The 46594-nt window shown below is 59.2% G+C and carries 42 protein-coding genes and 1 rRNA gene (1 of these 43 only partly in view); 20 read left to right on the top strand and 23 right to left on the bottom strand.

What is annotated here, in order from left to right:
- Both CKW20_RS25905 and algB read right to left on the bottom strand, forming a co-directional pair.
- Positions 1 to 1493, bottom strand: partial view of an ATP-binding protein gene (locus tag CKW20_RS25905; RefSeq protein WP_095055422.1) — the 5' portion only. It extends 298 nt beyond the left edge of the window; only the first 1493 of its 1791 coding nucleotides appear in the window; the start codon lies at positions 1491 to 1493; its stop codon lies beyond the left edge, outside the window.
- A gap of 10 nt (positions 1494 to 1503) precedes the next feature.
- The gene (gene algB / locus CKW20_RS25910) at positions 1504 to 2850 is read right to left on the bottom strand and encodes a sigma-54-dependent response regulator transcription factor AlgB (RefSeq protein ID WP_095055423.1); all 1347 of its coding nucleotides are present in this window, start codon (positions 2848 to 2850) and stop codon (positions 1504 to 1506) included.
- Positions 2851 to 3291: 441 nt separating this feature from the next.
- Here algB and CKW20_RS25915 point away from each other — a divergent pair, with 441 nt between their 5' ends.
- The 4 genes from CKW20_RS25915 (at position 3292) to CKW20_RS25935 (ending at position 7324) form a co-directional block, all read left to right on the top strand.
- Positions 3292 to 3573 (top strand): hypothetical protein, encoded by a 282-nt coding sequence (locus CKW20_RS25915; RefSeq protein ID WP_095055424.1) that lies wholly within the window; start codon positions 3292 to 3294, stop codon positions 3571 to 3573.
- An 80-nt stretch (positions 3574 to 3653) separates the two neighbouring features.
- Complete coding sequence (locus tag CKW20_RS25920; protein ID WP_003177151.1) at positions 3654 to 3818, top strand: DUF1328 domain-containing protein; 165 nt, start codon at positions 3654 to 3656, stop codon at positions 3816 to 3818.
- A 702-nt stretch (positions 3819 to 4520) separates the two neighbouring features.
- Positions 4521 to 5852: a glutamate/aspartate:proton symporter GltP gene (gene gltP / locus CKW20_RS25930; protein WP_030127871.1), complete on the top strand. Its 1332-nt coding sequence runs from the start codon at positions 4521 to 4523 to the stop codon at positions 5850 to 5852.
- Positions 5853 to 6094: 242 nt separating this feature from the next.
- Entirely contained in the window at positions 6095 to 7324 is a 1230-nt protein-coding gene (locus CKW20_RS25935) for a nucleoside recognition domain-containing protein (protein WP_095055425.1), read from the top strand.
- 134 nt (positions 7325 to 7458) lie between these two features.
- Here CKW20_RS25935 and CKW20_RS25940 read toward each other — a convergent pair whose 3' ends face one another.
- The 9 genes from CKW20_RS25940 to CKW20_RS25980 form a co-directional block, all read right to left on the bottom strand.
- Positions 7459 to 8085, bottom strand: a complete 627-nt coding sequence (locus CKW20_RS25940; RefSeq protein ID WP_095055426.1) for an ABC-type transport auxiliary lipoprotein family protein — start codon at positions 8083 to 8085, stop codon at positions 7459 to 7461.
- Positions 8082 to 9020 (bottom strand): MlaD family protein, encoded by a 939-nt coding sequence (locus CKW20_RS25945; RefSeq protein WP_095055427.1) that lies wholly within the window; start codon positions 9018 to 9020, stop codon positions 8082 to 8084. The genes CKW20_RS25940 and CKW20_RS25945 overlap by 4 nt, the downstream gene beginning before the upstream one ends.
- A gap of 1 nt (position 9021) precedes the next feature.
- Positions 9022 to 9825 carry an ABC transporter ATP-binding protein gene (locus tag CKW20_RS25950; RefSeq protein WP_095055428.1) on the bottom strand — a complete coding sequence of 268 codons (804 nt, stop codon included), beginning with the start codon at positions 9823 to 9825 and terminating at the stop codon, positions 9022 to 9024.
- Positions 9822 to 10970 carry an ABC transporter permease gene (locus CKW20_RS25955; RefSeq protein WP_095055429.1) on the bottom strand — a complete coding sequence of 383 codons (1149 nt, stop codon included), beginning with the start codon at positions 10968 to 10970 and terminating at the stop codon, positions 9822 to 9824. Before CKW20_RS25955 ends, CKW20_RS25950 begins: the two co-directional genes overlap by 4 nt.
- 54 nt (positions 10971 to 11024) lie before the next feature.
- Positions 11025 to 12053 (bottom strand): DUF5924 family protein, encoded by a 1029-nt coding sequence (locus CKW20_RS25960; protein WP_095055430.1) that lies wholly within the window; start codon positions 12051 to 12053, stop codon positions 11025 to 11027.
- A gap of 255 nt (positions 12054 to 12308) precedes the next feature.
- A complete protein-coding gene (locus CKW20_RS25965) occupies positions 12309 to 13688 on the bottom strand; it encodes a pitrilysin family protein (protein ID WP_095055431.1) in 1380 nt (459 codons plus the stop codon).
- A 56-nt stretch (positions 13689 to 13744) separates the two neighbouring features.
- The gene (locus tag CKW20_RS25970; RefSeq protein WP_095055432.1) at positions 13745 to 15403 is read right to left on the bottom strand and encodes a Na/Pi cotransporter family protein; all 1659 of its coding nucleotides are present in this window, start codon (positions 15401 to 15403) and stop codon (positions 13745 to 13747) included.
- A gap of 213 nt (positions 15404 to 15616) precedes the next feature.
- Positions 15617 to 16384 carry a TerC family protein gene (locus CKW20_RS25975; RefSeq protein WP_095055433.1) on the bottom strand — a complete coding sequence of 256 codons (768 nt, stop codon included), beginning with the start codon at positions 16382 to 16384 and terminating at the stop codon, positions 15617 to 15619.
- An 85-nt stretch (positions 16385 to 16469) separates the two neighbouring features.
- On the bottom strand, positions 16470 to 17777 hold the full coding sequence (locus tag CKW20_RS25980; protein WP_095055434.1) for a CitMHS family transporter: 1308 nt from the start codon (positions 17775 to 17777) through the stop codon (positions 16470 to 16472).
- Positions 17778 to 18097: 320 nt separating this feature from the next.
- Here CKW20_RS25980 and CKW20_RS25985 point away from each other — a divergent pair, with 320 nt between their 5' ends.
- Positions 18098 to 18499: a GFA family protein gene (locus CKW20_RS25985; protein WP_095055435.1), complete on the top strand. Its 402-nt coding sequence runs from the start codon at positions 18098 to 18100 to the stop codon at positions 18497 to 18499.
- Here CKW20_RS25985 and CKW20_RS25990 read toward each other — a convergent pair whose 3' ends face one another.
- Positions 18500 to 18826 (bottom strand): DOPA 4,5-dioxygenase family protein, encoded by a 327-nt coding sequence (locus CKW20_RS25990; RefSeq protein WP_095055436.1) that lies wholly within the window; start codon positions 18824 to 18826, stop codon positions 18500 to 18502. It lies immediately after the preceding gene.
- Positions 18827 to 18910: 84 nt separating this feature from the next.
- On the opposite strand from CKW20_RS25990, the gene CKW20_RS25995 reads away from it, so the two are divergent.
- Entirely contained in the window at positions 18911 to 19576 is a 666-nt protein-coding gene (locus tag CKW20_RS25995; protein ID WP_095055437.1) for an NAD(P)-dependent oxidoreductase, read from the top strand.
- Between the two features lie 6 nt (positions 19577 to 19582).
- Here CKW20_RS25995 and CKW20_RS26000 read toward each other — a convergent pair whose 3' ends face one another.
- Entirely contained in the window at positions 19583 to 20533 is a 951-nt protein-coding gene (locus CKW20_RS26000) for a LysR family transcriptional regulator (protein WP_095055438.1), read from the bottom strand.
- 114 nt (positions 20534 to 20647) lie between these two features.
- Here CKW20_RS26000 and betC point away from each other — a divergent pair, with 114 nt between their 5' ends.
- From betC to CKW20_RS26015, 3 genes are all read left to right on the top strand, one after another.
- On the top strand, positions 20648 to 22162 hold the full coding sequence (betC, locus tag CKW20_RS26005; protein WP_095055439.1) for a choline-sulfatase: 1515 nt from the start codon (positions 20648 to 20650) through the stop codon (positions 22160 to 22162).
- A gap of 16 nt (positions 22163 to 22178) precedes the next feature.
- Positions 22179 to 23099 carry a choline ABC transporter substrate-binding protein gene (choX, locus tag CKW20_RS26010; RefSeq protein ID WP_095055440.1) on the top strand — a complete coding sequence of 307 codons (921 nt, stop codon included), beginning with the start codon at positions 22179 to 22181 and terminating at the stop codon, positions 23097 to 23099.
- Positions 23100 to 23289: 190 nt separating this feature from the next.
- Positions 23290 to 24858: a SulP family inorganic anion transporter gene (locus tag CKW20_RS26015; protein ID WP_095055441.1), complete on the top strand. Its 1569-nt coding sequence runs from the start codon at positions 23290 to 23292 to the stop codon at positions 24856 to 24858.
- A 31-nt stretch (positions 24859 to 24889) separates the two neighbouring features.
- Here the strand turns inward: CKW20_RS26015 and aroE are convergent, their stop codons facing one another.
- Positions 24890 to 25711, bottom strand: a complete 822-nt coding sequence (gene aroE / locus CKW20_RS26020) for a shikimate dehydrogenase (protein WP_095055442.1) — start codon at positions 25709 to 25711, stop codon at positions 24890 to 24892.
- Positions 25711 to 26634 carry an oxygen-dependent coproporphyrinogen oxidase gene (gene hemF, locus CKW20_RS26025; RefSeq protein WP_095055443.1) on the bottom strand — a complete coding sequence of 308 codons (924 nt, stop codon included), beginning with the start codon at positions 26632 to 26634 and terminating at the stop codon, positions 25711 to 25713. The genes aroE and hemF overlap by 1 nt, the downstream gene beginning before the upstream one ends.
- A 159-nt stretch (positions 26635 to 26793) precedes the next feature.
- Between hemF and CKW20_RS26030 the strand changes: the two genes are divergently transcribed.
- A complete protein-coding gene (locus tag CKW20_RS26030) occupies positions 26794 to 27771 on the top strand; it encodes an NADPH:quinone reductase (RefSeq protein ID WP_095055444.1) in 978 nt (325 codons plus the stop codon).
- Between the two features lie 51 nt (positions 27772 to 27822).
- On the opposite strand, the gene CKW20_RS26035 is transcribed toward CKW20_RS26030, so the two are convergent.
- The 3 genes from CKW20_RS26035 to CKW20_RS26045 all read right to left on the bottom strand — a co-directional run bounded on the left by CKW20_RS26035 (position 27823) and on the right by CKW20_RS26045 (position 30648).
- Positions 27823 to 28380: an L-threonylcarbamoyladenylate synthase gene (locus tag CKW20_RS26035; RefSeq protein WP_052963530.1), complete on the bottom strand. Its 558-nt coding sequence runs from the start codon at positions 28378 to 28380 to the stop codon at positions 27823 to 27825.
- Positions 28381 to 28434: 54 nt separating this feature from the next.
- The gene (gene dprA / locus CKW20_RS26040) at positions 28435 to 29541 is read right to left on the bottom strand and encodes a DNA-processing protein DprA (RefSeq protein ID WP_095055445.1); all 1107 of its coding nucleotides are present in this window, start codon (positions 29539 to 29541) and stop codon (positions 28435 to 28437) included.
- Positions 29542 to 29622: 81 nt separating this feature from the next.
- Positions 29623 to 30648: a LysM peptidoglycan-binding domain-containing protein gene (locus CKW20_RS26045; RefSeq protein ID WP_095055446.1), complete on the bottom strand. Its 1026-nt coding sequence runs from the start codon at positions 30646 to 30648 to the stop codon at positions 29623 to 29625.
- 169 nt (positions 30649 to 30817) lie between these two features.
- Between CKW20_RS26045 and def the strand changes: the two genes are divergently transcribed.
- From def to CKW20_RS26070, 5 genes are all read left to right on the top strand, one after another.
- Positions 30818 to 31324, top strand: a complete 507-nt coding sequence (gene def, locus CKW20_RS26050; RefSeq protein ID WP_095055447.1) for a peptide deformylase — start codon at positions 30818 to 30820, stop codon at positions 31322 to 31324.
- 70 nt (positions 31325 to 31394) lie between these two features.
- Positions 31395 to 32354, top strand: coding sequence for a methionyl-tRNA formyltransferase (fmt, locus tag CKW20_RS26055; RefSeq protein ID WP_095055448.1), 960 nt, complete (start codon positions 31395 to 31397; stop codon positions 32352 to 32354).
- Positions 32351 to 33661 (top strand): 16S rRNA (cytosine(967)-C(5))-methyltransferase RsmB, encoded by a 1311-nt coding sequence (gene rsmB / locus CKW20_RS26060; protein ID WP_095055449.1) that lies wholly within the window; start codon positions 32351 to 32353, stop codon positions 33659 to 33661. Before fmt ends, rsmB begins: the two co-directional genes overlap by 4 nt.
- 22 nt (positions 33662 to 33683) lie before the next feature.
- Positions 33684 to 35057, top strand: coding sequence for a Trk system potassium transporter TrkA (gene trkA, locus CKW20_RS26065; protein ID WP_095055450.1), 1374 nt, complete (start codon positions 33684 to 33686; stop codon positions 35055 to 35057).
- Between the two features lie 133 nt (positions 35058 to 35190).
- Positions 35191 to 35502 carry a tetratricopeptide repeat protein gene (locus CKW20_RS26070; protein WP_030129933.1) on the top strand — a complete coding sequence of 104 codons (312 nt, stop codon included), beginning with the start codon at positions 35191 to 35193 and terminating at the stop codon, positions 35500 to 35502.
- Positions 35503 to 35628: 126 nt separating this feature from the next.
- Here CKW20_RS26070 and CKW20_RS26075 read toward each other — a convergent pair whose 3' ends face one another.
- Both CKW20_RS26075 and tag read right to left on the bottom strand, forming a co-directional pair.
- Positions 35629 to 36516, bottom strand: coding sequence for a lysophospholipid acyltransferase (locus CKW20_RS26075; RefSeq protein ID WP_095055451.1), 888 nt, complete (start codon positions 36514 to 36516; stop codon positions 35629 to 35631).
- A 40-nt stretch (positions 36517 to 36556) separates the two neighbouring features.
- Positions 36557 to 37114, bottom strand: coding sequence for a DNA-3-methyladenine glycosylase I (gene tag / locus CKW20_RS26080; protein WP_095055452.1), 558 nt, complete (start codon positions 37112 to 37114; stop codon positions 36557 to 36559).
- A gap of 81 nt (positions 37115 to 37195) precedes the next feature.
- Between tag and glyQ the strand changes: the two genes are divergently transcribed.
- From glyQ to CKW20_RS26100, 4 genes are all read left to right on the top strand, one after another.
- Complete coding sequence (gene glyQ / locus CKW20_RS26085; RefSeq protein WP_003213601.1) at positions 37196 to 38149, top strand: glycine--tRNA ligase subunit alpha; 954 nt, start codon at positions 37196 to 37198, stop codon at positions 38147 to 38149.
- The gene (gene glyS, locus CKW20_RS26090; RefSeq protein ID WP_095055453.1) at positions 38146 to 40200 is read left to right on the top strand and encodes a glycine--tRNA ligase subunit beta; all 2055 of its coding nucleotides are present in this window, start codon (positions 38146 to 38148) and stop codon (positions 40198 to 40200) included. Before glyQ ends, glyS begins: the two co-directional genes overlap by 4 nt.
- 4 nt (positions 40201 to 40204) lie before the next feature.
- Positions 40205 to 40744: a D-glycero-beta-D-manno-heptose 1,7-bisphosphate 7-phosphatase gene (gmhB, locus tag CKW20_RS26095; protein ID WP_176466962.1), complete on the top strand. Its 540-nt coding sequence runs from the start codon at positions 40205 to 40207 to the stop codon at positions 40742 to 40744.
- Positions 40745 to 40826: 82 nt separating this feature from the next.
- Positions 40827 to 41606, top strand: a complete 780-nt coding sequence (locus CKW20_RS26100) for a 1-acyl-sn-glycerol-3-phosphate acyltransferase (RefSeq protein ID WP_095055455.1) — start codon at positions 40827 to 40829, stop codon at positions 41604 to 41606.
- Positions 41607 to 41787: 181 nt separating this feature from the next.
- On the opposite strand, the gene CKW20_RS26105 is transcribed toward CKW20_RS26100, so the two are convergent.
- Together CKW20_RS26105 and CKW20_RS26110 are read right to left on the bottom strand one after the other, a co-directional pair.
- On the bottom strand, positions 41788 to 44100 hold the full coding sequence (locus CKW20_RS26105) for a CHASE2 domain-containing protein (protein WP_095055456.1): 2313 nt from the start codon (positions 44098 to 44100) through the stop codon (positions 41788 to 41790).
- A gap of 18 nt (positions 44101 to 44118) precedes the next feature.
- On the bottom strand, positions 44119 to 45048 hold the full coding sequence (locus CKW20_RS26110; RefSeq protein WP_371857454.1) for a FecR domain-containing protein: 930 nt from the start codon (positions 45046 to 45048) through the stop codon (positions 44119 to 44121).
- 505 nt (positions 45049 to 45553) lie between these two features.
- Here CKW20_RS26110 and CKW20_RS26120 point away from each other — a divergent pair.
- Positions 45554 to 46273: a response regulator transcription factor gene (locus CKW20_RS26120; protein ID WP_095055459.1), complete on the top strand. Its 720-nt coding sequence runs from the start codon at positions 45554 to 45556 to the stop codon at positions 46271 to 46273.
- A 221-nt stretch (positions 46274 to 46494) separates the two neighbouring features.
- On the opposite strand, the gene rrf is transcribed toward CKW20_RS26120, so the two are convergent.
- Positions 46495 to 46594, bottom strand: a 5S ribosomal RNA gene (gene rrf / locus CKW20_RS26125); the annotation flags it as partial.

Genomic DNA, 46594 nt, shown 5'->3' on the forward strand with positions numbered 1-46594 from the left:
ACCCGCTCCAGTTGCACCTGATCGGCTTGCAGTCGCGGCAACGGTCCCTGCACTTCCACCAGCAACTCAATGCCCTTCTCCTGCGCCGAGCTGGCAAAACGCACCTGGGCCTGCTCCAGCAAATCCTCAATGGAACACGGTGCCAGCGTGAGTTTTTGCAGGCCATTCTGATACCGGGAGAAATTCAGCAGATCATTGATCAACTGCATCAGGCGCTGCATTTCTTCGTTGACGGTGTCCAGCAAGTCAGCCTCACGGGAGTCTTTGGCAAAATGCACCCGCTCGCGGAACAGACCGAATGCCATGTGCATCCCGGTGACCGGTGTGCGCAACTCATGGGAAGCACGCAAGACGAACTCGCTGCGCGCCCGTTCGAATGTGCGCTGCTCGGTGACGTCATGCAGCACCATTACGGCGCCGAGAATATGCCCTTGGGTATGGCTGACCGGCGTCAGGCTATACGTCAACAATCGAGACTCACCATCGACCTCGATGCTCAGGTCGTCCGGCGCTCGCTCCAGAGCGCCGCCGCGCAGCACCAGTTGCAGCTGTTCATCCAGTTCGGGACGCTCAAGCGCCGTGCCCAGCCCTTGACCGAAACGATCGCTGTCCCAGCCTAACTGGCGCTGAGCCACGGGGTTAAGGTGCTCGAGATGACCTTGACGATCAATGATCAGCAAACCGTCGTCGATGCTGTCGAGCACCGCTTGCAAACGTTGTTGGCCGGCGAGCAGTTCGTCGATATTGGTCGCCTGGTGCTCACGCAAGGCCTCGGCCATGATTCCAAAACGCCGGGTCAACTGGTTCATTTCCAGCCCGGAAGAAATCGGCAGGGTCACTTCGAAATTGCCTTGGCCAATATTGTCAGCGGCCTGCACCAGCGCCTCGATCGGAGCCCCGAAACGCCGGGCGATCGCATGGGCGGTAATGAAGCCGATGAACAACACCCCCACCCCGACCAACCCAAGCAGGCCGGCAATCAACAGTGCCCGCTCCCGGGCCTGACGTTCGATCTCAGTGATGCTATCCAGCGCGCGCTTCTGTTCAGAGATCAAACCGTTGCGCAACACGTTGAATTTTTCCGTGAGATCCCCGTCACCACTGACTACCTGTATCGGAGCGCGGGAAAGATCAAAGGCCTGCAACAAGCTCTGATAATCAGCCTTGGCCTTTTTGAAACTGTACTGGGCAACCTCGCTGGAAGGCTCGCGGGCAATGCCTTCGTCGAGCAACTCAAGGGAATGCTGCCTGGATGCCTCGAACGCCGCAGGATCAGGGTTCTCGCCGAGCATGATGATCAGTTGATCACCCAGGGCCTGACGCAGCTTCAATCCCAGATTCAGCGTGACGAAGTTGTCACGGATCAGGGCTTCCTGAGTCCCTGCCATCTGCATCACGCTGACCAGCCCGAGCAACAGCCCAAGCAGCGCCACGGTCATCAGCGCGGAAATACTCAGAAACAGCCGGGTGCGCAACGTCATCGCCAGTTTCATCGATTACAACTCACAGATTGTACTGCTTGCGTTTGCGGTACAGGGTCGAAGCATCGATACCCAGGGTCTTGGCCGCCTGATCCAGCGTATCGGCCGTGGCCAGGACCGCGCCAATGTGAGCTTTTTCCAATTCATCCAGGCTCAGTGCAGCGCCGATGCGCGGCGTGTGGTTGGTCGGGATCTCGGCCATGCCCAAGTGGCTGAGCTCTACCCGCTCCTGCGGACAAATAATGCTCGCGCGCTCCACCACGTTGCGCAGCTCGCGAATGTTGCCCGGCCAGCGGTAGCCGAGCAGCGCTTCGCGGGCCTCGTCGCTGAAACATCTGGCCGGGCGCGAGTATTCCTTGACGAAGCGTGCCAGGAAACGGTCAGCCAGGTTCAGAATGTCTTCCCTGCGTTCGCGAAGTGGCGGCAGGTGCAAGGTGATGACGTTCAGGCGATAGAGCAAGTCTTCACGAAAGCGGCCATCGCGAACCATGTCTTCAAGGTTGAGGTTAGTCGCTGCGAGGATTCGCACATCGGCACGGCGGGTCACCGGGTCGCCCACGCGTTCGTATTCCTTGTCCTGAATGAAACGCAGCAATTTTGGCTGCAAGGTCAATGGAAAATCGCCGATCTCGTCGAGAAATAACGTTCCGCCGTCGGCCTGGTTAACACGACCCAAGGTACTTTCACTGGCACCGGTGAACGCGCCGCGGCTGTGTCCGAAGAGTTCGCTGTCCATCAATTCTGCTGTCAGGGACGGGCAGTTGACGGTGACGCAGGACTTCTTCTGGCGTTTGCTCCAGCCGTGAATGGCCCGTGACAGCTCACCTTTACCCGTGCCGGATTCGCCGAGAAGCAGGATATTGGCGTCAGTACTGGCGACCTGGCGCGCCGTTTCGAGCACCACTTTCATGGCCGGACTGTGGGAATCCAGGCCCTCCTTGGGTTTTCGCACTTCACCTTCGAGGGCTTCCAGGCGCGCCGAGAGTTGCCGTACTTCCAGCTGTTTGGCAGTGGCCAGACGCAACTGGTCGGGGCTGCAAGGTTTGACCAGGTAGTCGGCGGCGCCGGCCTGAATCGCATCCACGGCAGTGTCCACGGCCGAGTGAGCAGTGACGATCACCACCCGCATCCAAGGCGCCTGGATGCGCATCTGGGCCAGCACATCCAGGCCGTTATCTTCCCCCAGGCGCAAATCGAGGAAGCACAGATCGAAAACCTGGCGCTGCAACAAGGCTTCGGCCTGAGCAGCGCTGGTCGCGGTGGCCACGCTGTAGCCTTCGTCTTCGAGGCAATAGCGAAAGGTTCGAAGGATGGCGGATTCATCATCCACCAGCAGAATGCGGCCTTGATGCTCAGTGGCTGATTCCATGTTCCTACGCTCCTTTAATTGATGATTGGGTTAGTCCCGGAAAAAATCGGGCAAGTTGCATGATTGAGTGTGGTCGATTCCAGACAAAACAGCGGAGCTATCTACTCAGCGACAACATAATTCACTGATTTATCTGATTTTTTATTAATAGACCATTCTTCGGCGATTGCCTGCGTCCCTTTCTGACATCTGTGCCCTTCCCTCAATTCCAAAAATATTGAAAGTTTCGGCGAGCTCATCGTGCATTAAGCACGACCTCAAAAGAGGCATCGTGCAGGATGCGTCCGAAACGATTTTCACAGAACATATAACTTATTGATTTTAATCGTATTAAACCTAGCAATAAGGTGGCATGCAGGCTGCAGGAGTCTGGGTAATCAGGGCATTTAATGAACCAGCGCCCGCCAAAGAATACGACCCAATGTGGGGAGGAACTTCAGGATGAATCGCCAAGGTGCCGCCCAATTACGTATCTCGCCATTGCATGTCCAGCAAGGCCTGATTGCCTTGCTGGCGCTGTTGATCACCTTGATTGGAGGCCAGCAATTCTTGCGTTGGGAACAGAGCCAGCAGCCGGAGACGCCGCACCTGTCGATTCCACATACCCCACAAACCCACTTCAGCGCCGCCAGCAACCTGACTGACAACGACTCAATGCGAATGATGGACGTCGACCAGGCCCAGCCTGTTGATGAGACGCCTCAAGAACGTTGGGTGTTTTAAGCAAACGAACTTGGCGTGCTCGACACGCCCGGAAAGCACCACAAGCAACTCCTTTAAACAGATGCGTAAGGAGAATCACCATGTTGAGCTGGGCAATCACATTCTTGATCATTGCCATCATCGCCGCAGTACTGGGCTTCGGTGGTATCGCGGGCACCGCCACGGGTATCGCCAAGATTCTCTTTGTCGTGTTCCTGGTGATGTTCATTGCTTCCTTCTTCTTTGGCCGCCGCGGTCGAGGCTGAAATAACTGAAGAAAGAGTTCGAAACATGAAAGAGGCCACAGCGCTTCTTTCCACTGCGCTACCCGAGGACGGTAGACGCATGACCAAGGGGTCGGGACGCTCTGACTGCTTCAGGGTCGCAGTGACCTACAGGTACAGGGAGTACCTGCGCAAGGGCCGGGTCAGGCAAAGCTGCGACGCAAGTTCGCCGGGGCCCGAGGTGGCTCGACGAACTTGCGGAGGGCTTCAACGTGCAAAACGTTGATCTAGAGCATTCAGCTCATCTGTTATTGCTGCATATTCCCCGCAAAACCGTTTCGCGGTGTTTCTTCGTGACCGTATATCGAGAAAGCTCCGACGCTCTCGATAGGATAATTCGCAGCAAAACGTAGGCCTTTTCCCAAATTTCCATCTATTTAAAAAACATCGACCTGCGCTGAAATGGCCGGTTCACGGCACTTATGCCCGCCTGAATGTCATATTCAAACCGGCTGGGACGCGGGTTTCAGTTGGAAAATCTCATGCCGATTCGGCATAGGGTAGGCGTTTACGGCATTAGACGGCGCTTCCCGGCATCGGAATAGTTGCGCCTTTTTTCGCTGCCTGAGAGCCGTAAATGCTCGCTCGCGGGGACCTTATACGGGGGCCGGTGCAAAACTTGTTCGCCATTAGGCGTTTCAGTTCATGCATCGGCCTGAGTCAAACGCAAGTAAGGGTAAAGATATGAAGAAGGCAAAGCTTAGCCTCGCCTGGCAGATCCTCATCGGTCTGGTTCTGGGGATAGCAATTGGTGCACTGCTCAACCATTTCAGTGCCGAAAAAGCCTGGTGGATCAGCAACGTCCTGCAACCGGCAGGCGATATCTTTATCCGTCTGATCAAGATGATCGTGATCCCGATTGTGATCTCCTCGCTCGTCGTCGGCATTGCTGGCGTGGGTGACGCGAAGAAACTCGGTCGCATCGGTCTGAAGACCATCATCTACTTCGAAATCGTCACCACCATCGCCATTCTGGTCGGCCTGGTGTTGGCCAACGTGGTCCATCCGGGCACCGGCATCGACATGAGCACCCTGGGTACGGTGGATATTTCCAAGTACCAGGCCACTGCCGCCGAGGTTCAGCATGAACATGCGTTCATCCAGACCATCCTCAATCTGATCCCGTCGAACATCTTTGCGGCCATGGCGCGTGGCGAGATGTTGCCGATCATCTTCTTCTCCGTGTTGTTCGGCCTCGGTCTGTCGAGCCTGCAATCGGACCTGCGCGAGCCGCTGGTGAAGATGTTCCAGGGCGTGTCGGAGAGCATGTTCAAGGTCACTCACATGATCATGAACTACGCGCCTATTGGTGTTTTCGCTTTAATCGCGGTGACCGTGGCCAACTTCGGCTTCGCCTCTCTGCTGCCGCTGGCCAAACTGGTCATCCTGGTTTACTTCGCCATTGCCTTCTTCGCCTTCGTGGTGCTGGGCCTGATCGCTCGCCTGTTCGGCTTCTCGGTGATCAAGCTGATGCGCATCTTCAAGGATGAGCTGGTCCTGGCCTACTCCACCGCCAGTTCCGAAACCGTGCTGCCGCGCGTGATCGAGAAGATGGAAGCCTACGGCGCGCCGAAAGCCATTTGCAGTTTTGTGGTGCCGACCGGCTACTCGTTCAACCTCGACGGCTCGACCCTGTACCAGAGCATCGCGGCGATCTTCATTGCCCAGCTCTATGGCATCGACTTGTCCATCAGCCAGCAAGTGCTGCTGGTGCTGACGCTGATGGTCACCTCCAAAGGCATCGCCGGCGTACCGGGCGTGTCCTTCGTGGTGCTGCTGGCCACATTGGGCAGCGTCGGTATTCCGTTGGAAGGCCTGGCATTCATCGCCGGTGTCGACCGCATCATGGACATGGCCCGTACCGCGTTGAACGTGATCGGCAACGCCTTGGCCGTATTGGTTATCGCTCGTTGGGAAGGCATGTACGACGATGCCAAGGGCGAGCGCTACTGGAACTCCCTGCCGCACTGGCGCAGCAAGGAAAAGCTGCCGGTTGGCGAAATTTCCAGCAACTGACGTAGATCCCTGTAGGAGCGAGGCTTGCCCGCGAATGGGACGCCGCGGTGTTTCAGTTGCACCGCGTCATCGTTCTTCGCTGGCAAGCCATGCTCCTACAGGACGGAGTTGCACGCACATTATGTGTAGGGCGCAATCCCGCAGAGCGATAAACGCTCGCAAACAAACCCCGGAGAAATCCGGGGTTTGTCGTTTCTGCCTGCCCCGCTATCATTCGCCGCATCTTCCGGGGGATTTGACTGATGCTTAATGGCCTGTGGCTTGGCTTCTTCATCGTGGCTGCCGTTTCGGCGCTGGCGCAATGGCTGATCGGCGGCAACGCCGGGATCTTCGCGGCGATGGTAGAAAGCATTTTCGCCATGGCCAAATTGTCGGTCGAGGTCATGATCCTGCTGTTCGGCACTCTCACCCTCTGGCTGGGTTTTTTGCGGATCGCCGAAAAGGCCGGGATCGTCGAGTGGCTGGCCAAGGCGTTGGGCCCGCTGTTCCTGCGCCTGATGCCGGAAGTGCCGCCCGGACACCCGGCCATCGGTCTGATCACACTCAATTTCGCCGCCAACGGCCTGGGGCTGGACAACGCCGCCACGCCGATCGGCCTCAAAGCCATGAAGGCGCTGCAAGAACTCAATCCCAGCGACACCATCGCCAGCAACGCGCAGATCCTCTTCCTGGTGCTCAACGCCTCGTCCCTGACCCTGCTGCCAGTGACGATCTTCATGTACCGCGCCCAGCAAGGCGCGCCCGATCCGACCCTGGTGTTCCTGCCGATTCTGCTCGCGACCAGTTGTTCGACCCTGGTCGGTCTGTTGTCGGTGGCGTTCATGCAGCGTCTGCGCCTGTGGGACCCGGTGGTGCTCGCCTACCTGATTCCCGGTGCCCTGGCCCTCGGTGCGTTCATGGCGCTGCTGGCGACGCTCTCGGCGACCGCTCTGGCGAGTCTGTCATCGATCCTCGGCAACCTGACGCTGTTCGGGCTGACCATGCTGTTTCTGGTGATCGGCGCATTTCGCAAAGTGAAGGTCTACGAGGCGTTCATCGAGGGCGCCAAAGAAGGCTTCGACGTGGCCAAGAATCTGCTGCCGTATCTGGTGGCGATGCTCTGCGCCGTGGGCGTATTGCGGGCGTCCGGAGCGCTGGATTTCGGTCTGGACGGGATTCGTCATCTGGTGGAGTGGGCCGGTTGGGACACGCGTTTCGTCGATGCGCTGCCGACGGCCATGGTCAAACCCTTCTCCGGCAGCGCCGCGCGGGCGATGCTGATTGAAACCATGAAGACCGAAGGGGTAGACAGCTTCCCGGCGCTGGTGGCGGCGACGATTCAGGGCAGTACCGAGACGACCTTCTATGTACTGGCGGTGTACTTCGGCGCGGTGGGCATTCAGCGTGCACGGCATGCGGTGGGGTGTGCGTTGCTGGCGGAGTTGGCGGGTGTGCTTGGCGCGATCGGGGTTTGCTACTGGTTCTTTGGCTGACCGAAAAACCTGTGGGAGCGAGCTTGCTCGCGAAGAGGCCGGTACATTCAACATCTCTGTTGACTGACACACCGCCTTCGCGAGCAAGTCGAATCGTCGCACCGCCGCTCCCACATTAAAAATGCGTCCGACCTTTATGGCGTCAACGGCGGCACAACCTTCTGACCTTGCTCCACCGTCCAAGCCACCACCTGCGCCGTCAATTGATCGCTGGCCTGGCCAAAACCGGTCACCACCGCCGGCACCTTCACATCGCTCAACGGCTGACGCACTTCAAAGCGCCGACTGGCGAGGATTCGCTGGTCATACCCACGCACCAACAACGCATCCAGGCGCACGACCACGCTCGCCGCCGTGCCTTGGTACTCGGTCTGGAACGCTTGCAGGTTGCCGCCCAGCTCCAGGTCTGCCTGGAAATTACTGTCATCGGTGCTGAGCAACGGCACGCGACCGTCACCCTGGAAACCATCGAGCAGACGATTGCGCAACAGCACCGGTGCCGGATCGCTCCAGCGTGAAGCCTTGTAGCTGCTGATCAGGTCACCTTGAGGTATCACTGCGATTTTCGAGTTGTTCAAGGCTTCGCTGGTCTGAGGCTTGGCCAGCCGCAACGACCAGCGTTGCGGCGTGCCGTGAAGGGCCGATGCGTCGCTCTGCGTCGATGGCAGGCGATAGACATCGGACGGCTCGGTCTTGGGGAAAATCGAACAGGAAGCGACCAACGCAAAACCGGCGAGGAGGGCGAGATGAGCCAGCTTCATGGCGTGAACTCCTTGTTCTTGTCATTGCCCAGCAGGTAACCGCTGGGGTTGGCCTCAAGCCGATGGGAAATGGTTCGCAGCGAACTCAAGGTATCGCGCAGCTCACGCACCGCCGGCGCCAGGCCATTGAGGCCCTGCATGCCGCTGTTGAGGGAATCCTGATTGGCGGAGAGCAACGTGTTGATGGTCGCGCTGCTTTGTTCCAGGGACTTCATGGCTTGCTCGGCACTGCCGAACATCTGCTTGCCCTGATCGTTGAGCAGGCCGTTGGCGTTGCGCATCAACGCGGTGGTCTGTTCCAGGGTGGCGCTGGCCTGCTTGCCAACCGAAGCCAGTTGCTGCATCGCCTGACGAATGTCGCCGCGCTGGTCGGCGATGGTGCCGGTGGTTTGCTCCAGATGCTCCAGGGTGCTGCTGATAAGCGCGACGTTCTCCGAGGAAAACAACTGATTGGCGTTGTGCATCAACACGTTCACGCCCTCCATCAGATCGTTACTGTCATTCATCAACCGGGCAATGGGCGAGGGCGACGCAACGATTGTCGGCAAATTGCCGTCCTTGCCCTTGAGGGTCGGACTTTGTGGCGTGCCGCCGCTGAGCTGGATGATCGAGGTCCCGGTGATCCCGGTCAGCGCCAGTTTGGCCTGGGTGTCTTCCTTGATCGGAGTGTCTCCGCCCAGGCGAATCCGCGCCAACACCCGGCGCGGATCATTCGGGTCCAGGCGCAGCATCACCACATCGCCGACCTTGATCCCGCTGTACTGCACGGCGCTGCCCTTGGACAGGCCGCTGACCGCCTCGTTGAAGACGATTTCGTAATCCTTGAATTCGGTATCGACGCTGGACTTGGCCAGCCACAGACCGAAGAGCAGGGCGCCCGCCACCACTATGACGGTGAACAGGCCGATCAATACGTGATGGGCTCGGGTTTCCATGTCAGACCTCGTTGAGCTGGTTAGCGGCCGTCAGCGCCGCGCGGCCGCGAGGGCCATGGAAGTATTCGTGAATCCACGCATCATCGGTTTCCGACACCTTGTCGATGCCGTCCGCCACCAGCACTTTCTTCTGCGCCAGCACCGCCACTCGGTCGGTGATGGTGTATAGCGTGTCGAGGTCGTGGGTCACCAGAAACACGCTCAGGCCCAAGGCATCGCGCAGAGTCAGGATCAGCTGATCGAAACCTGCGGCGCCAATCGGGTCTAGACCGGCGGTGGGTTCGTCGAGAAACAGGATGTCCGGGTCCAGGGCCAAGGCACGGGCCAGGGCCGCGCGCTTGATCATGCCGCCGGACAGTGAAGCAGGGTATTTGTCGGCCGCCGACAATGGCAGCCCGGCCAACGCCAGTTTCACCGCCGCCAGGTGCTCGGCATCGGCACGGCTCAGGCCGGCATGTTCAATCAGGGGCAGAGCGACGTTCTCGGTCACGGTGAGCGAAGAGAACAAGGCACCTTTCTGGAACAACACACCGAACCGCCGTTCGACCAGCGAGCGCTCGTGTTCCGACAGGCTCGGCAAGTTCTTGCCGAAGACCTTCACCAGCCCTTCGCTGGGCTGACGCAGGCCGACAATGCTGCGAAGCAGCACCGATTTGCCGCTGCCGGAACCGCCGACCACCGCCAGAATCTCGCCCTTGTACAAGTCCAGGTCGAGGTTCTCGTGCACGCTCTGCCGGCCGAAGCGATTGCACAGCCCACGGACTTCGATCACCGCCTCTGAAGGCGCTCGGGGTAAACGACTCACCAGTCCATCTCCATGAAAAACAACGCAGCTACGGCGTCGAGCACGATCACCACGAAAATCGACTGCACCACGCTGGACGTGGTGTGCGCGCCGACGGACTCGGCGCTGCCGCTGACCTTGAAGCCCTCGAGGCAGCCGATGGCGGCAATCAGGAACGCAAATATCGGCGCTTTGACGATCCCCACCAGAAAGTGCTGAACGCCGATGTCCGATTGCAGCAGTGACAGGAACATCGCCGGCGAGATATCCAGCGACAGCGCGCAGACTACGCCACCGCCGACAATCCCTGACACCATCGCCAGAAAGGTCAACATCGGCAACGCCACCAGCAACGCCAGGACGCGGGGTACTACCAGCAACTCCATCGGGTCGAGGCCGAGGGTGCGGATCGCGTCGATTTCTTCGTTGGCCTTCATCGAACCGATCTGCGCGGTGAACGCACTGGCGGTGCGGCCCGCCATCAGGATCGCCGTGAGCAACACGCCGAACTCCCGCAGAAAAGAGAACGCCACCAGATCCACGGTGAAAATACTCGCGCCAAAACTGGCCAGAACCGTCGCCCCAAGAAACGCCACCACGGCGCCCACCAGAAAGGTCAGCAGGGCGACGATGGGGGCGGCGTCGAGGCCGGTCTGTTCAATGTGAGCGACCATCGGCGTGAGGCGCCAGCGCTTGGGCCGAAACAGCCCGCGAGCGATGGTTTCCAGGATCAGGCCGACGAAACCCAACAGTTGCAACGTGTCCTGCCAGACCGCGTCGACCGCGCGGCCGATGCGGGTCAGCAGTTGAATGCCGACGCTGATTTCCGGTTCTTTGATCGGCACGCAGAAATCGCTGAGTGAGCAGTACACCGTCTGCAACAAGGCGCGATCCGCGGAAGAAAGGGTGCAATCGGGGTGTTCGGCAGATTTGCCCAGACGCTCGGCCCCCAGCAACTCCACCAGCAATGACGCACCCGCCGTATCGAGCGCGCCGAGGCCATTGAGATCGATGTGGGTGTTGTTGTCGTATTGGCCACGGAGCTTTTCGCTCAGGCGGCTGAGATCGGCGTAATGGGCGAGCGTCCAGTCACCCGTGACCCGCAACAGGGCAGGGCTGTGCGAGGTATCCAGTCGGGCACTGCCGGGCATTGTGCTGCTAGTCATAAGCTCCGTGCTTGTTCGGCTATTACGCAGACCTGACTAATAACACGAACCGCGTTACTTTTCTTTGATGGGTGTGCTGTCCAGGACCTTGAAGCGCAGCACGCCAATCAGCTGACCATCCTCAGTCAGCACCCGTACCTGCCATTTTCCGGCGGGATTACCGGGGAAGTTCTGCTTGTGGGTCCAGGCGCGGTAGCCTTCCTTGCGCCCCCCGTTGATGTCCAGCGGGATACGATCGACTTCTTTACCGTTGAACATCCAGACGTGATAAATCCGTTCGGCCAGACCCCGCGGAGCGTTGATCGCGGTGAATGCATATAGCCCACCGCCACGAATCTGCTCGGCGCTGACTTCTTCCAGGCTCTTGCCGGGAGTTCGATCCTGCATTTGGGTGCTGATCGCCACATCAGTCATCCACAGGGTCGCCGGCGGCACCCAGGAGCGCAGCACCCAACCGGCGGCACCGATGCCGACGGTGATGCTGAGGATCGCCAGCGCATTGCGCACCGTGCGAATCGGGAAGATCGAGGCCAGGCTCGGGAACGACAGAAGCATGGCAATACCCAGCGCCAGCTTGAAGCTTTGGGCGGTGGTCAGGTGCAGGATGACGGGCAGGGCGGTCAGCAGGGCCGCGAACAGGGTCAGGGTATGCAGCGCCAGGAACGCCCAGCGGCGCGGTGCCAGCCATTTGTAATAGAGCGGGTCGATGATCGAAATCAGCGCCGCCATGCTCAGTAATCCCGTGAAGAACAACTGGCCGCTGTTCCAGGTGGTGGTGATTAAAAAGAACGGCAGGACAAAGAACAGGCTTTCCTGATGGATCATCTGCGTTGCATACCGCAGCAACGGCTGGGGTATTTCCCGCTTGAAGACCCTGGCGAACAGCTTGGTGAGGCTGTTTTCCAGCATCAGCCAGACCCAGCTGATCAGCATGATGGTGGTGATCCAGGTCGCCAGACCTTGTTGGCGATCCACCAGCATGAAACTGCCGACCCCGGAGATGAAACCGCCAAGCGCAATGACCCCGGGATAGCGCTTCATCAATTCGAGGATGCGCTGTACGTACAGGGTCAGATTCGGCATTCGGCGATTCACAATAGTCGTGGGAAAAATCCTCGACAGGGTACCGCCCGGGGGGGCCTGTGGCGAGGCTTGCGGTCACTTTGATCTAACCCAAAACCCTGTGGCGAGGGAGCTTGCTCCCGCTCGGCTGCGCAGCAGCCGCAATATCGGTGAATGCGGTGTGTCTGATAAACCGGGGGTGCCGTTTTCAGGGCCGCTTCGCAGCCCAACGGGAGCAAGCTCCCTCGCCACACAAAACCCATTGCCATAGGGAAATCATTGCTTTCTGCGGTGAATGCGCCAACCCAATATTCCAAGCACCATCAATCCAAATCCCCCGACAATCGCCCACATCACTTGGTCATAACTCATCAGCGGCTTCTCGATCCGCAGATAGCCCGGTTGCAGTAGCAACTGACGCATTGCCTTGTTCGCCTCGGCCAGCGTCACGCCTTGCAACGCCCTGGCCGGGTTGATGAAATGGCCGTCTTCGTAATCGCCAAGGGCGCTCCAGTAATAGTTCGCCAGGGCGCTATTGCCTTGCACGGCCCAGGCCTGGCGAGCGATGGCCGCTTGCTTGAGACGGGCGAAGGTGGCGGCATCGAGGCCGTTCTTGAGCAGATCGGCTTGAAGCTCATCCAGCACCTGTTCCGCTGCCAGCACGTCGTCGCGATCAAGGTCGGCGTTCAGGCTCATGAAGCCCACCCCGCCAAATACCTCGCGCTCGGCCGAGGGCCCGTAAGACAACCCATGGGCCAGGCGCAATTGGCGATAGAGCGCCCAGTCCAGATAGTCCTTGAGCAGGTCGAAGGTTTCGTCGTGCTGGTCTTGCAGCACCGGTTCCGGCACCAGCCAATGCAATTTGGCACCGCCGCCGACGAAACCGTTGCTCAAATTTCGCTCGTGAGCCGCGCTGGCCTGAATGTCTGGCAACGGCAGGTGAGCGCTAGGCTCAACCGCTTCGAGCGCACCATAGGCCCGTTCCAGATAGGCCGGCAGCAGGCGGTCCAGATCGCCGACCACGATCAGGGTCATGTTGTTGGGCGCGTACCAGTCCTTGCGCACCTTCTCCAATTGCTCGCGGGTCAGATGATCGACTTGCGCGTGCTCAGGGCATTTGAGGCCCAGTTCCACCGCCAACTGATTACTCGCGGTATGCCCCACGTCCTGGCGATCCAGCCAGCGTTGCAGGTGCGAGTAATGACCGCCATCTTCGCGCTCGACTATTTGCTTGGCGACGTTAATGGCATTGTCGTCAATACGAGTCTGGGTCAGCAGCGCCAACAGCAGGTCGAGGACCTTGCGCTGGTTTTTCGCCGGGGCTTCGATGACGAAGGTCGTGTCGGCATTGCTGGTGTAAGCATTCCACTCACCGCCCAGGACCTGCATGCGTTCTTCCAGACCGTCTTCGCCGGTCGCATCAATACCGCTGAACAGCAAGTGTTCGAGCAGATGCGGCAGCTCCTTGTCGGCACAGCTGAAATCATCCAGGCCGACGCCAACCACTAACCGGATCGCCACATGCCCGCGCTCAGTGCCCGGTTTGAGCACCAGTTGCAAGCCGTTGGGCAACGTATAGCCCTCGACCTGAAAGCGATCTTGGGCAAATGAAGGCAGTGAGCCAAGCAATAGACAAGCGAACAACAAACAGCGCATAACGAAGTTTCCTACGACCAGCGTAAGTTCAACAGACTTCAGGCAATGATGGACGTTCAGGGTGAATGAGTGATGTCAGCCGTATCATCGACTGCCAGAGCGCCAGTGTCTGAGGTGCCCAAAACCGCATAGGCACTGCTGCAAAACAATGAATTCAAGCGTCTCATGTCAGCAATCAGCTCCAGATGCAGCGAACTGGTCTCGATACTTTGCACGATCTTACGGTGTAAACGGCTGACATGAGCATGGGCGAGGCGGCGTTCCTGTGCACGAAAGCGACGTTTCTCACGCAGCAACTGGCGGGCACTTTCCGGATCGGCGCTGAGGAACACCGACAATCCCAGACGCAGATTGGCGATCAACTGACTGTGCAGCCCCGCCAATTCCTCCAGACCGACCTCGGAAAAAGACCGGCGTTGCGAGGTTTTCTGCTGCTGAACCTTGCGCAGCATGCGTTCGATCACGTCGCTGGCCAGTTTCAGGTTGATTGCCAGCTCGATGGTTTCCGCCCATCGCCGGCTGTCCTGCTCGCTGAGGTCTTCGCGGGGCATTTGCGCCAGATAGAGCTTGATGGCGCTGTAGAGCGCTTCGACATCATCGGTCAGGCGACGAATTTCCTGGGTGACGGCGGTCTGTTTGCCGCGCAACACGGCGAGCATGGCTTCGAGCATGCTGTCGACCAGATCGCCGATGCGCAGGGTTTCCCGAGCAGCATTGGCCAGCGCCAGACTCGGGGTGACCAGAGCGGTCGGGTCGAGATGCCGCGGTTTGGCGGTGCCGTTGATGTCCGGCCGCTCTGGCAGTAACCACCCACAGAGCTTGGCCATTGGTCCAACACTGGGCAACAAGATCAGGCAGCGCACGGTGTTGTAGAGCAGGTGGAAGCCGATGACCATTTCCTGAGGGCTGAAGTCGAGGCTGTCGATCCAGTGCACCAGCGGATCGAGCACCGGAATGATCAGCAGCAGACCAATCAGTTTGTACAACAGGCTGCCAAGCGCCACCTGACGGCCGGCCGCGTTCTGCATGCTGGTGCTGAGAAAAGCAAGAATGCCGCTGCCGATGTTGGCGCCGATCACCAGGCCGATGGCCACTGGCAAACTGATCACGCTGGCACCGGCCAGGGTCGCGGTCAGCAGGACGGCAGCCAGGCTGGAATAGGAAACCATCGCGAACAGCGCACCGACCAAGGCATCGAGCAGAATGTCGCCGGTCAAAGAGGCGAAGATGACTTTCACCCCTTGCGCCTGAGTGATCGGCGCGGCGGCCTCGACGATCAGTTGCAGCGCCAGAATGATCAGCCCCAGACCAATACTGACCCGGCCCATCTGCCCGACCCGGGTCTGCTTGCGCGACAGAAAGAAAATCACCCCGAGGAAAATCAGCAACGGCGACAGCCACGACAAGTCGAGGGTCAGTACCCGCGCCATCAGTGCGGTACCGACGTCGGCACCGAGCATGGTCGCCAGAGCCGGGGTCAGCGCCATCAGGCCCTGACCGACAAACGAGGTAACGAGCATGGCGGTGGCATTGCTGCTCTGGACCATGGCGGTCACCATGATGCCGGCAACAAACGCCAACCAGCGCCTGGACATGTTATGGGCGATCACGTGACGCAAGTTGGAACCATAAACCCGCAGGATGCCGGTTCGGACGATGTGCGTGCCCCAGATCAACAAGGTCACGGCTGATAACAAATTGAGCAGGGTGAGCATGCAGACCCCCTGTGGTGGCAGCGCCCCAGTGGGGCAAGTCGACGGTGCCGCGCGTTTTTCTACGTTCTGTACTTAAGCTGTAGTTGGCTAACGGTCTGGGCGCCAGCATCGCATAGCTAAAGAGGCGATTGAAACAAAACTGTCATGAAAACAGTTTGCTGCAGAGATGACAAAGGGGCCCGAAGGCCCCTTTGTCATCGCAGGGTGTTCGGGTTACTGACCCGGAACATCCTTGCGCAGTTTCACCGGCTCCTGCTGTTTGCGCTTTCTCGCCATCGCGGTGCGCATCTTGATGTTGATCGCTTCCACCGCCAGCGAGAACGCCATGGCAAAGTAGACGTAGCCTTTTGGCAAGTGCACGTCAAGCGATTCGGCAATCAGCACGGTACCCACCAGCAACAGGAACGACAGCGCCAGCATTTTCAGCGACGGGTGCTTGTCGATGAACTCGCTGATGGTGCCCGAGGCCCACATCATCACTAGCACAGCGACGATGATCGCCGCGACCATGACCGGTACGTGGGACACCATGCCAACGGCAGTGATGACCGAGTCCAGCGAGAACACAATGTCGATGATCGCGATCTGAATAATGGTGTAGATAAAGCTGCCACCCTTGCCGCTCGGCTCGTCGCTGACTTCATCTTCGCCTTCCAGCCCGTGGTACATCTCTTGCGAGCTCTTCCACAGCAGGAACAGACCACCGAAGAACAGGATCAGGTCACGCCCGGAAATACCCTGGCCGAATACTTCGAACAGGTCTGAGGTGAGGCGCATGACCCAGGTGATCGACAGCAGCAACAGGATCCGCGTGATCATGGCCAGCGCCAGGCCGAAAATCCGGGTGCGCGCCTGCATGTGCTTGGGCATGCGGCTGACCAGGATCGAAATCATGATGATGTTGTCGATGCCCAGGACGATCTCCAGGGCAGTCAGGGTGAAGAAGGCAACCCAGATTTCAGGGTTGGTCAGCCATTCCATGTGTATTCCTTTGAGGATGTGTTAAACCACGAAGGGCCCGGGCTTCAAACAACAAAGCCTGGACCCGTCATGGTGAGTCTTGGGCCTATAGAGTGCTGAACAGCGGAAAAATCCCCATCAGCAATGCAGCGACCAGTATGCACAGGCAAACCAGCACTGCCCACTTCAAGGTGAATCGCTGATGATCACCGAATTCGATACCGGCCAGGGCCACCAACAGATAAGTCGATGGTACCAGCGGGCTCAGCAAGTGGACGGGCTGACCGACGATCGAGGCACGTGCCATTTCCACCGCGGTTATACCGTAATGACTGGCAGCTTCGGCAAGTACCGGTAACACGCCGTAATAAAAAGCATCGTTCGACATAAAGAACGTGAACGGCATGCTCACCAGCGCGGTGATCACGGCCAGATACGGGCCGAGGAAATCCGGGATGACCGCCAGCAGGCTTTTCGACATGGCATCGACCATGCCGGTGCCCGACAGGATACCGGTGAAGATACCCGCGGCAAAGATCAACCCGACCACCGCCAGCACGCTACCGGCGTGAGCCGCGACGCGGTCCTTCTGCTGTTGCAGGCACGGGTAGTTGACGATCATCGCGATACTGAACGCCACCATGAACAGTACCGGCAGCGGCAACAGGCCGGCGACCAGGGTGCACATCAGCGCCAGGGTCAACGCGCCGTTGAACCAGATCAGCTTTGGACGACGGGCGTCCGGGAACTGCGAAACGCTGATTTCGCTGTGATCGACTTCATCACCGACCAGATGTAGCTCACCCAGACGCGCACGCTCACGTTTACCGTAGAAGTAGGCAATTGCCAGGATCGCCACCACGCCGGCCAACATCGCCGGAATCATTGGCACAAAGATGTCGGACGGATCGACATGCAGCGCACTGGCCGCACGAGCCGTCGGGCCACCCCAAGGGGTCATGTTCATCACGCCACCGGCGAGGATGATCAGACCGGCCATGATCCGCGGGCTCATGCCGATGCGGCTGTAGAGCGGCAGCATGGCGGCCACGCAGATCATATAAGTGGTCGCGCCGTCACCATCGAGGGAAACGACGAGCGCCAGTACGGCGGTACCGACCGAAACTTTGAGCGGGTCGCCCTTGACCAGTTTGAGGATCTTGCGCACGGCCGGGTCGAACAGGCCGGAGTCAATCATCAGGGCGAAGTAGAGAATGGCGAACATCAGCATCACACCGGTCGGCGCGAGCTTGGTGATGCCTTCGAGCATCATCGGGCCGATCTTCGGTGAGAAACCACCGAACAGGGCGAAAATGATCGGGATAATGATCAGAGCGATCAGCGCAGACAGGCGCTTGGTCATGATCAGGAACATGAACGTGATGACCATGGCGAAGCCAAGGAAAGTCAGCATAGGAATACTCCAGGCGTGGCGCGGCTAGGGAATGGGCGAACCGGATGGGGTCAGCGCAGAACGGGAAGCACGAGACGTACGGGCGGAGTGACAGCGAAGAGGCGGGTAGTAGCGGACATCAGAATCACCATTGTTGTTGTTTAATGGACCGGGCGGGCGATAAAACACTCGCATTGGCCAACCGGTCTATTGCCGGCAGTGAGGGCGATCCTAATGGGGGAAGCTTTCAGCCAGCTTTCGCGAGTGAAAGCATTGACCGAATGTACAACCGGTCGTCGGCCCGGTTGAAAGGCCGTAAACACGGGTCAGGAGCAAAAGACATGGGCGAACTTCACACTGGCGGCTGCCACTGCGGACAAATGCGCTATCAATTCAGCGGGCCATTGCACGACATCGCTCACTGCCATTGCTCGATTTGCCGACGGGTCAGCGGTGGAATCGTGACCACCTGGATCACCGTGCCGGCCTCAGCATTTAAATGGATGGCGGGTACGTCATCCCGGTACGAGTCTTCGTCTACTTGCGTGCGATATTTCTGCCCAAACTGTGGGGCGCAACTGGCGCTGGTGACGCAGCTCAGCCCCGAGAGCATCGACGTGACCATCGCCACCCTCGACCATCCCGAGCAGGCACCGGCCGAGCGGCATATCTGGACTAACAGTCGCTTGCCTTGGCTGCATCTGGATGAGCACCTGCCCGGCGAGGCCGAGGAACAACTCTGATCAGAAAACAGACAGGTTCAGCGGCCGGATCGCGCCCATCCAGATCGCGTGCTCGGTGTGGTCGAGCAGATCGTCGCCCGTGTCCGGGTGCAGGAACACCACCAAACCTTTGCGGTTAAGCGCCAGCCACGGCAACACCTCGCCAATGTATTGCGGCTCGAAAGCCAATTGGCAACTCCAGTCCGGGTGCGGGCCAACCGGGCGTTCGTGCACGCGCCCCATCTTCAGCGGAAACAATTGCGCTGCCTGCTCACACAAGGCCCGGGCCTGCGGGAGGGTGCTGACATCGAAATAGACATGGGCGTGGTAGCCCTTGATCCGTTGCATCTAAAAGCCCTCTGAAACCTGCTCGAACCCACATCGCTCCCCACAGGCCATACTCTATATAGGCAGGAAGTACGGAGCACGGCCATGAAAAATGCCGAAACCCCGGTGGTGAAGGTAGTGCTTTATGGTGCCATGAGTAGCCTTGGCAGTGCGCTGATGGCTGAAATGCTGCGGCGCCAGCATGAAGTGATCGCGATACTAGATGACCTGAACGCGCTCGCGCCGCGCCCGGGTTTACGCACCAAGGCCGGCGACCTGTTCGATGCCAAGCGGGTCAAACAGAGCGTGGCCGGCTGTTCGGCGGTGATCTGTCTGCTCGATGCGCCAGGGTTACCGATGAACAGTGAACACATCGAAAAATCCATCGTGCCCGGCCCGGTCGAAGAGGTGCTGGCGGTGGATGCGCTGATCGATGGCATGCAGGCGGCGGGCATCGTCCGGCTGTTTGTGGTGGGCGATTTCGAGGTGCTGGACGATCCGGAAATAGAAGACCCGCTGCAGCGCCACGCCGCCGAAGAAATCCGCGAGGCTCTGCAAAGCAGCTCTTTGCACTGGACCTTGGTGAATGCACCAGCCCGCGTGCCCGGGCTGACCATCGAGCATTTCAGTCATGTCAGCAGTAGCCTGGAACCTGGCTTGGCCGCAGCGCTGGAACAGTTGAATCGAGTCGCCGTGGGGATTGCCGATGAGCTATGGCTGAATTTGCATGTCGGGGAACATGTGAGTTTTGTTGCGACTTCGGAACCGTAAAAGCCTTCATACCGCAATCGAAGGTAAAGGAAAACCATCGAGCGATTGCCCACTGCTGGCCTGCTCCGCCCTCAACCAATCCACAAACAGCTGAATCAACGCCCCACGCCGTTTGCGCTGGGGCAGGACCACGTAATAGCCCAGCCTGGACATCACCGTGTCGGCAATCGGGCGACACAACAGCCCTTGCGCCAACAAGTTATCCACAAGGTGCCGCCAGCCGATCGCGACACCTTGACCACCAATCGCCGCTTGAATCAGCAAGGTGTAATTGTCGAAGCGCAGTTGCCCCGGCGCTGGGGCAGAGGTGATCCCCAGTTCGCGAAACACGCCGCTCCAATCGAACCAATTGCTGCTGTGTTCGCCTCGCAGGTGCAGCAGCGGAAACTCCAGCAATGCCTGAGCCGGCAAGGGCAGGGCACGGTCCTTCAACAGCAGCGGGCTGCATACCGGAAACACCTCTTCGCTGAACAGCCAGTGGCTCTCGCCTTGCTTGAACCGGCCATCGCCGAACAGCACCGCCACATCGATATCGGTGCGCAACATGTTGTGGCTGCGTTCGCTGGTGACCAGGCTGACGTCCACTTGAGGGTTGGCGGTATGGAAGCGGTGCAGTCGCGGCATTAGCCAGTACGCGGCAAAGGCGAAGTCGGTGGCCACCTGCAACACTTCGTGCTGTTGTTGTGCGCCGATTGCGCTCAATCCTGCATCGATATTCTGCAAACCAAGTTGAACTTGCTCGAACAGAATGGTCCCGGCCTCAGTCAGCTCAATACCGCGATAAATACGATCGAACAACCGGGTAGCGAGTTGCTCCTCCAGCCGTTTGATCTGCTGACTGATGGCTGGTTGTGTGGTGCCAAGCTCCACCGCGGCGGCGGTGAAGCTGCGCTGACGGGCCGCCGCTTCAAAAGCGCGGAGCAAATCCAGGGACAGATCACCAAGGGCGTCATACATAAGCTGTGCTTATCCTAGTCATTGCCTGACATGGGCTTTACCACAAAGGTAATGGGTTTCATGCTCGATCCCAGCACTCTCGCATAAATATCCACTATGGAATGCCGCGATCACATGAAGCGCAAGAATATTCTTTTCATCATGGCCGATCAGATGGCCGCGCCAATGTTGCCGTTCTACGGCCCTTCGCCCATCAAGTTGCCGAATCTCAGCCGCCTCGCCGCCGAAGGCGTGGTGTTCGACGCCGCGTATTGCAACAGCCCACTTTGCGCACCGTCGCGTTTCACCCTCGTCAGCGGTCAGCTGCCGAGCAAGATCGGCGCCTACGACAACGCCGCCGATTTCCCCGCCGATGTTCCGACCTATGCCCATTACCTGCGGCGCCTCGGTTATCGCACCGCGCTGTCGGGCAAGATGCATTTCTGCGGCCCGGACCAGTTGCACGGCTATGAAGAACGCCTGACTAGCGACATCTACCCGGCCGACTACGGTTGGGCAGTGAACTGGGATGAACCGGACGTGCGGCCGACCTGGTACCACAACATGTCATCGGTGCTGCAAGCCGGGCCATGCGTGCGCACCAATCAACTGGATTTCGACGAAGAAGTGGTGTTCAAGGCCCAGCAATACCTGTTCGACCACATCCGCGAGGATGGCGATCAGCCGTTCTGCCTGACCGTGTCAATGACTCACCCACACGATCCGTACACGATTCCCAAAGCTTTCTGGGATCTGTACGACGACGCCGACATCCCTTTGCCTACAACACCGGATCAGCACGAACTCGATCCACATGCCCAGCGTCTGCTCAAAGTCTACGACCTGTGGGACAAGCCGCTGCCTGTGGATAAGATTCGCGACGCGCGTCGCGCCTACTTCGGTGCGTGCAGCTATATCGACAGCAACGTCGGCAAACTCCTGCAAACACTCGAGGAAACCGGCCTTATCGACGACACCATCATTGTGTTCTCCGGGGATCACGGCGACATGCTCGGCGAGCGCGGCCTCTGGTACAAAATGCATTGGTACGAAATGGCTGCCCGGGTACCGCTGCTGATCAGTGCACCAGGGCGATTCGGGGCTGGGCGGGTCAGCGCGGCGGTATCAACCGCCGACCTGCTGCCGACCTTTGTGGAATTGGCCGGCGGCTCACTGGAACCGGGCCTGCCACTGGATGGCCGCTCGCTGGTTTCGCACCTGCAAGGGCAGGGTGGTCACGACGAAGTGTTCGGTGAGTACATGGCCGAAGGCACCATCGGCCCGTTGATGATGATTCGCCGTGGCGCCTACAAATTCATCTACAGCGAAGACGACCCTTGCCTACTCTTCGATGTACATAACGACCCGAAGGAACAAGAAGAACTCAGCCACTCGCCGCAACATCGACAGCTTTTCGAGGAGTTTCTCGCCGAAGCGCGGACCAAATGGGATATCCCGGCGATCCACCAGCAGGTGCTCGCCAGTCAGCGACGCCGGCGTTTCGTCGCCGACGCCCTGACCATCGGCAAGCTGAAGAGCTGGGATCACCAGCCTCTGGTGGATGCCAGTCAGCAGTACATGCGCAACCACATCGACCTCGACGATCTGGAACGTAAAGCACGTTACCCACAACCCTGCCAAAACCAATAATGTTAAGGGGAAGTCCATGCAAAGGTTATCCACAGCACTGACGGTCGGGCTTCTGGCTCTGGGCAGCGCCTCGGCTTATGCGGAGCAAAGCTGCGAGACGGTGAAGATGGCCGATCCTGGCTGGAGCGACATCGCTGCAACCAACGCCATCACCGGGTTTCTGCTGGACGGCATGGGCTACAAGGCCAAGGTCGACACGCTGGCGGTGCCGATCACCTTTGGCGGTCTGAAGGATGGCCAGGTGGACGTGTTCCTGGGTAACTGGATGCCGGCGCAGCAAGGCTTCTACGATAAGTTCGTGGCCAACGGCGACGTTACGCAACTGGCGAAGAACCTCGACGGCACCGAGTTCACGCTGGCGGTCCCGGATTACGTTTGGGACGCGGGTGTGCATAACTTTAACGATCTGAACAAGTACGCCGACAAGTTTGACAAGAAGATCTATGGCATCGGCTCCGGCGCCCCGGCGAACATCTCGCTGCAAGAGATCATCAAGAAGAACGACTTCGATCTGGGTCAGTGGAAGCTGATCGAATCCAGCGAGCAGGCGATGCTGGCCGAAGTGTCTCGCGCCGTGAAGAAACAGAAGTTCGTGACCTTCCTTGGCTGGACGCCACATCCGATGAACGTGCAATTGAAAATGCATTATCTGAAGGGCGGCGAGAAGTACTTCGGTGACACCGGCAGCGTTTATACACTGACCCGCAAAGGTTATGCACAGGCCTGCCCGAACGTTGGCAAACTGCTCGCCAACCTGAGTTTTACCCAGGAAATGGAGAACAGCATCATGGCCGAGGTGGTGAACAAAAAGATCAGCAATGCCGCGGCGGCCAAGGCTTGGATCAGGGCCAATCCGGCGGTGCTGGATAAGTGGCTGGACGGTGTGAAGACCGTGGACGGGAAGGATGCGTTGCCGGCGGTCAAAGCCAAACTGTAAGGTTCTCTGTGGCGAGGGAGCTTGCTCCCGCTGGAGCGCGTAGCGCTCCCATTTCGGCAAACACGGTTTATCTGTCTCACCGAGTTGTCCGGATTTGCGGCTGCTGCGCAACCGAGCGGGAGCAAGCTCCCTCGCCACATTGACCGTTTTACCCTGCTACCCTTGCGCAAAATCCCACCCGAGAGGACCCATGGCCTTCCCCAGCCGCCATTCACTCTTTCCCTTCCTGATCTGGTTGCCCCGGCAAACCCGCGCCAGTGTCGGTCGTGACCTGATCGTAGGCTTGAGCGGTGCAATTCTCGCGTTGCCACAATCGATTGCCTACGCGCTGATCGCCGGCCTCCCACCGGAATATGGCTTGTACGCCGCGATCATCCCGGTACTGATCGCCTGCCTCTGGGGTTCGTCGTGGCATTTGATCTGCGGTCCTACGGCGGCCATTTCCATCGTCCTGTATGCCAGCGTCAGTCCTCTGGCCGTCCCCGCGTCGCAGGACTACGTCACGCTGATCCTGCTTCTGACATTCATTGCGGGCATTTTCCAGTGGCTGCTGGGTTTGATGCGTTTCGGCGCCCTAGTGAATTTCGTCTCTCACTCGGTGGTGCTGGGCTTCACCCTTGGCGCAGCGGTGGTGATTGCCATTGGGCAACTGCCGAACTTGCTGGGGCTGGATGTGCCCAATCAACCCACAGCGCTGAACAGCTTGGTGCTGCTGTTCAGTCATCTGAGTGAGGTGGATAAACCTTCGCTGGTACTGGGCCTGGCCACGGTCGTGGTGGGCGTCGTGCTGAAACTGCTGTTGCCGCGCTGGCCGACGCTGTTGATCGCTCTGGCCTTGAGCGGATTGCTGGTGTGGTTGTGGCCAGCGATGTTCGGACATGTGAAGCTGGTCAGCGCCTTTGTCGGACGTCTGCCGCCCTTCAGCCCGCTGCCGCTGGATCTGGACCTGGTGTTGCGCCTGCTGCCCAGCGCGGTGGCGGTCGGCATGCTCGGGCTGGTGACAAGCCTGTCGATTGCCCGCTCGTTGTCGGCGCGTTCGCAGCAATTGCTCGACGCCAATCAAGAAGTCCGCGCCCAGGGTTTCTCGAACATGGTCGGGGCGTTTTTTTCCGGCTCACTGTCAGCCGGTTCCTTCACCCGCTCGGCCCTGAGCTATGACGCCGGTGCCTGCTCACCGTTGGCGGGTGTTTTTTCAGCGGTGTGGGTGGCGCTGTTCGCTATCTTCGGCGCGGTATTGATCGCGCACATTCCGATCCCGGCCATGGCCGGCAGCATTTTGTTGATCGCCTGGGGATTGGTCGACCATCGCGGCATTCGCGCCTTGTTGCGGGTCAGCCGTGCCGAGTTTCTGGTCATGGCACTTACCTGTGTTGCGACGCTGTTGCTGGAATTGCAAACGGCGATCTATGCCGGCGTGCTGGCCTCGCTGTTCTTCTACCTCAAGCGCACCTCGCAACCACGGGTGCAGCATTGGCGTGAGGGCGATGAAGACATTCTGCGAGTCGGCGGTTCGATCTTTTTTGGCGCCAGCCATTACCTGCAAGTGCGTTTGCAACGGATGCACGGCGCGCGGGTGGTGATCGAGGCGCAGCAGATCAACTTCATCGACTATTCGGGGGTGGAAATGCTGCACCAGGAAGCGCGACGGCTGCTGCGCCAGGATCGCAGCCTGACCCTGCGGCGAGCACGGCCGCAGGTGGTGGAAGAATTGAGAAAGCTCGAAGGCGCGGAGAAATGCCCGATTCGCTTCGAAGATTGAAACACTGACGTCGATGCAACGCCACAAAGAACTACAGCGCCAATTGCCGGCGGAGTTCGGCCAGCACCGGCGCTGTATCCGGGCGCACGCCGCGCCACAGATAGAAAGCTTCCGCCGCCTGCTCGGCCAACATTCCCAGGCCATCCATTGCCACCGCCGCACCGTGCTCACTGGCCCAGCGGCAGAACGAGGTCGGCTCCTTGCCGTACATCATGTCGTAGCAAACCGTCTTGCCCGGTTCGATCAAACTGCTGGCAATCGGCGGTACATCGCCTGACAGACTGGCGGACGTAGCGTTGATGATCAGGTCCACCGGTTCCAGCAACCAATCGAAACCGCTGGCCGACACCGGCCCCAAATCCGCGAACAACTCCGCCAGCAATTCGGCTTTTTCCACCGTGCGGTTGGCAATGATCACCGACGCCGGTTGCTCCGCCAATAACGGCTCCAGCGCACCGCGCACCGCACCGCCGGCCCCGAGCAGCAGGATGCGTTTGCCCGCAAGGCTGAAACCCGCATTAACCGTCAGGTCCCGCACCAGCCCGGCGCCATCGGTGTTGTCGCCCAGCAAACTGCCATCGGCCAGTTTGCTCAGGGTATTCACTGCGCCGGCCCGCTGCGCTCGCTTGGTCAAGCTGTTCGCCAAACGATAGGCGTCTTCCTTGAACGGCACCGTCACATTCGCCCCACGCCCTTCGCGGAAAAATGCCTGGGCACAGCCGGAAAAATCATCGAGGGGCGCCAACAAAGTGCTGTAGTCCAGTTTTTGCCCCGTCTGCTCGGCGAACAAACGGTGGATCAGCGGCGACTTGCTGTGGCCAATCGGGTTACCGAATACGACGTAACGATCCATCAGGATTCCTCGTTCTTGGCCAACCAATCGCGGTCTTGCAGGAAGTACTCGGTCAGACGCGCTTCTTCACTGCCCGGTTCGGCCTTCCAGTCGTAGGCCCAGCGCACTTGTGGTGGCAGCGACATCAGAATCGATTCGGTACGCCCACCCGATTGCAGGCCGAACAATGTGCCGCGGTCATAGACCAGGTTGAACTCGACGTAACGACCACGACGAAACTCCTGGAATTCACGCTGTTTGGCCGTGAACGCATCATTCTTGCGGCGCTGCACGATCGGCAGGTACGCGTCGATGAACGCATCGCCTATGGCGCGCATGAAAGCGAAGCTGGTGTCGAAGTCCCACTCGTTCAAGTCATCGAAAAACAGGCCGCCGATGCCACGCGGCTCGTGGCGATGCTTGATGTGGAAATAACTGTCGCACCAGGCTTTGTAGCGCGGGTAGACGTCCGGGCCGAACGGCGCGCAGGCCTGTTCGGCGACGCGGTGCCAGTGCACGCAGTCTTCTTCATTACCGTAATAAGGGGTCAGGTCGAAGCCGCCACCGAACCACCAGACCGGCTCTTCACCTTCTTTTTCAGCAATGAAAAAGCGCACATTGGCGTGGGACGTCGGTACATGGGGGTTGTGCGGGTGAATCACCAGAGACACGCCCAAGGCTTCGAAGCCTCGGCCGGCCAGTTCTGGCCGATGAGCGCTGGCGGAGGGTGGGAGTCCGCTGCCAAAGACGTGGGAAAAGTTGACGCCGCCCTTTTCGATGACCGCGCCGTTTTCTATCACCCGGGTGCGACCGCCACCGCCAGCAGGCCGGGTCCAGGCGTCTTCGACGAAACGCGCGCCACCATCTTCGGCTTCCAGAGCAGCGCAAATACGGTCTTGCAGGTCAAGCAGGTAGGCTTTTACGGCCTCGGTGCGGGTAGTCATGGCATCACCTTGAATCGGGCAAAGCTACGCGGCGCTCATACAGGCCGGCGGCAAATTGCTGCGTAGGATAACACTGCACCTTGTGCCGTCGCAGTTGACGAAGGTCAAGCTTGGGAGTTCGATAGGGCGCTCGGCAAAATGACCTAAAGGAAAGTGCAGATGGCAAAGCGTATCCAGTTCCGCACCCATGGCGGCCCCGAAGTACTCGAGCATGTAGATTACCAACCCGCCGAACCCGGCCCGCTGCAGGTGCGCGTGACCAACAAGGCCATCGGCCTGAACTTCATTGACACCTATTACCGCGGTGGCCTTTATGCGCCACCCGCCTTGCCGTCGGGCCTGGGCGCTGAAGGCGCGGGCGTGGTTGAAGCAGTCGGAAGCGAAGTCACCCGCTTCAAGATCGGCGATCGCGTGGCGTACGGCAGCGGCCCATTGGGCGCTTATAGCGATGTTCACGTATTGCCGGAAGCCAATCTGGTGCATCTGCCGGATGCCATCAGTTTCGAACAGGCCGCCGGCGTGATGCTCAAAGGCCTGACCGTGCAGTACTTGCTGCGTCAGACGTATGAACTCAAGGGTGGCGAAACCGTTCTGTTCCACGCAGCGGCTGGCGGCGTCGGTTCCCTGGCCTGCCAGTGGGCCAAGGCCTTGGACGTGAAGCTGATCGGCACAGTCAGTTCAGCCGAAAAAGCCGCCTTGGCGAAAGCCAATGGTGCCTGGGCGACCATTGATTACAGCCATGAAAACGTCGCACAACGCGTGCTGGAATTGACTGACGGTAAAAAAGTACCGGTGGTGTACGACGGCGTAGGCAAAGATACCTGGCTGACGTCACTCGACAGCGTCGCGCCTCGAGGGCTGGTGGTGAGTTTCGGTAATGCTTCAGGCGCAGTGGATGGAGTGAATCTGGGAATTCTCGCGGGGAAGGGTTCGCTGTACGTGACCCGACCGACCCTGGCGACCTACGCCAACAATGCGGAAAACCTGCAAAGCATGGCTGATGAGCTGTTCGGGATGATCATCAGCGGCAAGTTGAAGGTGGACATCAGTCAGCGGTATCCATTGGCTGAAGCGGCGAAAGCGCAGACTGAATTGTCGGCGCGGCGCACGACGGGCTCGACTGTTTTGTTGCCTTGAGGGCCTCTTCGCGGGCAATCCGACTTGCCCGCGAAGAACGATGACGCGGTCTCAATCCGGGCGCACAACGTGGCCGGTCGCCAGATCGCGAATCACACTCGGATTCTTGCGCCCACCCAGATTGCCACCCAGCACCCAATCAACCTGCCCACGGAAATATTGCTCCACGCGAATCCGCGTCCGCGCTGCAGGCCGTCCCTGAGGGTTGGCCGAGGTCGAAACCAATGGCCCGACCAACGCACACAAATCCCGCACCAATGGGTGATCGCTAACCCGCAACGCCACCGTTTCATGCACACCGGTAATCCACTGGGGCAACATATTTTGATGCGGCACCAGCCAGGTGTTGGGGCCAGGCCAGGTGCTGGCCATGCGGTCCATCCACAATTCAGGGAAGTCTTCGAAGAGGAAGTCGAACTGGCGAATATTGTCGGCCACCAGAATCAGGCCTTTATCCACAGACCGTCCCTTGATCAGCAGCAGACGATCCACCGCCTCTTCGTCCCACGGATCGCAACCCAGGCCCCAGACAGCTTCGGTTGGATAGGCAATGACCGCCCCGGCGCGAATTTCTCGTGCGGCTTGTTGCACACGCCAACTGTTAACCATGAAAAACTCTCCGGAATAAGGCTCTGCGCAGTTTACCGATCTTCCTTATAAAACCTAGTTTACCCGTGCAAACCATCGGCCGCTTTCACAGACCGCACGGCCATCCATTTCCAGTTCCGTCAGCGCTGCCAGCACTTTCGGCAACGCCCAACCGCTGCTGACCGCCAAGGCTTCGCTGGTATGGGGCGCCGCGTGGAGCAACAGGAGCAGCGGATGAGTTTCTGTCACCGGCGGCGTTTCTGTGGATAACGGCAGCCGTTGCCAGCCGCGCAAGGCTTCGAGGATGTGCTCGATGGTTTCCACCAGCATCGCACCGTCGCGGATCAGCTGATGACAACCCTTTGCGCCAGGATGATGGATCGACCCTGGAATCGCATAAACCTCACGCCCCTGTTCCGCCGCCAGCCTCGCGGTGATCAATGAACCACTGGCCACACTCGCCTCGACCACGAGCACGCCGAGGGACAAACCGCTGATGATTCGATTGCGCCGGGGGAAATTACTGGGGGAAGGGCCGGCGTCCAGCGGGAACTCCGACAGTACTGCGCTTCCCGAGGCGATCATGGCGTCCGCCAATCGCCGATTGCGCTGTGGATAAAAATTTTCCAGCCCTGTGCCAAGTACGCCGATCGTTTGCCCGCCAACATCCAGAGCCGCCTGATGCGCAGCAGCATCGATGCCCAAGGCCAGACCGCTGGTGATCACAAAACCGGCGCCGGCCAAAGTGCGGGAAAACGCGGTGGCAGTGTCCATGCCCGGTCGCGAAGCACGACGGCTGCCGACCATCGCCAGCTGCGGTTTTTCCAGAATGCCCGGATCGCCCGCGACGAATAACAGCGGCGGCGCATCACTGATTTGCGCCAGTAACGCGGGGTAGTCAGGTTGGTCCCACATCAGTAAATGCTGGCCCGGGCGCTCTAACCAGGCCAATGCGTGACTGGCGCCGTCACGGACTTCAATAGAGCGCCGGCCCTCCGCGCAAGCGAGTGGCAGGCCCAATGCACGCCAGGCACTGGCCGGTGCGCTGATGGCTTTGGAAGCAGAACCGAAGGCCTCAAGCAACTTCTTGAAACGCGCAGGGCCGAGTTCCGGCAAACGGTGCAGGCGTAAACGAGCTTCCAATTCCGCAGGGGAAACGGACGTACAGGCAGGCAGCGACATGGATCATCCTTGATCGTTATAAAGTCCCATCGAATCGGGAATAAGCTGTGGATAACTCTGTTGGTAACTTGTGGAGCAGGCTTAAGGATTTCGCACCTTGTCCATCACCGCCAAAGAGCGCGATGCGTTAAGGACCAGCCCGTAGCTGAGCTTGTCGTAAGTGCGAAAGACCATCAGCAATCCGGCCCGCTCGTCGGGAATTTTCAATGGCTGGCCGGTGATCCGGTCACGCACGGTTTCACCGGTTTTCATTACCACCAATACATTGCCTTCAGCCAGGCCATCGCGCTGCCCCTTGTTCAGCGTGACGACATCCAAAGCGCCGATCTGGGTGACCCCACGCGGCACATCAATGATCAAGCCGTTGATGTCGGTAGTTGGCGCACTGGGCATGAAGGTCGAATTGATCGAGCGCTCTTCGCCGCTGAACAGCCGGTCACCAAGTCGCACTTCCTGAGTGGTGCGCTGCAGGGCCAGGGTAGCGACGTCGCCTTCAGTGGCAATGATCTCGCCGCCACCGATGTCGTCGGCGTTGATCCCCAGAAACTCCTTGCTCTGTGGATCGGTGTAGACCTTGCCCTGACGGAAGATGCCATACACCGGTTGCGCCGGGTCAAAATGGCCCCGCGCGAATATTCGATCACCCGTGCCGCTGAGCACCCGTTCGGCATCGCCGGCGACGATGTAGGGCGCCTTGTCGAAATCCTCTGCCTTGTCGACGATGCGATTGCTCAGCAGAAAGCTGTTGATCGATTTCAGCGGAATGCTCGGAATGGCATCGGCCACCGGCGAGCTGCGGATTCGTGGCGAAAGCTTGATGGTGCCTCGTGAAGCGCCGCGATTGAGGGTCAGACGCGGCTGACCGTTGACGTAAACCAGCGACAGCGTATCGCCGGGATAGATGAGATTGGGGTTTTCGATCTGTGGATTGGCCTGCCAAAGCTGCGGCCATTCCCACGGTTCACGCAGGTATTTGGCGGAAATGTCCCAGAGTGTGTCCCCTGTCACCACGGTGTATTGCTGTGGAAAACCTTCCCTGAGTTGCACTTGCCCATGCGCAAAACCGGCCGAGGCCAGAAGGAGCAAGGCGAGTAGTGATTTCCTCATGCGGTGAATCCCTTTATTATGTACGTTCGCGTGAAACGCCAGAGCCCTCGTGGCTCGCTTCCGGCTCATTATTGAAAAGCCGGAAGCTACGTTCACAACGGTAGCCTGCATCCTCGGACTCGCCAGGCCATCGACCCGACTTTACCTCACACGTGCAGCAATTGAGCTTATGGCCATTTTAGACATCCTCGAATTTCCCGACTCGCGCCTGCGCACTATCGCCAAACCAGTGGCCGTAGTGGACGACGAAGTGCGTCAGTTGGTCGATGACATGTTTGAAACAATGTATGAAGCGCCAGGCATCGGCCTCGCCGCGACCCAGGTCAACGTGCACAAACGTATCGTCGTGATGGACCTCTCCGAAGACCGCAGCGAACCGCGGGTGTTCATCAACCCCGAGTTCGAAGTCCTGACCGACGAAGTGGACCAGTACCAGGAAGGCTGCCTTTCGGTCCCGGGTTTCTACGAAAACGTCGACCGCCCGCAAAAGGTCAAGATCAAGGCCCTGGACCGCGACGGCAAACCGTACGAACTGATCGCCGAAGGCCTGCTCGCGGTCTGCATCCAGCATGAATGCGACCACCTCAACGGCAAATTGTTCGTTGATTACCTGTCTACGCTCAAACGCGACCGGATCAAGAAGAAACTGGAAAAGCTCCATCGCCAGAACGCTTGATGCCCTTCTTTCAAAGGCTTGCTGCGGCAAGCCTTTTTCTTTTCAAGACGCTTTGTAATTGAGAGTTTTCATGACTGAGCCACTGCGCATTGTCTTTGCCGGTACCCCGGAATTCGCCGCCGAACACCTCAAGGCCCTGCTCGACAGTCCTTACGAGATCGTTGCGGTCTACACCCAACCGGACCGTCCGGCGGGCCGTGGACAGAAGCTGATGCCGAGCCCGGTCAAGCAGTTGGCTCTGGAGCACAACATCCAGGTATTGCAACCGCCAACCCTGCGCAACGAAGACGCTCAGGCTGAACTCGCCGCACTGAAACCGGATTTACTGGTAGTGGTCGCTTACGGGCTGATCCTGCCGCAAGTGGTGCTGGATATTCCGCGTCTGGGCTGCATCAACAGCCACGCTTCATTGCTGCCACGCTGGCGCGGTGCGGCACCGATCCAGCGCGCCGTTGAGGCCGGTGACAGCGAAAGTGGCGTGACCGTCATGCGCATGGAACTGGGTCTGGATACCGGGCCGATGCTGCTCAAAGTCACCACGCCGATCACCGGTGAAGACACCGGCGGCAGCCTCCATGATCGCCTCGCAGAAATGGGCCCACCGGCCGTGGTTCAGGCGATTGCCGGCCTGGCTGCAGGCACTCTGGAAGGCGAAGTGCAGGACGACAGCCTCGCCACCTATGCACACAAATTGAACAAGGACGAAGCGCGCATCGACTGGAGTCGCCCGGCAATTGAGCTGGAGCGGCTGGTTCGTGCCTTCAACCCATGGCCGATCACCCACAGCACGCTGAACGGCGAAGCGCTGAAAGTGCTGGCCGCAAGCCTGGCCGAAGGGCAGGGCGCACCGGGTGAAATCCTCAGTGCCAGCAAGGACGGTTTGATCGTCGCCTGCGGTGAACAGGCGCTGTGTCTGACCCGTCTGCAATTGCCCGGCGGCAAGGCGCTGAACTTCAGCGACTTATTCAACAGCCGTCGTGAGAAATTCGCCCTCGGCACCGTCCTTGGTCAAACGGCGGACTCTCAATGAATCCACGTCTGGCTGCCGCCAAGGCACTTGCTGCTGTTCTTAACGGAAAAGCCTCACTCAACAGTTCTCTGCCTACGCAAATGGACAAGGTCGAAGACCGTGATCGCGGCTTCACCCAGGACCTGGCGTTTGGCACGGCTCGTTGGCAGCCACGTTTGTCGGCGCTGGCGGCCAAGTTGCTGCAAAAGCCGTTCAAAGCAGCTGATGCCGATGTCGAGGCGCTGTTGCTGGTCGGCCTCTACCAACTGCTCTACACCCGGGTTCCGGCCCACGCGGCCATCGGCGAAACCGTCGGTTGCGCCGACAAGCTGAAAAAGCCGTGGGCCAAAGCCCTGCTCAATGCCGTGCTGCGCCGCGCCCAACGGGAAAGCGAAGCGCTGCTGGCCGAGCTGGAACGCGACCCGGTGGTGCGCACCGCTCACCCGCGCTGGCTGCAAAAATCCCTCAAAGCCTTCTGGCCTGAGCAGTGGGAAGCCATTTGCGCGGCGAACAACGCTCACCCGCCGATGATTCTGCGGGTCAACCGTCGCCATCACACCCGCGATGCCTACCTCGGCTTGCTGACTGAAGCGGGCATCGCTGCCACGCCGTGCATTTACAGTCGGGACGGCATCATCCTCGACGCAGCCGCCGACGTGCGCAGCCTCCCGGGTTTCGCCGAAGGCTGGATCAGCGTGCAGGACGAAGCCGCGCAACTGGCCGCCGATCTGCTGGACCTGGCGCCGGGCCAACGGGTGCTGGACGCCTGCTGCGCACCGGGCGGCAAGACCTGCCACATCCTGGAAGCCGAGCCAAAACTGGCCGGCGTGGTGGCGGTGGATCTGGAAGCCAAGCGTCTGGTACGAGTGCGGGAAAACCTCGAACGCCTGGGCCTGAGCGCCGAACTGATCGCCGCCGACGGCCGTGACACCGCGACTTGGTGGGATGGCAAACCGTTCCAGCGCATCCTGCTGGATGCGCCATGCTCTGCTACCGGTGTGATCCGTCGTCACCCGGACATCAAACTGACCCGCCAACCTGATGACATCGCCGCGCTGGCGGTGCTTCAGGGTGAGCTGCTCGATGCCATGTGGATCACATTGGAAGTGGGCGGCATTCTGCTTTACGCCACCTGCTCCACGCTGCCGACCGAGAACACCGAAGTCATCGAAGCGTTCCTCGCTCGCACACCGGGCGCCCGTGAACTCGACATCGCCAGTCAGGCTGGCATCAAGCAGCCCCACGGTCGCCAATTGCTGGCCCAGGAAGGCGGCCACGACGGGTTTTATTACGCCAAGCTGATCAAGATTGCCGCCGCGCGCGGTTAACCGGTTTTAAGGGAGTGACTGGATGAAAATCATCATCCTCGGCGCAGGACAGGTCGGCGGTTCGCTGGCAGAACACCTGGCCAGCGAAGCCAACGACATCACCGTGGTCGACACCGATGGCGAACGCCTGCGCGACCTCGGCGATCGGCTGGACATCCGCACCGTGCAGGGTCGCGGTTCGCTGCCGACCGTACTGCGTCAGGCCGGTGCCGACGACGCCGACATGTTGGTTGCAGTAACCAACAGTGACGAAACCAACATGGTGGCCTGTCAGGTCGCTCACACCTTGTTCCACACCCCGACCAAAATCGCCCGGGTCCGCGAAGCCGCGTACCTGACCCGCGCAGAATTGTTCGACAACGAAGCGATTCCAGTCGACGTGCTGATCAGTCCGGAGCAAGTCGTTACCAACTACATCAAGCGCCTGATCCAGCATCCGGGTGCGTTGCAGGTCATCGACTTCGCCGAAGGCAAGGCGCAACTGGTGGCAGTGAAAGCCTATTACGGCGGTCCGCTGGTGGGTCAGCAACTGCGGCAGCTGCGCGAACACATGCCGAACGTCGAAACCCGCGTGGCGGCGATTTTCCGTCGTGACCGGCCGATCCTGCCCCAGGGCGATACGGTGATTGAGGCCGACGACGAAGTATTTTTCATCGCCGCCAAAGCGAATATTCGCGCGGTGATGAGCGAAATGCGCCGCCTCGACGAGAGCTACAAACGCATCGTCATCGCCGGTGGCGGGCAGATTGGCGAGCGTTTGGCCGAGGCCATCGAAAGCCGCTATCAGGTGAAGATCATCGAGATGAACCCGGCCCGCTGCCGCCATCTCTCGGACACCCTCGACAGCACCGTGGTGTTGCAAGGCAGTGCCTCCGACCGCGACTTGCTGATGGAAGAGAACATCGCCGACGCCGACATCTTCCTGGCGCTGACCAACGACGACGAAGCCAACATCATGTCGTCGCTGCTCGCCAAGCGTCTGGGCGCGAAGAAGGTGATGACGATCATCAACAACCCGGCCTACGTCGACCTGATCCAGGGCGGCGACATCGACATCGCCATCAGCCCGCAACTGGCGACCATCGGCACCTTGCTCGCCCACGTGCGACGCGGCGATATCGTCAGCGTGCACTCATTGCGTCGAGGGGCGGCGGAAGCCATCGAGGCCATCGCCCACGGTGATGAGAAGTCGAGCAAGGTGATCGGCAAGGCCATCGAAAACATTGGCCTGCCGCCGGGGACCACCATCGGCGCGATCATCCGCGACGAAGAAGTGATCATCGCCCACGACAAAACAGTGATCGAAGCTGGCGACCATGTAATTCTGTTCCTTGTGGATAAGAAGCATATTCGGGATGTGGAAAAGCTGTTCCATGTGGGGTTGAGCTTCTTCTAACTGATCGTTCCCACGCTCTGCGTGGGAATGCCTCAACGGACGCTCCGCGTTCGGCTTTGAATGGGACGCAGAGCGTCCCGGGCTGCATCCCCACGCGAAGCGTGGGGGACGATCACTGACTGAGGAAGCACCGATGATCGAATCCCTGGAAAAAATGCTCGCCAAGGGTGTGGATAACTCGCTGCTGCGCTTCGGCCTGGGCAAGGGTTATCTGGATCTTGGGGAAAATGCCAAAGCCGCAGAACATTTCCAGCGTTGCGTCGAGTTCGATCCGAAGTATTCGGCGGCTTGGAAGCTATTGGGCAAGGCCCATCTGGCGCTGGCGGATTACGCAGCGGCGCGTCAAGCCTGGGAACAGGGTCTGGAAGCCGCCCGCAACCATGGCGACAAGCAGGCCGAGAAGGAGATGACGGTGTTTCTGAAAAAGCTCGAGCGTCAGATTTGACACAAGACCCCGTGGGAGCGGGCCTGCTCGCGAAAGCGGAGTGTCAGGCGACATCAATGTTGACTGTGCCGCCGTCTTCGCGAGCTCGCTCCTACAAGGGACCACCGCGTTAGATCATCCAGTGTCTCAATACCACCGTGCCTCACCCGGCGGACGCTTCTTGAAGCGCTTCATGCTCCACATGTACTGGCTCGGATAAGCCCGCACGTAGCGCTCGACCACCTGGCTCATGGCCGCGCAGGACGTTGCAGTATCGGTGCTGTACATGGCCTCGGGCGCAGCTTCCAGGATCACCTTGTAGCCCGAACCATCCGGCAACCGCAGGGCATGCAGGAACACGCCAACGGCTTTTCCACCGGCGAGCATGTTCGGCACGAACTTGCTGGTGAGTGCCTGGGTGGCGAAGAACGGCACGAAGATCCCGGCGGATTCGGCCGGTTCCGGGTCAGCGGGAATGCCCACTGCACCACCTTTGCGCACTTCCTTGATCACGCTGAGAATGCCTTCTTTGGTGGAAGCGGCAACCTTGTTGCCCAGTTGCACCCTTTGCTTTTGCAGCAGTTCATCTACCGCCTTCAATTTTGGCGGCCGGTAGAAAATGATCGGTTTGCACTGGCTGCAATAGAAGTGGTTCAACACTTCCCAGTTGCCCAGGTGGCTGGTGATGCCGACCACGCCTTTGCCGGACGCCAAAGCCTCTTTCAAAACGTCGAGACCTTCGACTTCGCGCACCAGATCAATGGAACGCTGGGCCGGCCAGATCCACGCGCAAGCGCTCTCGGTCAGGGATTTGCCAATGTCTTTCAGGCTCTGGCCCACCAGACGCTCGCGCTCGGCAGGGTCCATCTCCGGAAAGCACTTGGCGAGATTGATCCGCACCACGTCGCGAGAACGGTTGGGGGTTTTCCACATCACCCAGCCAATCGCCGAACCCACCGCCTGTACTGCCCGCCACGGCAGCAGGGCAAACAACCGCAGAGCGCCTACCAGCAAGGCGCCTTTCAACTTATCCACAGGTCACTCCTGATCTTGTGCTGTGCGCGAGGCGGCTATTCTAACCGCCGTTCGCCAAGGTGGCGTAGCGATCGCAATCCCGAGTGTGGTCCATGACCATGCCCGAGGCCTGCATCAACGCGTAACAAATGGTCGGGCCGACGAACGTGAAGCCGGCTTTTTTCAGGCCTTTGCTCATCTCCACGGCACTCGGTGTCACGGCCGGCACTTCACTGCGATCCTTGAAATGATTGATCACAGGCATTCCACCGACGAACGACCAGAGAAACGCCACCGGATCCTCCAGCGCCAGCCAGGCCTGGGCATTGCGCCGGGCCGCATTGAGTTTGAGACGATTGCGGATGATCCCCGGATCGAGCATCAATTCATCGATTTCCGCGTCGCTCATCTGTGCCACGCGCTGCACGTCGAAGCCAAACAGCACCTCGCGATAACGCTCTCGTTTGCGCAACACGGTGATCCAGGAAAGCCCAGCCTGGAACCCTTCGAGCAAAAGCAACTCGAACAAACCCTGCGCATCGCGTAGCGGCGTGCCCCACTCCTGATCGTGATAAGCCATGTACAACGGATCTTCGGTACACCAAAAGCAGCGTGGCATAAGGCTCCAGGGGGCGTGCGCAGGACCGAATCGGGTATACTCCCGCTCTTTAAATCGCAGCCCAAGAAACAGGTGAATTTCGTGAGCCAGCCTACGCCAGCCGTGCGTACCTTCCAAGACTTGATCCTCGCCCTCCAGCAATACTGGGCCGAGCAAGGTTGTGTGGTACTTCAGCCCTACGATATGGAAGTAGGCGCCGGCACTTTCCACACTGCCACGTTCCTGCGCGCCATTGGCCCGGAAACCTGGAACGCCGCTTATGTGCAGCCCAGTCGTCGCCCGACTGACGGCCGCTACGGCGAAAACCCGAACCGTCTGCAGCACTACTACCAGTTCCAGGTAGTCCTGAAGCCGAACCCGGACAACTTCCAGGAACTGTACCTGGGCTCCCTCAAGCACGTGGGCCTCGACCCGCTGGTGCACGACATCCGCTTCGTCGAAGACAACTGGGAGTCGCCAACGCTGGGCGCCTGGGGTCTGGGCTGGGAAGTCTGGCTCAACGGCATGGAAGTGACGCAGTTCACTTACTTCCAGCAAGCGGGCGGCATCGAGTGCTACCCGGTGACCGGCGAGATCACTTACGGTCTGGAGCGTCTGGCCATGTACCTGCAAGGCGTCGACTCGGTCTACGACCTGGTCTGGGCTGATGGTCCGTTCGGCAAGGTGACCTACGGCGACGTGTTCCACCAGAACGAAGTGGAGCAGTCGACCTACAACTTCGAACACGCCAATGTCGAGAAGCTCTTCGAGCTGTTCGACTTCTATGAAAGCGAAGCCAAGCGCCTGATCGAACTGGATCAGCCGTTGCCGTTGCCGAGCTACGAAATGGTGTTGAAGGCCTCCCACACCTTCAACCTGCTGGATGCGCGCCGGGCGATCTCGGTGACCGCGCGTCAGCAATACATTCTGCGTGTACGCACCCTGGCGCGTTCCGTTGCGCAAGCCTACCTGCTGGCTCGCGCCAAGCTGGGCTTCCCGATGGCGACCCCGGACCTGCGTGATGAAGTACTGGCCAAGCTGGAGGCTGCACAATGAGTGCTCAAGATTTCCTGGTTGAATTGGGCACCGAAGAACTGCCACCCAAAGCCCTGAACACCCTGGCCGAAGCGTTTATGGCCGGTATCGACAAAGGCCTGCAAGCTGCCGGCCTGAACTACGAAACCAAAACCGTCTACGCCGCGCCACGTCGTCTGGCTGTACTGATCACCGCGCTGGCGACCCAGCAGCCGGATCGCAGCATCAACCTCGACGGCCCGCCGCGTCAGGCCGCGTTCGATGCCGAAGGCAACCCGACTCAAGCAGCCCTGGGCTTCGCCAAGAAGTGCGGCGTCGACCTGAGCGAAATCGATCAGAGCGGTCCGAAACTGCGCTACAGCCAAAGCATCGCCGGCAAGCCAACCGCGAGCCTGATGCCAACCATCGTCGAAGATTCCCTGAACGACCTGCCTATCCCCAAGCGCATGCGCTGGGGTGCGCGCAAGGAAGAATTCGTTCGCCCGACTCAATGGCTGGTGATGCTGCTCGGTGATCACGTCATCGACTGCACCATCCTTGCGCAAAAGTCCGGCCGCGATTCCCGTGGTCACCGCTTCCACCATCCTGAAAGCGTGCGCATCACCTCGCCGGCCAACTACCTGAGCGATCTGCGTGCTGCCTATGTACTGGCCGATGCCAACGAGCGTCGCGAGCTGATCAGCAAGCGCACCGAAGAATTGGCCACATTGCAGGAAGGTACGGCCATTGTGCCGCCAAGCCTGCTCGACGAAGTGACTGCACTGGTTGAATGGCCGGTGCCGCTGGTGTGCTCGTTCGAAGAACGTTTCCTCGACGTGCCGCAAGAAGCGCTGATCACCACCATGCAGGACAACCAGAAGTATTTCTGCCTGCTGGATGCCGACGGCAAGTTGCTGCCACGTTTCATTACCGTGGCCAATATCGAAAGCAAAGACCCGCAGCAGATCATCGCCGGTAACGAGAAAGTGGTTCGCCCACGCCTGACCGACGCCGAGTTCTTCTTCAAGCAAGACAAGAAGCAAAAACTCCAAGATTTCAATCTGCGTCTGCAGAACGTGGTGTTCCAGGAAAAACTCGGCAGCGTCTACGACAAGGCCGAACGCGTGTCGAAACTGGCGGCGTACATTGCCGCTCGCATCGGCGGCAACGCTTCCTGGGCGGCACGTGCCGGCCTGCTGTCCAAATGCGACCTGGCGACCGAAATGGTCGGTGAGTTCCCGGAGATGCAAGGTGTCGCCGGTTACTACTACGCCCTCAACGACGGCGAGCCGCAAGACGTCGCCCTGGCGCTGAACGAGCAGTACATGCCGCGTGGCGCTGGCGCTGAACTGCCGACCACCCTGACCGGTGCGGCAGTTGCTATCGCTGACAAACTCGACACCCTAGTCGGGATCTTCGGCATCGGCATGCTGCCTACCGGCAGTAAAGACCCGTATGCCCTGCGCCGTGCTGCGCTGGGTGTGCTGCGGATCCTGATCGACAAAAAGCTCGACCTCGACCTCAACGACGCCGTGGCGTTTGCCGTAAATGCGTTCGGTACCAAGGTCAAGGCTGCCGGCCTCAACGACGCCGTGCTGGAGTTCATCTTCGACCGCCTGCGTGCCCGTTATGAAGACGAAGGCGTGGACGTCGCGACCTATCTGTCGGTTCGCGCCTTGAAGCCGGGTTCGGCCCTGGACTTCGACCAGCGCGTACAAGCGGTAGAAGCGTTCCGCAAATTGCCGGAAGCCGCTGCCCTGGCCGCCGTGAACAAGCGCGTTTCGAACTTGCTGAGCAAGGTCGAAGGTTCCGTGCCGACGGTCGTTGAAGCCAAGTACTTCGACAACGCCAACGAGTTCTCCCTGTATTCGGCGATCCAGCAGGCTGACCAGGCTGTTCAGCCAATGGCCGCTGCTCGTCAGTACAGCGAATCGTTGGCGCGTCTGGCGGCATTGCGCGAGCCGGTGGATGCGTTCTTCGAAGCGGTGATGGTCAACGCCGAAGATGCCAAGGTGCGAGCCAACCGCTATGCGCTGCTGGCGCGTCTGCGTGGTTTGTTCCTCGGCGTCGCTGACATTTCGCTGCTGGGCTAAGGGGCTGCTGTTGAAACTGCTGATTCTCGATCGGGACGGAGTGATCAATTACGACTCCGATGCGTACATCAAGTCGGTGGAGGAGTGGATTCCACTCCCCGGTTCGATCGAAGCGATCGCGCAGTTGAGCAAGGCTGGCTGGACGGTAGCGGTCGCTACCAACCAGTCAGGGATCGCTCGCGGTTATTACGACATCGCCACTCTGGAGGCCATGCACGCTCGTTTGCGCGAGCTGGTGGCGGAGCAGGGCGGCGAAGTCGGGCTGATCGTCTATTGCCCACACGGGCCAGACGATGGCTGCGATTGCCGCAAGCCAAAACCCGGGATGTTGAAAACCATCGCCGCGCATTACAACGTTTCGCTGACGAATCTATGGTTCGTCGGCGATACTCTCGGTGACCTGGAAGCCGCCAAAGCCGTCGACTCTCAGCCAGTTTTGGTAAAGACCGGGAAAGGCGAAAAGACTCAGGGCAAAACCCTACCGGCGGGCACCTTGATTTTTGACAATCTGGCGGCGATTGCCGCGGAACTTATCCACAACTAAGACTCTTCTGACCATCCTGGCCAAGGACTGATCGGGAGTGCGCTTGAATAGGCGGGCAATGCCCGCAACGGTAAATGTCGCCATGTCGATACTGCAGGCCATCAGAACTTCCCTCTTTTACCTGCTGCTGGGCACCAGCTCTTTGCTCTGGTGCACCCTGAGCTTTTTTATCGCGCCGTTTCTGCCATTCAAGGCGCGCTATCGCTTTATCAACGTGTACTGGTGCCGCTGCGCCTTATGGCTGAGCAAAGTCTTTCTGGGTATCCGTTACGAAGTGAAGGGTGCCGAGAATGTGCCTGACCAGCCCTGCGTAATTCAGTCGAACCACCAGAGCACTTGGGAGACATTCTTTCTCTCGGCGTACTTCGAGCCTCTAAGCCAGGTGCTCAAGCGCGAACTTCTCTACGTTCCGTTCTTCGGCTGGGCCATGGCCATGCTGCGACCGATCGCTATCGACCGTGGTAATCCTAAAGCTGCGCTCAAGCATGTGGCGAAGAAGGGCGATGAGCTGCTCAAGGACAATGTCTGGGTGCTGATCTTCCCTGAAGGGACTCGCGTTCCCTACGGCACCATCGGCAAGTTCTCCCGTGGTGGCACCGCGTTGGCCGTCAATGCGTCATTACCAGTGCTGCCGATTGCGCACAATGCCGGCAAGTTCTGGCCAAAAACCGGTTGGGCCAAGCGGCAGGGCGTAATCACGGTGATCATCGGTGCGCCAATGTATGCCGAGGGCAGCGGGCCGCGAGCCATTGCCGACCTGAATGATCGGGTGCAGGCCTGGAACGAACAGATGCAGCGCGAGATGGGTTCGCTGCCAGCAGCCCCGGCGGCACCCAGCGCTACCGATCAAGTGACTGTCTGAGATTCTGTGGATAACCTGTGTACCGTTTTGTTGAAAACCGTCGTTTTTAGTTTTTAAGCTTATGATTTACATACATATTTCTTAAGCAAATAAAACGTCGAAAAAGGTGCATAAGTTTATTTCGGACATAAAAAACCGGCTGATATAGCCGGTTTTTTTATGCTCGTTGAAAGCATCTGGCTCACTCACTCAATAGCGGTAACTGGACACTGAACGTCGTGCCTTGCCCCACCACGCTATGACAGGAAATCCTCCCGCCATGACGATCCACCACCGCCTTGACCATGGACAAACCCAACCCCAGGCCGTCGCTGCCATGCGCCGAAGTAAAACGCCGATACTGACTGAACAACTCGGGAAGCTCTTCGACGGCGATCCCTCGGCCCTTATCGGCGATCTCGCACATCAACCATCCCTCGGCACAACTCACCCGTACCGAGATCCGCGAATCCGCCGGACTGTATTTAATGGCGTTTTCCAGCAGGTTGAACAGTGCCCGTGTCAGTAGCGACTGGTCGGCCAGGATCAGGGCTTCAGCGTCTTCGTCGAGGTCATGCACCAACTGAATGTTCTTCAGATGAGCGATGCTCGAGGCCTGATCGAAGGTATCGAGCAACAACATCGCGAACATGCTCGGTTGAAACTGGTAAGCCTCGGACTCGGCCTTTGCCAGCTGCACAAAAGCTTCGGTCAGGTTCAGCGCCTTGCGCACTTGTAACTCGATCTGACTGAACACTTGAGTGTCGACGGATACCTGATGCCGCTGAACGTCGAGCAAGGCGAGTATCGCCGAATGGGGAGCTCTGAGGTCATGAGACAAAAAGCGCAGCAGTACGGCTCGCTGTTCTTCGGCATCCCGCTCGACGCTCAAGTCAGTGAGGCTCAGTAGCCAGCCAATCACGGAGTCTCCTTCGGCTGGCAATAGCGGCTCCAGGTCCAGACGCAGGCTGCGTGCCTGAGTGTCACGAAACTCCAACGGCTCCAGGGTCGACAACGCAGACGGCATTCCATTGGACGGCACCGGGTAACCCAGGTCGCTCAGTTGCTCGAGCATGTCCTCACCTACCAGGCCATGACAAAAGACTTCTCGAGCCTTGCGGTTGGCCAGCAAAATGCGCCCTTGCGGATCGCTGATCAGCGTCGCCACCGGCAGGTATTCAAGTCCATCGGCAATGAAACGTCGGGTGTCGCGGGTCCGGCTCATGGCCTGCTCCAGCGCGACGATTTGCCCTTGCAGCACATCACCGGCCGGGGCCAGGGTGCGACGACGTTCGGGAAAGACTTTTGGCTCGCTGTCCAGGCGCGCCAGTTCCCAGCCGAAATAGGCGAGCACCGCGTTCAGCCTTCGCCAATTCCAGATCAGATAGCCCAGCATCATCCCTAGCAGGCTCGCGGCCGGTGACCACCACCAGCCAAGCCGCAACAGTACACCCGAACCCAGTAGAGCGGCCGTCATTGCACCCAGAGTCAGCCATAGGGCGCGACGCGGACGTACCAACAGCAAGCCCAGCAACTCACCGACAATCATCATCGATAGCAACGCCGCCAAGCGCTGATCGAGTACCACGATGTTGCGCTGTTGCAGCAGCCCGTTGAGGATATTCGCCTGAATCTCGATGCCCGGCGTGGTGCCAATGCTGGCCGATTGTGGTGTCACGTAGCGGTCACCCAGGCCTGGAGCGGTTGAGCCGATCAGGATCAAGCGATCGCGCAACAACTCGGGCGGGACTTCACCGCGCAAGACGCTGACGTAGGGCACGCTGGGAAAGCCCGCGTCGGAATGGATGAAAGGAATCCGTATTTCGTGGGCTCGCTGCCAGCCTTGCATCGATGGCAGGGCCGGGGTACCGGGCATCGGTGCATTTCCCTTGTCAGCAAGGGTTTCTTCGTACAGCAGCCAAGCCAGTTGCGGGCGTGTTTTTTGCGCCGGCCCTTCGCTTAAATACACGCTGCGCACAATTCCATCGGCATCCGCTTCGGCATTGATATGCCCGACGCCTTTGGCGCAATGGCTCAACGCGGCCACCGGTTCAATTTCCCCCAAGGGCTGCCCATATCGCGCGACACCTTCGCGCAGCAGCGGCACGAAAACATTCCCGGCCCGACAGACCGCCTGGGCCAAAAGCTGATCGTTGTCGGGATGGCTATCGGGCTCGCTGAAGATTACGTCGAAAAGAACGCCTTTAACGTTCGCGGCGCTGAGCCGATCCAGCAGTTGCGCGTGCATGGCCCGCGACCACGGCCATTGGCCAAGCTGCTGCAAGCTGTAGTCATCGATCGTGACAATGAGTATTCGCGGGTCCACCGGCAGAGGGTTCAGCCGGCGCAGGTTGTCATACAGCAGATTGCTCAGGGCCAGCCCCTGATTCATGGACAGCAACGCCGTCAGCGGCAACAGGATCAGACAGACCCATAGCCACTCGCGGACCATCCGCTGAAACAACCGCTGGGCCTGGGTCGGCTCGCGGTCATCCTTCCTTGGCCGTCTCTTCATCGGTCGTCGGCCAGGGCGCTATTGGACACGGGTGGTCCTGGGGTAATAGAAAATGTCATACACCCCGGTCTCTCCCTCTAACCCCTGAGCGTCATAGGCCGACAGGCGAACATGGTAGAAAAACGCTTTCAGACCGCTGAATTTGACCTCTGGCGTGCTGGAAAACTGCTCTTGCTTGATGTCCAGAAAGGCTGCGTCAGTGGCCACTTGCGCCCGATAACGCGTGGCCCCTTCGATGGGTTTCATGTTCAATTGCCAGACAGGCACATTACCCGTCTGACCGGCCTGCCCCAACAAACGTGGGGCAGGCAACAAGTCGATGGGTGTCAACGTGCCTTGCTTCTGAATACGCAAACCTTGACGGGCCATGACCTGCACCTCGTCAGCTTCAGAGCGCTGAGTCCGTTTGGCAGCCGACCGGGCAGGGCGGGAGCCCGACGTTTCCTCATCACGATTGACCGCCACGTATCCGTTCAGAACCTCCAGCAGCGCCTCGCCACGGTCATCGTTGCGCACCCGAAAGTGCGTGCCCCGTACGCCCAGTACACCGACCGGCGTGACGATCTGAAAGCGATCATGGTCGCTGGCACGTTTGATCACATACGACTCGACCTGCCCCTGCTCAAGGATGACCTGCGGGATCGAATGTTCTTCATTGAGGTGCAGGGTGATATGGGAACTGGAGGGCAACACTACCCGTGAGCCATCACCCAGGGACAGGCTGACAAACGCCGAGGGTGAGGTCATGACGCCTTCCAGCTCGTCGATCGACATACCTTCCTGCAGGGGCGTCTGCTTGCCTTTGGCGTCCAGCTTCCAGGCTTCGCCAGTCAAATGCTCGACAGTCGCCGGCAGCGGTCGACCACGGCATTGTTGGTTTTCATCGATATAGGGCAGACGTTTTGCCGAGGCGATAGCCGCTGATGCACTTTGGGTGAGCAATCCCATCAGGCCGGCAATCAGTAAAAAACAGACACCAGAATGGCGTGGAAGCAATAAGGTCATGGGGTTCATGGATTGCTTTTGATGCTCTGATAAAAATCATGCCGGAAGAATGACGCACGATACCTGACCAGACGCTCTGGCAGATAGCCATGGGGAGCAAAGGAAAAAAGATGACACCCCTGTGTCGAGAACCGAGCAGGCACTCCGTGTATTTCCCCAGAACAGCAGACAGCCGAAAACCGGTAATCGACGGTCCGCCAGGTTGGCCTTGACGCTTCCTGCGTCGGAGCATATCCCAATGCTCCTGTGCCGCTCAGTGGCAAAGAATTTACCGGCAAAAGGCATCTTGCGAGTTCATTCTCAATATTTGTTCAGAATTGGCAAACACTAAAACAATCAACGTTCGCGAGACTTGGGAACTTCCCAGTTCAGATTCAATCAATCAGCCTGAACTACCGTAGGAATTTTCTTAAACCTTTGCATTTACGAGATGAAGGAAACACTCGGCATGCGTGTCGCAATACTGGATGACGAACCCGCCGAACTCCGCCGGGTAGAACAGACACTGCGACAGATGCCCGCAACGGGAGAGCGGGCGTGGACGTTGCACAGTTTCGAGCGGGGAGAGGATTTGCTTCGGCAACTTCGACGGGAGACCTTCGACCTACTGATCCTCGATTGGCAACTGCCCGATATCAGCGGCCTGTCATTGTTGCGCTGGACCCGTGAACACATGGACGCACCACCCGCCGCGATCATGCTCACCAGTCGGGATACCGAAAGCGATATCGTCCAGGCATTGAACGCCGGGGCCGATGATTACGTGAGCAAACCGTTTCGTCCCAACGAGCTGATGGCTCGGGTCAACGCGGTGCTTCGCCGGCATGGACTGCAACGGGCGGCAGCCACCGAAATACTGACTTTTAATGACCTTGAATTCGACGACGCCGAACTCACCGTCACCCGCGCCTCCACCCCCATCAGCCTGACCGAACGGGAATACCGTCTCGCCCGTTGCCTGTTCGCCAATCTGGGCCGACCTTTGTCCCGTGAATACTTGTATGAACGCTTTTGGACCCATGAAGAAGTGGTGTCCTCCCGCCCGCTGGACACCCATATTTATCGCCTGCGTAACAAGCTGGGCCTGACGGCTGATCGAGGTTGGCAACTGCTGACGATTTACGGATATGGGTATCGGCTTGAGAGCGTAGCGGCTGCTACTGAATGACGATGTTTCGATCGATAAAAAAGGCCAACGCCAAGCGTGGCCTTTTTTGTTTTAGCGGTTCTGCCGGAAACGCGTTCACTTCAATCTACACCCTGCAATGGCTTAACCATTGGCGAGCATTCATCAGACCATTACATCTGAACCAGTCTTAGGATACTTTTTTCGAGGGAGGACAAACAAAACCCCTACCTGCATACGCAGATAGGGGTTTCGGAATTTAATCTTGACGATGACCTACTCTCACATGGGGAAACCCCACACTACCATCGGCGATGCATCGTTTCACTGCTGAGTTCGGGATGGGATCAGGTGGTTCCAATG

It is taken from the genome of Pseudomonas sp. Irchel s3b2, assembly GCF_900187445.1.
Classification (GTDB): Bacteria; Pseudomonadota; Gammaproteobacteria; order Pseudomonadales; family Pseudomonadaceae; genus Aquipseudomonas.

What these genes read in the sequence shown, in the direction of transcription:
- CKW20_RS25935 (WP_095055425.1), top strand. Translation starts at nt 6,095, where the DNA reads ATGCTTAATGGCCTGTGGCTTGGCTTCTTCATCGTGGCTGCCGTTTCG.
- CKW20_RS25945 (WP_095055427.1), bottom strand. Translation starts at nt 9,020, where the DNA reads ATGGAAACCCGAGCCCATCACGTATTGATCGGCCTGTTCACCGTCATA.
- CKW20_RS25985 (WP_095055435.1), top strand. Translation starts at nt 18,098, where the DNA reads ATGGGCGAACTTCACACTGGCGGCTGCCACTGCGGACAAATGCGCTAT.
- CKW20_RS25955 (WP_095055429.1), bottom strand. Translation starts at nt 10,970, where the DNA reads ATGACTAGCAGCACAATGCCCGGCAGTGCCCGACTGGATACCTCGCAC.
- choX (WP_095055440.1), top strand. Translation starts at nt 22,179, where the DNA reads ATGCAAAGGTTATCCACAGCACTGACGGTCGGGCTTCTGGCTCTGGGC.
- CKW20_RS26110 (WP_371857454.1), bottom strand. Translation starts at nt 45,048, where the DNA reads ATGGGATTGCTCACCCAAAGTGCATCAGCGGCTATCGCCTCGGCAAAA.
- tag (WP_095055452.1), bottom strand. Translation starts at nt 37,114, where the DNA reads ATGCCACGCTGCTTTTGGTGTACCGAAGATCCGTTGTACATGGCTTAT.
- CKW20_RS25995 (WP_095055437.1), top strand. Translation starts at nt 18,911, where the DNA reads ATGAAAAATGCCGAAACCCCGGTGGTGAAGGTAGTGCTTTATGGTGCC.
- CKW20_RS26035 (WP_052963530.1), bottom strand. Translation starts at nt 28,380, where the DNA reads ATGGTTAACAGTTGGCGTGTGCAACAAGCCGCACGAGAAATTCGCGCC.
- CKW20_RS25980 (WP_095055434.1), bottom strand. Translation starts at nt 17,777, where the DNA reads ATGCTGACTTTCCTTGGCTTCGCCATGGTCATCACGTTCATGTTCCTG.
- CKW20_RS25960 (WP_095055430.1), bottom strand. Translation starts at nt 12,053, where the DNA reads ATGCCGAATCTGACCCTGTACGTACAGCGCATCCTCGAATTGATGAAG.
- CKW20_RS26015 (WP_095055441.1), top strand. Translation starts at nt 23,290, where the DNA reads ATGGCCTTCCCCAGCCGCCATTCACTCTTTCCCTTCCTGATCTGGTTG.
- CKW20_RS26120 (WP_095055459.1), top strand. Translation starts at nt 45,554, where the DNA reads ATGCGTGTCGCAATACTGGATGACGAACCCGCCGAACTCCGCCGGGTA.
- aroE (WP_095055442.1), bottom strand. Translation starts at nt 25,711, where the DNA reads ATGGATCGTTACGTCGTATTCGGTAACCCGATTGGCCACAGCAAGTCG.
- algB (WP_095055423.1), bottom strand. Translation starts at nt 2,850, where the DNA reads ATGGAATCAGCCACTGAGCATCAAGGCCGCATTCTGCTGGTGGATGAT.
- CKW20_RS25915 (WP_095055424.1), top strand. Translation starts at nt 3,292, where the DNA reads ATGAATCGCCAAGGTGCCGCCCAATTACGTATCTCGCCATTGCATGTC.
- hemF (WP_095055443.1), bottom strand. Translation starts at nt 26,634, where the DNA reads ATGACTACCCGCACCGAGGCCGTAAAAGCCTACCTGCTTGACCTGCAA.
- CKW20_RS25920 (WP_003177151.1), top strand. Translation starts at nt 3,654, where the DNA reads ATGTTGAGCTGGGCAATCACATTCTTGATCATTGCCATCATCGCCGCA.
- CKW20_RS26100 (WP_095055455.1), top strand. Translation starts at nt 40,827, where the DNA reads ATGTCGATACTGCAGGCCATCAGAACTTCCCTCTTTTACCTGCTGCTG.
- rsmB (WP_095055449.1), top strand. Translation starts at nt 32,351, where the DNA reads ATGAATCCACGTCTGGCTGCCGCCAAGGCACTTGCTGCTGTTCTTAAC.
- CKW20_RS26045 (WP_095055446.1), bottom strand. Translation starts at nt 30,648, where the DNA reads ATGAGGAAATCACTACTCGCCTTGCTCCTTCTGGCCTCGGCCGGTTTT.
- CKW20_RS26030 (WP_095055444.1), top strand. Translation starts at nt 26,794, where the DNA reads ATGGCAAAGCGTATCCAGTTCCGCACCCATGGCGGCCCCGAAGTACTC.
- CKW20_RS26000 (WP_095055438.1), bottom strand. Translation starts at nt 20,533, where the DNA reads ATGTATGACGCCCTTGGTGATCTGTCCCTGGATTTGCTCCGCGCTTTT.
- dprA (WP_095055445.1), bottom strand. Translation starts at nt 29,541, where the DNA reads ATGTCGCTGCCTGCCTGTACGTCCGTTTCCCCTGCGGAATTGGAAGCT.
- CKW20_RS25970 (WP_095055432.1), bottom strand. Translation starts at nt 15,403, where the DNA reads ATGCTCACCCTGCTCAATTTGTTATCAGCCGTGACCTTGTTGATCTGG.
- betC (WP_095055439.1), top strand. Translation starts at nt 20,648, where the DNA reads ATGAAGCGCAAGAATATTCTTTTCATCATGGCCGATCAGATGGCCGCG.
- CKW20_RS26105 (WP_095055456.1), bottom strand. Translation starts at nt 44,100, where the DNA reads ATGAAGAGACGGCCAAGGAAGGATGACCGCGAGCCGACCCAGGCCCAG.
- CKW20_RS25990 (WP_095055436.1), bottom strand. Translation starts at nt 18,826, where the DNA reads ATGCAACGGATCAAGGGCTACCACGCCCATGTCTATTTCGATGTCAGC.
- CKW20_RS25975 (WP_095055433.1), bottom strand. Translation starts at nt 16,384, where the DNA reads ATGGAATGGCTGACCAACCCTGAAATCTGGGTTGCCTTCTTCACCCTG.
- glyS (WP_095055453.1), top strand. Translation starts at nt 38,146, where the DNA reads ATGAGTGCTCAAGATTTCCTGGTTGAATTGGGCACCGAAGAACTGCCA.
- def (WP_095055447.1), top strand. Translation starts at nt 30,818, where the DNA reads ATGGCCATTTTAGACATCCTCGAATTTCCCGACTCGCGCCTGCGCACT.
- CKW20_RS25965 (WP_095055431.1), bottom strand. Translation starts at nt 13,688, where the DNA reads ATGCGCTGTTTGTTGTTCGCTTGTCTATTGCTTGGCTCACTGCCTTCA.
- fmt (WP_095055448.1), top strand. Translation starts at nt 31,395, where the DNA reads ATGACTGAGCCACTGCGCATTGTCTTTGCCGGTACCCCGGAATTCGCC.
- CKW20_RS25940 (WP_095055426.1), bottom strand. Translation starts at nt 8,085, where the DNA reads ATGAAGCTGGCTCATCTCGCCCTCCTCGCCGGTTTTGCGTTGGTCGCT.
- trkA (WP_095055450.1), top strand. Translation starts at nt 33,684, where the DNA reads ATGAAAATCATCATCCTCGGCGCAGGACAGGTCGGCGGTTCGCTGGCA.
- gltP (WP_030127871.1), top strand. Translation starts at nt 4,521, where the DNA reads ATGAAGAAGGCAAAGCTTAGCCTCGCCTGGCAGATCCTCATCGGTCTG.
- CKW20_RS26070 (WP_030129933.1), top strand. Translation starts at nt 35,191, where the DNA reads ATGATCGAATCCCTGGAAAAAATGCTCGCCAAGGGTGTGGATAACTCG.